60 protein-coding genes and 1 other RNA gene (1 of these 61 running past the window's edge) are annotated in these 53,783 nt (G+C 58.7%); 30 read left to right on the top strand and 31 right to left on the bottom strand.

The genetic code is table 11. The features are described from left to right. The first annotated feature begins 246 nt into the window (after window positions 1-246). The gene (gene azu, locus ACSMDR_RS04625; protein ID WP_436467284.1) at window positions 247-687 is read left to right on the top strand and encodes an azurin; all 441 of its coding nucleotides are present in this window, start codon (window positions 247-249) and stop codon (window positions 685-687) included. A 186-nt stretch (window positions 688-873) separates the two neighbouring features. Continuing rightward, window positions 874-1,077 carry a hypothetical protein gene (locus ACSMDR_RS04620; RefSeq protein ID WP_436467282.1) on the top strand — a complete coding sequence of 68 codons (204 nt, stop codon included), beginning with the start codon at window positions 874-876 and terminating at the stop codon, window positions 1,075-1,077. 15 nt (window positions 1,078-1,092) lie between these two features. On the opposite strand, the gene ACSMDR_RS04615 is transcribed toward ACSMDR_RS04620, so the two are convergent. Then, entirely contained in the window at window positions 1,093-1,617 is a 525-nt protein-coding gene (locus ACSMDR_RS04615; protein ID WP_436468196.1) for a HutD family protein, read from the bottom strand. A gap of 175 nt (window positions 1,618-1,792) precedes the next feature. Here ACSMDR_RS04615 and ACSMDR_RS04610 point away from each other — a divergent pair, with 175 nt between their 5' ends. The 3 genes from ACSMDR_RS04610 (at window position 1,793) to ACSMDR_RS04600 (ending at window position 3,069) form a co-directional block, all read left to right on the top strand. Next, complete coding sequence (locus tag ACSMDR_RS04610; RefSeq protein ID WP_436467280.1) at window positions 1,793-2,137, top strand: MerR family transcriptional regulator; 345 nt, start codon at window positions 1,793-1,795, stop codon at window positions 2,135-2,137. Between the two features lie 132 nt (window positions 2,138-2,269). Then, window positions 2,270-2,662 carry a carboxymuconolactone decarboxylase family protein gene (locus ACSMDR_RS04605; RefSeq protein WP_005905403.1) on the top strand — a complete coding sequence of 131 codons (393 nt, stop codon included), beginning with the start codon at window positions 2,270-2,272 and terminating at the stop codon, window positions 2,660-2,662. Window positions 2,663-2,736: 74 nt separating this feature from the next. Then, window positions 2,737-3,069 (top strand): DUF3634 family protein, encoded by a 333-nt coding sequence (locus ACSMDR_RS04600; RefSeq protein ID WP_436467277.1) that lies wholly within the window; start codon window positions 2,737-2,739, stop codon window positions 3,067-3,069. A gap of 118 nt (window positions 3,070-3,187) precedes the next feature. Here ACSMDR_RS04600 and ACSMDR_RS04595 read toward each other — a convergent pair whose 3' ends face one another. Then, complete coding sequence (locus tag ACSMDR_RS04595) at window positions 3,188-4,285, bottom strand: ElyC/SanA/YdcF family protein (RefSeq protein ID WP_436467275.1); 1,098 nt, start codon at window positions 4,283-4,285, stop codon at window positions 3,188-3,190. Between the two features lie 242 nt (window positions 4,286-4,527). On the opposite strand from ACSMDR_RS04595, the gene ACSMDR_RS04590 reads away from it, so the two are divergent. Next, on the top strand, window positions 4,528-5,499 hold the full coding sequence (locus tag ACSMDR_RS04590) for a nucleoside hydrolase (protein WP_005905397.1): 972 nt from the start codon (window positions 4,528-4,530) through the stop codon (window positions 5,497-5,499). A 51-nt stretch (window positions 5,500-5,550) separates the two neighbouring features. After that, the gene (locus tag ACSMDR_RS04585) at window positions 5,551-5,898 is read left to right on the top strand and encodes a DUF805 domain-containing protein (RefSeq protein ID WP_436467273.1); all 348 of its coding nucleotides are present in this window, start codon (window positions 5,551-5,553) and stop codon (window positions 5,896-5,898) included. A gap of 122 nt (window positions 5,899-6,020) precedes the next feature. Here ACSMDR_RS04585 and ACSMDR_RS04580 read toward each other — a convergent pair whose 3' ends face one another. Beyond that, a complete protein-coding gene (locus ACSMDR_RS04580) occupies window positions 6,021-6,932 on the bottom strand; it encodes a LysR family transcriptional regulator (protein WP_436467271.1) in 912 nt (303 codons plus the stop codon). Between the two features lie 121 nt (window positions 6,933-7,053). Between ACSMDR_RS04580 and ACSMDR_RS04575 the strand changes: the two genes are divergently transcribed. From ACSMDR_RS04575 to ACSMDR_RS04540, 8 genes are all read left to right on the top strand, one after another. After that, a complete protein-coding gene (locus tag ACSMDR_RS04575; RefSeq protein ID WP_005905463.1) occupies window positions 7,054-7,497 on the top strand; it encodes a carboxymuconolactone decarboxylase family protein in 444 nt (147 codons plus the stop codon). 541 nt (window positions 7,498-8,038) lie between these two features. After that, window positions 8,039-9,046, top strand: coding sequence for a cytochrome o ubiquinol oxidase subunit II (cyoA, locus tag ACSMDR_RS04570; protein WP_436467269.1), 1,008 nt, complete (start codon window positions 8,039-8,041; stop codon window positions 9,044-9,046). A gap of 3 nt (window positions 9,047-9,049) precedes the next feature. Then, window positions 9,050-11,026 carry a cytochrome o ubiquinol oxidase subunit I gene (gene cyoB / locus ACSMDR_RS04565; RefSeq protein ID WP_005905467.1) on the top strand — a complete coding sequence of 659 codons (1,977 nt, stop codon included), beginning with the start codon at window positions 9,050-9,052 and terminating at the stop codon, window positions 11,024-11,026. Between the two features lie 8 nt (window positions 11,027-11,034). Then, the gene (locus tag ACSMDR_RS04560) at window positions 11,035-11,649 is read left to right on the top strand and encodes a cytochrome o ubiquinol oxidase subunit III (RefSeq protein ID WP_005905469.1); all 615 of its coding nucleotides are present in this window, start codon (window positions 11,035-11,037) and stop codon (window positions 11,647-11,649) included. Further along, window positions 11,649-11,978 (top strand): cytochrome o ubiquinol oxidase subunit IV, encoded by a 330-nt coding sequence (locus ACSMDR_RS04555; protein ID WP_436467266.1) that lies wholly within the window; start codon window positions 11,649-11,651, stop codon window positions 11,976-11,978. The genes ACSMDR_RS04560 and ACSMDR_RS04555 overlap by 1 nt, the downstream gene beginning before the upstream one ends. A 5-nt stretch (window positions 11,979-11,983) precedes the next feature. Continuing rightward, window positions 11,984-12,877 carry a heme o synthase gene (gene cyoE, locus ACSMDR_RS04550; RefSeq protein WP_005905474.1) on the top strand — a complete coding sequence of 298 codons (894 nt, stop codon included), beginning with the start codon at window positions 11,984-11,986 and terminating at the stop codon, window positions 12,875-12,877. A gap of 218 nt (window positions 12,878-13,095) precedes the next feature. Then, window positions 13,096-14,457: an MFS transporter gene (locus ACSMDR_RS04545; RefSeq protein WP_436467264.1), complete on the top strand. Its 1,362-nt coding sequence runs from the start codon at window positions 13,096-13,098 to the stop codon at window positions 14,455-14,457. A 64-nt stretch (window positions 14,458-14,521) separates the two neighbouring features. Further along, window positions 14,522-14,890, top strand: coding sequence for a DUF1428 domain-containing protein (locus ACSMDR_RS04540; protein WP_436467262.1), 369 nt, complete (start codon window positions 14,522-14,524; stop codon window positions 14,888-14,890). A 67-nt stretch (window positions 14,891-14,957) separates the two neighbouring features. Here ACSMDR_RS04540 and ACSMDR_RS04535 read toward each other — a convergent pair whose 3' ends face one another. The 9 genes from ACSMDR_RS04535 to ACSMDR_RS04495 form a co-directional block, all read right to left on the bottom strand. Continuing rightward, complete coding sequence (locus ACSMDR_RS04535) at window positions 14,958-15,431, bottom strand: DUF1203 domain-containing protein (protein WP_436467260.1); 474 nt, start codon at window positions 15,429-15,431, stop codon at window positions 14,958-14,960. A 327-nt stretch (window positions 15,432-15,758) separates the two neighbouring features. Beyond that, window positions 15,759-16,001: a DUF3297 family protein gene (locus ACSMDR_RS04530; protein WP_005905479.1), complete on the bottom strand. Its 243-nt coding sequence runs from the start codon at window positions 15,999-16,001 to the stop codon at window positions 15,759-15,761. Between the two features lie 162 nt (window positions 16,002-16,163). Beyond that, a complete protein-coding gene (locus ACSMDR_RS04525) occupies window positions 16,164-16,472 on the bottom strand; it encodes a chorismate mutase (RefSeq protein WP_436467257.1) in 309 nt (102 codons plus the stop codon). A gap of 99 nt (window positions 16,473-16,571) precedes the next feature. Beyond that, on the bottom strand, window positions 16,572-17,000 hold the full coding sequence (locus ACSMDR_RS04520) for an LIC_13387 family protein (RefSeq protein ID WP_436467255.1): 429 nt from the start codon (window positions 16,998-17,000) through the stop codon (window positions 16,572-16,574). Window positions 17,001-17,161: 161 nt separating this feature from the next. Then, window positions 17,162-17,665, bottom strand: coding sequence for a DinB family protein (locus ACSMDR_RS04515; protein WP_436467253.1), 504 nt, complete (start codon window positions 17,663-17,665; stop codon window positions 17,162-17,164). 175 nt (window positions 17,666-17,840) lie between these two features. Continuing rightward, window positions 17,841-18,296, bottom strand: coding sequence for a GNAT family N-acetyltransferase (locus tag ACSMDR_RS04510; protein ID WP_436467251.1), 456 nt, complete (start codon window positions 18,294-18,296; stop codon window positions 17,841-17,843). After that, on the bottom strand, window positions 18,296-18,880 hold the full coding sequence (locus ACSMDR_RS04505; protein ID WP_436467249.1) for a GNAT family N-acetyltransferase: 585 nt from the start codon (window positions 18,878-18,880) through the stop codon (window positions 18,296-18,298). The genes ACSMDR_RS04510 and ACSMDR_RS04505 overlap by 1 nt, the downstream gene beginning before the upstream one ends. Window positions 18,881-19,019: 139 nt before the next feature. After that, complete coding sequence (locus ACSMDR_RS04500; protein WP_436467247.1) at window positions 19,020-19,556, bottom strand: GNAT family N-acetyltransferase; 537 nt, start codon at window positions 19,554-19,556, stop codon at window positions 19,020-19,022. A gap of 168 nt (window positions 19,557-19,724) precedes the next feature. After that, a complete protein-coding gene (locus ACSMDR_RS04495; protein WP_408758663.1) occupies window positions 19,725-20,081 on the bottom strand; it encodes a GFA family protein in 357 nt (118 codons plus the stop codon). Window positions 20,082-20,197: 116 nt separating this feature from the next. On the opposite strand from ACSMDR_RS04495, the gene ACSMDR_RS04490 reads away from it, so the two are divergent. Further along, on the top strand, window positions 20,198-21,148 hold the full coding sequence (locus ACSMDR_RS04490) for a transposase (protein ID WP_436467244.1): 951 nt from the start codon (window positions 20,198-20,200) through the stop codon (window positions 21,146-21,148). Between the two features lie 439 nt (window positions 21,149-21,587). Here the strand turns inward: ACSMDR_RS04490 and ACSMDR_RS04485 are convergent, their stop codons facing one another. The 7 genes from ACSMDR_RS04485 to ACSMDR_RS04455 form a co-directional block, all read right to left on the bottom strand. After that, entirely contained in the window at window positions 21,588-22,421 is an 834-nt protein-coding gene (locus tag ACSMDR_RS04485; RefSeq protein ID WP_436467242.1) for an EcsC family protein, read from the bottom strand. 627 nt (window positions 22,422-23,048) lie between these two features. Beyond that, window positions 23,049-23,855 (bottom strand): tryptophan synthase subunit alpha, encoded by an 807-nt coding sequence (gene trpA, locus ACSMDR_RS04480; RefSeq protein ID WP_042000765.1) that lies wholly within the window; start codon window positions 23,853-23,855, stop codon window positions 23,049-23,051. Beyond that, window positions 23,852-25,060, bottom strand: a complete 1,209-nt coding sequence (gene trpB, locus ACSMDR_RS04475; protein WP_436467239.1) for a tryptophan synthase subunit beta — start codon at window positions 25,058-25,060, stop codon at window positions 23,852-23,854. The genes trpA and trpB overlap by 4 nt, the downstream gene beginning before the upstream one ends. Window positions 25,061-25,233: 173 nt before the next feature. After that, window positions 25,234-26,703 carry a bifunctional indole-3-glycerol-phosphate synthase TrpC/phosphoribosylanthranilate isomerase TrpF gene (gene trpCF / locus ACSMDR_RS04470; RefSeq protein ID WP_436467237.1) on the bottom strand — a complete coding sequence of 490 codons (1,470 nt, stop codon included), beginning with the start codon at window positions 26,701-26,703 and terminating at the stop codon, window positions 25,234-25,236. After that, window positions 26,703-27,716 (bottom strand): anthranilate phosphoribosyltransferase, encoded by a 1,014-nt coding sequence (gene trpD, locus ACSMDR_RS04465; RefSeq protein WP_436467235.1) that lies wholly within the window; start codon window positions 27,714-27,716, stop codon window positions 26,703-26,705. Before trpD ends, trpCF begins: the two co-directional genes overlap by 1 nt. A 15-nt stretch (window positions 27,717-27,731) precedes the next feature. Next, on the bottom strand, window positions 27,732-28,331 hold the full coding sequence (locus tag ACSMDR_RS04460) for an aminodeoxychorismate/anthranilate synthase component II (protein ID WP_436467233.1): 600 nt from the start codon (window positions 28,329-28,331) through the stop codon (window positions 27,732-27,734). A gap of 80 nt (window positions 28,332-28,411) precedes the next feature. Next, entirely contained in the window at window positions 28,412-30,040 is a 1,629-nt protein-coding gene (locus ACSMDR_RS04455) for an anthranilate synthase component 1 (RefSeq protein WP_436467231.1), read from the bottom strand. A 433-nt stretch (window positions 30,041-30,473) separates the two neighbouring features. On the opposite strand from ACSMDR_RS04455, the gene rnm reads away from it, so the two are divergent. From rnm to tesB, 7 genes are all read left to right on the top strand, one after another. Next, the gene (gene rnm / locus ACSMDR_RS04450; RefSeq protein ID WP_005898671.1) at window positions 30,474-31,361 is read left to right on the top strand and encodes an RNase RNM; all 888 of its coding nucleotides are present in this window, start codon (window positions 30,474-30,476) and stop codon (window positions 31,359-31,361) included. Window positions 31,362-31,441: 80 nt separating this feature from the next. Further along, window positions 31,442-32,062: an L-threonylcarbamoyladenylate synthase gene (locus ACSMDR_RS04445; protein WP_436467228.1), complete on the top strand. Its 621-nt coding sequence runs from the start codon at window positions 31,442-31,444 to the stop codon at window positions 32,060-32,062. Window positions 32,063-32,084: 22 nt separating this feature from the next. Continuing rightward, on the top strand, window positions 32,085-32,924 hold the full coding sequence (locus ACSMDR_RS04440) for a segregation and condensation protein A (protein WP_005898675.1): 840 nt from the start codon (window positions 32,085-32,087) through the stop codon (window positions 32,922-32,924). Continuing rightward, entirely contained in the window at window positions 32,914-33,147 is a 234-nt protein-coding gene (locus ACSMDR_RS04435; protein WP_436467226.1) for a hypothetical protein, read from the top strand. The genes ACSMDR_RS04440 and ACSMDR_RS04435 overlap by 11 nt, the downstream gene beginning before the upstream one ends. Next, a complete protein-coding gene (gene scpB, locus ACSMDR_RS04430) occupies window positions 33,131-33,703 on the top strand; it encodes an SMC-Scp complex subunit ScpB (protein ID WP_436467224.1) in 573 nt (190 codons plus the stop codon). Before ACSMDR_RS04435 ends, scpB begins: the two co-directional genes overlap by 17 nt. Before the next feature lie 152 nt (window positions 33,704-33,855). After that, a complete protein-coding gene (gene rluB, locus ACSMDR_RS04425) occupies window positions 33,856-34,779 on the top strand; it encodes a 23S rRNA pseudouridine(2605) synthase RluB (protein ID WP_436467222.1) in 924 nt (307 codons plus the stop codon). A 186-nt stretch (window positions 34,780-34,965) separates the two neighbouring features. Then, complete coding sequence (gene tesB / locus ACSMDR_RS04420; RefSeq protein WP_005898684.1) at window positions 34,966-35,838, top strand: acyl-CoA thioesterase II; 873 nt, start codon at window positions 34,966-34,968, stop codon at window positions 35,836-35,838. A gap of 224 nt (window positions 35,839-36,062) precedes the next feature. On the opposite strand, the gene ACSMDR_RS04415 is transcribed toward tesB, so the two are convergent. The 3 genes from ACSMDR_RS04415 to ACSMDR_RS04405 form a co-directional block, all read right to left on the bottom strand. Continuing rightward, on the bottom strand, window positions 36,063-37,232 hold the full coding sequence (locus ACSMDR_RS04415) for a dicarboxylate/amino acid:cation symporter (protein WP_436467219.1): 1,170 nt from the start codon (window positions 37,230-37,232) through the stop codon (window positions 36,063-36,065). Window positions 37,233-37,512: 280 nt separating this feature from the next. After that, window positions 37,513-38,070, bottom strand: a complete 558-nt coding sequence (locus ACSMDR_RS04410; protein ID WP_161618905.1) for a class I SAM-dependent methyltransferase — start codon at window positions 38,068-38,070, stop codon at window positions 37,513-37,515. A gap of 129 nt (window positions 38,071-38,199) precedes the next feature. Next, a complete protein-coding gene (locus ACSMDR_RS04405) occupies window positions 38,200-38,838 on the bottom strand; it encodes a TetR family transcriptional regulator (protein WP_005898689.1) in 639 nt (212 codons plus the stop codon). Window positions 38,839-38,999: 161 nt separating this feature from the next. On the opposite strand from ACSMDR_RS04405, the gene ACSMDR_RS04400 reads away from it, so the two are divergent. Then, window positions 39,000-40,172, top strand: a complete 1,173-nt coding sequence (locus ACSMDR_RS04400) for an efflux RND transporter periplasmic adaptor subunit (RefSeq protein WP_436467216.1) — start codon at window positions 39,000-39,002, stop codon at window positions 40,170-40,172. Window positions 40,173-40,189: 17 nt separating this feature from the next. Further along, window positions 40,190-43,330, top strand: a complete 3,141-nt coding sequence (locus ACSMDR_RS04395) for an efflux RND transporter permease subunit (protein WP_005898694.1) — start codon at window positions 40,190-40,192, stop codon at window positions 43,328-43,330. Between the two features lie 187 nt (window positions 43,331-43,517). Here ACSMDR_RS04395 and ssrA read toward each other — a convergent pair. After that, window positions 43,518-43,877: a transfer-messenger RNA gene (ssrA, locus tag ACSMDR_RS04390) on the bottom strand. 222 nt (window positions 43,878-44,099) lie between these two features. Continuing rightward, the gene (smpB, locus tag ACSMDR_RS04385) at window positions 44,100-44,588 is read right to left on the bottom strand and encodes an SsrA-binding protein SmpB (RefSeq protein ID WP_005898782.1); all 489 of its coding nucleotides are present in this window, start codon (window positions 44,586-44,588) and stop codon (window positions 44,100-44,102) included. Between the two features lie 157 nt (window positions 44,589-44,745). Between smpB and ACSMDR_RS04380 the strand changes: the two genes are divergently transcribed. Both ACSMDR_RS04380 and ACSMDR_RS04375 read left to right on the top strand, forming a co-directional pair. Continuing rightward, window positions 44,746-45,180: an SRPBCC family protein gene (locus ACSMDR_RS04380; RefSeq protein ID WP_005898784.1), complete on the top strand. Its 435-nt coding sequence runs from the start codon at window positions 44,746-44,748 to the stop codon at window positions 45,178-45,180. Between the two features lie 107 nt (window positions 45,181-45,287). Then, the gene (locus ACSMDR_RS04375) at window positions 45,288-45,647 is read left to right on the top strand and encodes an RnfH family protein (protein ID WP_005898787.1); all 360 of its coding nucleotides are present in this window, start codon (window positions 45,288-45,290) and stop codon (window positions 45,645-45,647) included. A gap of 96 nt (window positions 45,648-45,743) precedes the next feature. On the opposite strand, the gene ACSMDR_RS04370 is transcribed toward ACSMDR_RS04375, so the two are convergent. Both ACSMDR_RS04370 and ACSMDR_RS04365 read right to left on the bottom strand, forming a co-directional pair. Continuing rightward, a complete protein-coding gene (locus ACSMDR_RS04370; protein ID WP_040319045.1) occupies window positions 45,744-46,379 on the bottom strand; it encodes an NAD(P)H-binding protein in 636 nt (211 codons plus the stop codon). A gap of 135 nt (window positions 46,380-46,514) precedes the next feature. Continuing rightward, a complete protein-coding gene (locus ACSMDR_RS04365; protein ID WP_040319044.1) occupies window positions 46,515-46,853 on the bottom strand; it encodes an outer membrane protein assembly factor BamE in 339 nt (112 codons plus the stop codon). A 555-nt stretch (window positions 46,854-47,408) separates the two neighbouring features. Here ACSMDR_RS04365 and udp point away from each other — a divergent pair. Next, on the top strand, window positions 47,409-48,164 hold the full coding sequence (gene udp / locus ACSMDR_RS04360; RefSeq protein WP_005898793.1) for a uridine phosphorylase: 756 nt from the start codon (window positions 47,409-47,411) through the stop codon (window positions 48,162-48,164). A gap of 114 nt (window positions 48,165-48,278) precedes the next feature. Here the strand turns inward: udp and ACSMDR_RS04355 are convergent, their stop codons facing one another. Further along, complete coding sequence (locus ACSMDR_RS04355; RefSeq protein WP_436468195.1) at window positions 48,279-48,974, bottom strand: RluA family pseudouridine synthase; 696 nt, start codon at window positions 48,972-48,974, stop codon at window positions 48,279-48,281. Between the two features lie 253 nt (window positions 48,975-49,227). Here ACSMDR_RS04355 and ACSMDR_RS04350 point away from each other — a divergent pair, with 253 nt between their 5' ends. Next, a complete protein-coding gene (locus tag ACSMDR_RS04350; RefSeq protein WP_436467211.1) occupies window positions 49,228-49,698 on the top strand; it encodes a hypothetical protein in 471 nt (156 codons plus the stop codon). Between the two features lie 63 nt (window positions 49,699-49,761). Here ACSMDR_RS04350 and ACSMDR_RS04345 read toward each other — a convergent pair whose 3' ends face one another. From ACSMDR_RS04345 to ACSMDR_RS04335, 3 genes are all read right to left on the bottom strand, one after another. Then, window positions 49,762-50,073 carry a winged helix-turn-helix domain-containing protein gene (locus tag ACSMDR_RS04345; protein WP_436467209.1) on the bottom strand — a complete coding sequence of 104 codons (312 nt, stop codon included), beginning with the start codon at window positions 50,071-50,073 and terminating at the stop codon, window positions 49,762-49,764. Beyond that, window positions 50,070-50,603, bottom strand: a complete 534-nt coding sequence (locus ACSMDR_RS04340) for a DUF1523 family protein (RefSeq protein ID WP_005894322.1) — start codon at window positions 50,601-50,603, stop codon at window positions 50,070-50,072. Before ACSMDR_RS04340 ends, ACSMDR_RS04345 begins: the two co-directional genes overlap by 4 nt. A gap of 176 nt (window positions 50,604-50,779) precedes the next feature. Further along, on the bottom strand, window positions 50,780-52,402 hold the full coding sequence (locus tag ACSMDR_RS04335) for a methyl-accepting chemotaxis protein (protein ID WP_436467206.1): 1,623 nt from the start codon (window positions 52,400-52,402) through the stop codon (window positions 50,780-50,782). A 163-nt stretch (window positions 52,403-52,565) separates the two neighbouring features. On the opposite strand from ACSMDR_RS04335, the gene ACSMDR_RS04330 reads away from it, so the two are divergent. Next, window positions 52,566-53,198, top strand: coding sequence for a LysE family translocator (locus tag ACSMDR_RS04330; protein WP_436467204.1), 633 nt, complete (start codon window positions 52,566-52,568; stop codon window positions 53,196-53,198). Between the two features lie 75 nt (window positions 53,199-53,273). On the opposite strand, the gene ACSMDR_RS04325 is transcribed toward ACSMDR_RS04330, so the two are convergent. After that, window positions 53,274-53,783, bottom strand: partial view of a cation:proton antiporter gene (locus ACSMDR_RS04325; RefSeq protein WP_436467202.1) — the 3' portion only. Its footprint extends 705 nt past the window's final position; the window shows 510 of its 1,215 coding nt (coding positions 706-1,215); its start codon lies beyond the right edge, outside the window — the gene reads right to left on this strand; it ends in the stop codon at window positions 53,274-53,276.

Raw genomic sequence — 53,783 nt, 5'->3', positions numbered from 1 at the left:
AGGCAAGGGGGGATGCGAGCCCGGCCCCTGGCCGGGAACGCAGTATAATTAAGCGCCGTTGAACCCGGGCCTGGGGCCATGGTTGCGCAGCAGGCGGTGATCTGGCCCGCAGCTTTGGGACTAAACGCTGGTTGATTGGAACCCAATGAGTACAATAAGGTCGATCCAGACAGCATCTTTGTCTGCCAAGGCGCGAGCTGGCCAGGCAATTCTGTTGCTATCGTCTGCCAACCAAAGGAGAGGATGATGAAAAAGGTAATTCCCCTGTTGCTTCTGAGTGCCCTGGCGGCTCCCGCTTTTGCCGATGACTGCACCCTGGCGGTGGAAGCCAACGATGCCATGCAGTTCAACACCAAGGCGCTGAGCGTACCGGCAACCTGTAAAGAGGTAACCATCAACCTGACGCACACCGGCAAGCTGCCGATCACGGCCATGGGACACAACTGGGCGCTGACTACCACGGCTGACTTCCAGGACGTGGCGACCGCGGGCATGAGTGCGGGGCCGGACAATAACTACCTGCCCAAGGACGATGCCCGTGTCCTGGCGCACACCAAGCTGATTGGTGGCGGTGAAACCACCAGCGTCACCTTCCCGACCGAGGGAATGGCTGGCAAGGATCTCACCTTCTTCTGCTCCTTCCCCGGCCACTGGGCCATGATGAAGGGCAGCTTCAAGGTCGGTTGATTTCGAGGCTCAAGATGAGAGAAGCCGGGCTTGCCCGGCTTTTTTATGCTGCTGATGTGGCAAGCGAACGGATTGAATAAACGACTCTGTATCGTGACCCCGCGAGCAGTTCCCGCCGCACTGGGGGGATAGAATAAGTGGCAAACGGGGCCATGTTCCCAGTGACGAGACAGGTAAATAGCGGTAATGAGAGCAGTAAAATGGGTGATCAGCTGTTGTCTGATGTTGCTATGCACCATAGCGTTGGCCGCAGAGCCCCCGGTCAAGAAGAGCCGCAATGGCATCTGCCATCCCAAGGGCGGTACCTACTACAGCCGCACCAAGCACTACGAACCCTATGACACCATGCAGGCCTGCCTCGACAGCGGGGGACGCGCGCCAAAACGCTGAGCTTGGGATGAAGAGTTATTGCCGTTGCCGCAGGGTGAAGAAGGCGATGGTGGCCTTCTTGCTGCACTCGAGCATGATGCTCTCTTGCGCGCTGACGACCAGGGTATCCCCCTTGGCGAGGTCATGCTCCGCCACCTTGAGGCTCCCCTCCAGCAGGGTGACCAGATAGGTGTGTGCAGGCTCCAGGGTCAAGGGCAGGGAGAAGGGCAGGGTCAGCACCCGCACATTGGCATCCAACTTGGTTGCGTCATAGATAAGCCCCAGGTCCGTCACCTCTTTTTTCAACAAGGCGCAATGGGTCTCATCGTCGCCGCTAAAATGTGCCGCCTCGAAGGTGGCATAGGGGTGGCCGTTGAGCACGAATCCGGCGCCGCTGATGGGCAGCAGGATGCGGGCATAACCGGGGAAGGGGGAGAAGGGGCCAGCCTCCTTGATAGGCGCCGAGCTCAGCCGGTAATCGAAATCGAGCCTGGCCAGGGTGCTGCCTGCCGGGGCTATCGTTATTTCGGCTGTGCTGCCCTTGCCATTTTTCCAGGGCATTTTGCGCTGCTGGGCCACGGTGATCAGTTGGTACAAGGTTTTCCCCTCATCATGAGTCTGGCCCCAGAGATAGCACCCCTCCCACCCCGAGGACAAGTGTGCCCGGTGCGAGTGCGGTTTTTTCCAGCGTTTGTCATGATGCAGCCCATCGGCACGAAAGCAACAGGAGCAAGAGATGAACATTGGCGCCTTTTCGGCCCTGACCGGGCTGACCCCTCATACCCTGCGCTACTACGAGCAGTTGGGTCTGCTGAAGGTCGCGCGGGCAGCTAATGGTCACCGCCATTACAGTGTGCGGGAGCAGGAGTGGATGACCTTCATCGCCCGGCTCAAGGCGACCGGCATGCCGCTCAAGCAGATACTGCACTATGCCCAACTGAGGGCTCAGGGTGAGGAGACTCATCAGGCCCGCCAAGCCTTGCTGGAAGCCCATGCCCAACGGCTGCGTGAGCGACTCAATGAGCAGCAGTGTCATCTGGCGGCACTGGAAGCCAAGATAGCCCACTACCAGGGCGGTTGAGGGGGCATGGTACTCAGGCCGCGATGGATGTGGCTCTCATCCAGTGGTAGGTCATGGCCCTTGACTTAGAGTGGACTCTAACTCTTATGCTCGGTTCTGACTCAGGTCGGAGTCGTTCACAGGAGAGAACTGATGCAGAGCGAACGTTATCAACAGGGGCTGACCAAGTTAAACGAAATTGACGGCGAGGCAGGGCAGAAGGTGCTGGAAAGCCTGGCGGGAGTCTGCCCTGATCTGGCGCGCTATATCATTGAGTATCCATTTGGCGATATCTATCAGCGGCCAGGATTGAGCTTAGGTTCCCGGGAGCTGGTCACAGTCGCCGCTCTGACAGCCATGGGCCACTGTGCCCCGCAACTAGAGGTACATCTTCATGGCGCCCTCAATGTTGGCTGTAGCCAACGGGAGCTGGTGGAGGTGATATTGCAGATGTCGGTCTATGCCGGTTTTCCGGCTGCCATCAATGGCATGGCAGTGGCACGCAAGGTGTTTGAGGCGCGCGGTCTATTGCCTGCCACGTCATGAGTCAAGAGGGGCTTATCTGAGGCGAATATAAGGATTATGCTGGAGCAAGTTCATGGTGTTTAAGGAGAGACAAGATGGCCTGGATATCCTTGTTGGTGGGCATCGCCCTCATCTGGTGGCTGCTCAAGCTGGGCCGCGGCCCCCTGTTCGACCTCAGGCTGGCTCACGGCAAGCTGGTGGTGAAAAGGGGCAAGTTGCCTCCCGCCTTCATCAGGCAACTGGAGCAGATACTGAAACGGGAGGCGGTGCGTGGCCGCATTCAGGGGTTGCGTGATGGGGACGGGGTGCGTCTCGTCTTCTCTCGATCCATCCCCGAGCCTGTCGCCCAGCGGGTGCGCAACGTCTTCCCCTATGGCGATTATCGTGGCCGGCTGCCTACCCAGCCCTCGGGTCACAAGCGCCACTGACCCCGGGTTCAATCTCGGCCAAGGTTGAGCCGGGTGATAAAGGAGGGCCCCGCTGCCAGCAGCGGGGCCCTCCTTTTATGTTGTGAGGCCAACCATCGACCGACAGGGCGAGGCCGGGTTAGCGCTCCAGCAGGGGCGGTGAGCGGTAGCTCCACATGCCATAGGTGCGTAAGGCGTCGCGGTAGATACCCAGCAGCTCACCCTTTTCCACCTTGGCGAGGTTGGAGATGGGCTTGTCCGGGTAGCTGACGCTGTCGATGCGGATATTGGCCGGGCCAGTTTGCCAGCAGGCGATCTCCAGCAGGGTCTGGCCACGACGCACATGGCTGGCGGAGCTGACCAGGGTGGCGCTCTCTATCTGGTGGCGGGCCAGAACCCAGGCACTGTAGAGGGCATTTTCGACCGTGCTGGTGGCATAGTTCTCTTCGATGATGCGTGAGCGGCTTATCCCCTTGCTCACCAGCCAGTCGGCCATCTGTTTGCCCTCGGTCTGACGATTCTGGGGTACACCGCCGCTCACTATGATGAGGGACTTGGGATCGGCCTTGGCCAGGGCGCGGGTGGTATCGAGGCGGCCAAGCAGTATGTCGCTCATGCTGCCATCGGGGTTCAGGGCATAACCGAGCGTGACGATGGCGCGCCGTCCACTCTTGTCCTGGTCCCGTCCGGCCCGCTCCTTGAGCGGTGTCTCGACCACCTTGTCTATGATGGCAAAAATGTGCTGCAAGTCGGCCTCGCGACCGGGGTTACGCTCCTTGAGCTGGGCGAGGTACTTGTTGGCGTTGTCGGGATTTCCCTTGAAGCGCTGCCAGACCGCGAGGTAGGAGAGCAAGTCCACATCATCCGGGGCCGCGACCAGGGCTTGTTCAAACAGGGCGATGGCCCGGTCAATCTTGCCGTTGTAAATCTGGGCATTGGCCGCCGAGACGAGCAGGTCGGTGCGATAGGGTTCGAGTTGGTAGGCTTCGAGCAGTCGCGTGCTGATCAGCTCTACATTGCTTGGCATCTTGGCGGTGAAGCCCGCATCCGAGACCCTGGCCGGGGAGTCAAAGATCCGTTTGGCCTCGCCGAGCAGCTGATCCACCACCTGACGCTTGCTGATGATTTGACCGTAATCTTGTTCCGATTGCAGACTGCGTACCGGTACGGCCCAGGCCAATGTCGGCGTGAGCAGGCTGAGCATGAGCAGGGTGGCGAGGGAGAGTCTGTGGTTCATAAGCTGTCCACCTGGTAGGAGAAGAGAGGTCGGCCAGGGGCCGGGGAGGGTACACCTTTTATGCTTGTTGTCATGGTGGCCCGCTCCTGAGGGACTATAACAGGCTGGGGGCCATAAATACGGGGCCAGGTCGCCAAATTGGTCAAAGAGGGCAATTGAGGGGGGCAGGGGAGTGTGAGCCACCCCCAGACAGGGTGCCACGGAGTCGCTACACTGGGGGTCTTTTCCAGCTGGAGCCTATCATGACCACCAAGATCATCCTGGACACTGATCCCGGCATCGACGATGCCATGGCCATCCTCTTTGCCGAGGCCCATCCCGCCATCGAGCTGGTGGGGATCACCACCGTCTTTGGCAACGCCACCATAGCGGATGGCACCCGCAATGCCCTCTGGCTCAAAGAGACCTTCGCCATGCAGGCCGATGTGGCAAAGGGCGCCGCCGCGCCGCTGGTACGGCCACCGGTCGGGCCCACGACAGTCGTGCACGGTGCCCATGGCTTTGGTGATGTTGAGGCTGGCGAGCCGAGCCTGAGTGCCGATCCCCGCCCCGCCTGGCAGTATATCGTCGAGCAACTCAAGGCCGCACCCGGCGAGATAACCCTGGTGACCATAGGCCCGCTGACCAATCTGGCCCTGGCTCTTGAAAAGGCCCCCGAGATTGTGAGCCTGGTCAAGCAGGTGGTGGTGATGGGGGGCGCTTTCGGCGTCAACGGCCATCGCGGCAACGTGACTCCCTATGCCGAGGCCAATATCCATGACGATCCCGAGGCGGCCGATCGGGTCTTCACCGCCGATTGGCCTCTGGTCATCATCGGACTGGACGTCACTCAGCAGAGCATGTTCAGTGGCGCCTATCTGGATGCCCTGCGCGATGAGGCCGGAGTGCCGGGTCGCTTCATCTGGGACGTCAGTCGCTTCTACCTGCGCTTCTATTCAGACCGTATCGGCATGGATGGCTGTCATGTTCACGATCCCTCGGCCATCGCCTATGTCATCAACCCTGCGCTCTTTACCCTGCGTCGGGGGCCGGTGCGGGTCATCACCTCGGGGCCGGCCATCGGTCACACGCTGCAAAAATTTGATGAGCGGCGTCATCCCCATGACGACTGGGCCCGTTTTCGGGCTCAGGACGTCGGGGTGGCCGTCGATGCGAATGCCCTGCTTGCCCTCTATCGCCGGACCTTGATCGACTGGAGCAAGCAGCGGGACTAGGCTAGGGAGGCCAAGTTTAAACCGTTCATTTTGTTTATATCTGGAGGTGTTATGGAGTGGTATTTGGTCGTTATGAAGAAATACGCTGTCTTTACCGGGCGGGCCAGGCGCAAGGAGTACTGGATGTTTGTGCTCTGCAACTTGGGGATAGCCCTGGTGCTGGGTCTGCTTGGCCAGCTGATTGGTCTCAAGGAGCAGATCGCCAACCTCTACTCCCTGGTGGTGCTGCTGCCGAGCCTGGCCGTCGGGGTGCGCCGCTTGCATGACACGGACCGCTGTGGCTGGTGGCTGCTCATCAACCTGATCCCGGTCGCCGGCACGCTGGTCTTCCTCTATTTCATGATCTGTGAGGGACAGGCTGGCCCCAATCGCTTCGGCGAAGACCCCAAGGCTGCTTGAGTGGCGCCCGTCACCTGTTGATTGACCCAAAGCGCGCAGGCAATCTGCGCGTTTTGCTTCCCCAGTAGTTCCCCTCATTGCCCGCTCGCCAAGATTGACGTTTCATGCCGCTAGCAATGTGGTTATGAGGGGGCGTCCTGCAGGGCCGGGAGCCGTTCGACCAGAAAGTCGATGAAGGCGCGGGTCTGCGGCTTGAGGAAGCGGCCACCGCGAAACACCGCATGGATCTCGTCGTTGCGGCTCTCATAGGGGGAAGCCTGCCAGCCCGGCAGCACCCGCTGCAGGCTCCCCTCATTGATCCCGCGCTGCACCATCCAGCTCGACAACAACAAGAGCCCGCAGCCGGCCCGGGCTGCATCGAGCAGCGGGGTGCCGCCAATGGAGGTGAGATTGCCTTGCACGGCGACCCGACACTGTTGTGAGCCCTGGCTGAAATACCAGTGCTGACGCTGGCGGCCATGACCACGGATCAGGCAGTTGTGTCCGGCTATCTCGTATGGCGTGGCGGGTTCGCCATGGCGGGCAAGATAGGCGGGTGAGGCGACCAGCAGGGAGTGATTGGTGAGCAAATGGCGGGCATGCAGGCTGCTGTCGGCCGGGCGACCAATACGGATCGCCACATCCACGTTTTCGGCATCCAGATCCACCAGGCGGTTATCGAGTTCGACTTCGAGACGCACCCGGGGGTAGCGAGCCAGAAACTCGGGCAGCAGCGGCGAGAGGCAAGCCGCGCCGAAACTCTCGAATACCGAGACTCGCAGCGCCCCGCTGGGCGCTTCGTGCAAAGGCTGTAGGGATTGCACCAGCTGATCGGCCTCCTCCAGCAGTCGCACCGAGCGCGCCAGGAAATACTCCCCCTGTTCGGTCAGCAGCAGCTGGCGGGTGCTGCGCTTGAACAGGGGAACCCCAAGCTGGGCTTCCAGGCTGTCTATGGAACGGGTTACCGAGGAGGGGGCCAGATTGAGGGCCCGGGCAGCGCGGGAGAAGCTGCCTGATTCAACCACCTGGGCCAGGATACGGACACGATCCAGCACTGTGACTCCTTTGCGGTAAACGCAAAACTGTTGCGGTTTGTAGCTGTATTCTATTTGCCAGTGAGTGGATGGACAATGCCGTTGTCGCCCAACATCGGGCATCTCTCACAGGAGCATCACAATGCCAGACCGTATCAAGTTGGCCAGCCAGGCCCCCGCCGCCATCCAAGCCATGATGGGCCTCGAATCCTATCTCGGCAGCACGGACATTCCCCTCAGCCTCAAGGAGCTCATCAAGCTGCGCGCCTCCATGATCAATGGTTGCGCCTATTGCATCCAGATGCATGCCGAGGTGGCGATGAAGATGCAAGAGAGCCCCCAGCGTCTGCTGGCGCTGGCAGCCTGGCGCGAGTCTCCGCGCTTCGATGCGCGTGAGCGCGCCGTCCTGGCGCTGACCGATGAGGTGACCCTGATTGCCGGGCAGGGCGTCACCGAACACACCTATCGACAAGCACAGCAACTGCTTGGGGATGCCCTGCTGGCCCAGTGTCTGATGCAGATCATCACCATCAATGCCTGGAACCGGGTCGCGGTTGCCACCCAGATGGAACATGACTGCCGTTAATCCAGGCCCCACTCCAGGTGCCAGAGTGTGCCTGGGGTAGGGCATATTGATATGGCGCAGCCGCAATAACATGCATCGCAATGAAATGTTTATTGCGAGTCAATGTTTCCATTATGTTTTTATTTGTTTGTTTTTGGTTAAATTGCCTTGAGTGGACACACAGCCCCTGGATGATATTCATGGCAAGAGTGGTCTGGAAATATAATTAATCCAACTTTGGAGATGAGTGGATTGCCCGTCTGCTGCGGCCTCCCTGCATTTATCTCGATTCCAGGGTTTGCTCATTAACCCCACTCTTCACAGTGCCAACTGTTCAGGTATTGTTCATTTTGCTTAGGGATGACTTTTTTGAGTTTCGCTTGGGTCACTTATTTGTTTAGATCAGCTTCGCGATTAGTTAATGAGACGCTGACATATGGTTTCCAAAAAGTAACCATTTGCTTCGATTAATTTTTCATGTTGTTCACATGGGTGTGTCTTGCTCAAAATAATGCGTTTTATTTATAGCTTTACGTCTTGCAAGATAGATAAAGGAAGTAGCATGAGACCTTTGGAATATAAGAAGGGCTTGGGGGTTTTGCTATTAATTGCCGTCACTGGTTTGTTGAGTGGTTGCGATATGGCATTAATGAATCCCAAGGGCCAAGTTGGCCTGGAAGAAAAGTCACTGATATTAACAGCATTGTATTTGATGTTAATTGTGGTTATTCCAGTCATCGTCATGGCAGTGGTATTTGCCCGCAAATATCGCGCTTCCAATACCAGTGCCACTTATGCACCGGATTGGGCCCACTCTACCAAGATAGAAGTTGTCGTCTGGACGGTTCCCGTCATCATCATCGCCATCCTGGCAGTGATCACCTGGAAAACCTCGCACGAGCTCGATCCATACAAACCTTTGGTATCTGACGTCAAACCTGTTCAGGTTGATGTGATCTCATTGGATTGGAAATGGCTGTTCGTGTATCCGGAATTGGGCATAGCCTCTGTCAATGAATTGGCTTTCCCGGCCAATACGCCAGTCAATTTCCGTATCACCTCAGATTCGGTCATGAACTCCTTCTTTATTCCTAGCCTGGGCGGTCAGATTTACGCCATGGCTGGCATGCAGACCAAGTTGCACCTTATCGCCAACGAGGCCGGTCAATACGACGGTATCTCCAGCAGCTATAGCGGCGCCGGTTTCTCTGGCATGAAGTTCAAGGCGATCGCCACGCCGGATCAGGCCGGTTTCGATGCCTGGGTCGCCAAGGTGAAGCAGTCGTCCAAGCCGCTCATGACCATGGGTGAGTTTGATGTGCTCGCCAAACCCAGCCAATACCATCCGGTAGAGTATTTCTCCAGTGCCGACCCGGCCCTGTTCACCAAGGTGATCAATAAGTTCATGGGTCATGGCATGAAGATGAAAGCAGGCGAAAAAATGGATATGAGTCATGGCCAGAGCATGGATCACAGTGCACACCAGCAACATGCTGAGCACCAGGATCATGCCGGTCAGATGAATATGCCGATGGCTAGCCAGTCAGTACAAGCGGTATCCGGGGAATAATAGATGTTTGGAAAATTAACACTCGAAGCCATCCCTTACCATGAGCCCATTATCGTGGTCACGGTTGCCTGCATATTGCTCGGCGGGATGGCCCTTGCCGGGCTGATAACCTATTACGGCAAGTGGCAATATTTGTGGCAGGAGTGGTTCACCTCGGTGGATCACAAAAAACTGGGGATCATGTATCTCATCCTGGGCATGGTCATGTTGCTGCGCGGCTTCGCCGATGCGGTGATGATGCGGACCCAGCAGGTGATGGCGTCGGCCGGGGGCGAGGGCATACTGCCACCCCATCACTACGACCAGATCTTCACCGCCCATGGCGTCATCATGATCTTCTTCGTGGCCATGCCGCTGGTGATCGGTCTGATGAACATTGTGGTGCCACTGCAGATCGGCGCCCGCGATGTGGCCTTCCCCTTTCTCAACAACCTGAGCTTCTGGTTCACCGCCGCGGCCGTGGTGCTGATCAACATCTCCCTCGGGGTCGGTGAATTCGCCCAGACCGGCTGGTTGGCCTATCCGCCGCTCTCCGGCAAGGAGTACAGCCCGGGCGTCGGGGTCGACTACTGGATCTGGAGTCTGCAGATTTCGGGATTGGGCACCTTGCTGACCGGGGTCAACTTCTTCGCGACCATCATCAGGATGCGGGCACCTGGCATGACCATGATGCGTCTGCCGGTGTTCACCTGGACCGCCCTGTGCGCCAACATCCTGATCATCGCCTCCTTCCCGATCCTGACCGTCACCATCGCCCTGCTCACCGCAGACCGTTACCTGGGTACCCATTTCTTTACCAATGACATGGGTGGCAACATGATGATGTACATCAACCTGATCTGGGCCTGGGGTCACCCCGAGGTCTATATCCTGGTGTTGCCGGTGTTCGGTATCTTCTCGGAAGTGGTGGCGACCTTCAGCAAGAAGAAGCTGTTTGGTTATACCTCTCTGGTGTGGGCGACCATCGCCATTACCGTGCTCTCCTTCGTGGTCTGGCTGCACCACTTCTTCACCATGGGGTCTGGCGCCAACGTCAACGCCTTCTTCGGCATCTCCACCATGATCATCTCGATCCCGACCGGGGTTAAGATCTTCAACTGGCTGTTCACCATGTACCGGGGCCGCATCGCGTTCACCTCGCCCATGTTGTGGACCGTCGGCTTCATCATCACCTTCACCATTGGGGGGATGACCGGGGTGCTGCTGTCGGTGCCGGCCGCCAACTTCGTGTTGCATAACAGCCTGTTCCTGATCGCGCACTTCCACAACGTCATCATCGGCGGCGTGGTGTTCGGCTGCTTCGCCGGCATCACCTACTGGTTCCCGAAGGCGTTCGGCTTCACCCTGGACGAAACCTGGGGCAAGCGCTCCTTCTGGTTCTGGATCACCGGCTTCTTCGTGGCCTTCATGCCGCTCTATGTGCTGGGCTTCATGGGCATGACCCGTCGGGTCAGCCAGCAGATAGATCCCGCCTTCCATGGCTGGCTGGTGGTGGCCGCTTGCGGCGCTGGCCTGATTGCCATCGGCGTCTTGTGTCAGGTGATTCAAGTGGTGGTCAGTATTCGTGACCGCGAGAAGAACCGCGATCTGACTGGCGATCCCTGGGGTGGCCGTACCCTGGAGTGGGCAACCTCTTCACCGCCTCCCTTCTACAACTTCGCCATCGAGCCGAAGATCGCTGGCTTGGACGCGTTCTGGGAAGCCAAGCAGGACGGCACTGCCTACCAGCAGCCCCAGCGTTATGCCCCGATCCACATGCCCAAAAACTCGGGCGCGGGCGTCATCATTGCCGCCTTCAGTGTGGTGTTTGGTTTCGCCATGATCTGGGACATCTGGTGGATGGCCATCGCTGGCTTCGTCGGCATGATAGCCACCTGGATCATTCACAGCTTCAACGATGATGTGGACTACTACGTGCAGGTCGACGAGATCGAACGTATCGAAGGTCAGCATCATGACAACATCAGCAAGGTGGCATGAGAACCGATATGGCTACTGATATTCTGCAACACAATCATCATCAGGGTGCCCATGACGGGCACCATGATGCCGGCGCCACCAAGGTGTTCGGCTTCTGGATCTACCTGATGAGTGACTGCATCCTGTTTGCCACTCTGTTTGCAACCTACGCGGTGCTGGTCAATGGCACCGCCGGGGGCCCGAGCGGCAAAGACATCTTCGAACTGCCCTTCGTGTTTGGCGAGACCATGCTGCTGCTGTTTAGCAGCATCACCTTCGGATTTGGCATGCTGGCCATGAACCAGAACCGGGTCGGCACGGTCAAGGCCTGGCTGATGGTCACCTTCTTGCTGGGTGCCGGCTTCATCGCCATGGAGATCTACGAGTTCCATCACCTGATCGCCGAAGGCTTCGGCCCGCAGCGCAGCGGTTTCCTCTCCGCCTTCTTCACCCTGGTCGGTACCCACGGTATCCACGTCACCAGTGGTCTTATCTGGATCATCGTCATGATGGTGCTGATATCCAAGAAGGGGCTGACCGAGCGTAACCGTACCCGTCTGATGTGCCTGAGCCTGTTCTGGCACTTCCTGGACGTGGTCTGGATCTGTGTGTTTACCGTGGTCTATCTGATGGGGGCAATGTAATGAGTCATGCTGTTGACAATCACGGCGCCAGCCACGGCAGCGCCAAGACGTACCTGATAGGCTTCGTGCTCTCGGTAATACTGACGGCCATCCCGTTCTGGATGGTGATGGATGGCACGGCCTCCCATCACCTCATCCTGGGCACTGTGGTCGCCACTGCCGTCATCCAGATCTTCGTGCATCTGGCTTACTTCCTGCACATGAACACCTCCTCCGAGGAGCGCTGGAACCTGGTCGCCCTGGTGTTCACCGTGCTAATCATCGCCATCGTGGTGGGGGGATCCTTGTGGATCATGTACAACCTCAACATCAACATGATGCCAAGTTGAGTGGTGTGATGATGAAGCAATACCTGCAAGTGACCAAGCCGGGCATCATCTTCGGTAACCTCATCTCGGTTATCGGTGGTTTCCTGCTGGCATCCAAGGGGAGCCTGGATCTTCCCTTGTTCATCATGACCATGGTGGGGGTCTCCCTGGTGGTTGCCTCCGGCTGTGTGTTCAACAACTACATCGACAGGGACATCGACTGCATCATGGAGCGCACCAAGAACCGCGCCCTGGTGAGGGGGCTCATTGCCCCGGGGGTCTCGCTCTGGTACGCGAGCGCCCTTGGCATTGCTGGCGTGGCGCTGCTGTACTGGGTAGCCAATCCGTTGGCGGCCCTGTTGGCGGTGCTCGGCTTCATTGTCTATGTGGGGGTCTACAGCCTCTATATGAAGCGACACTCTGTCTATGGCACCCTGATTGGCAGCCTGTCTGGCGCCGCGCCCCCGGTCATCGGTTATTGCGCTGTGACCAACCAGTTTGACTCGGGCGCCTTGATCCTGCTGGCTATCTTCAGCCTGTGGCAGATGCCGCACTCCTATGCGATTGCCATCTTCCGTTTCAAGGATTATCAGGCGGCAGGCATCCCGGTGTTGCCGGTGGTGAAAGGTATCTCTGTGGCCAAGCACCACATTACCCTCTACATCCTGGCCTTCATGGTACCGACTCTGATGCTGTTCCTCGGCGGCTACGCCGGTTACAAATATCTGATCGTGGCCACGGCCGTCAGTGTCTGGTGGCTGGGCATGGCGCTGTCGGGTTACAAGCAGGCGGTCGATGACTCCCTGTGGGCCCGCAAGCTGTTCATGTTCTCCATCGTGACCATCACCTGCCTGAGCGTGATGATGTCGGTGGACTTCCAGCCCGATGCGGTGCCCGTCTTGGTGAGCATGCTCCCTTGAACCTTGAGGTCGCCCTCAGAGTCGAGATCGGCTGGTTCATCTTGCCCTGAAAATGAGTAGAATCCAGAGCCGGGAACTTTCCCGGCTCTGTTGTTATAAGGGGATCCTAAGGGCCAGGTCTGTTTTCTCCCACGCGATGGCGCCCGCGCCCTCCCGCGAATTTGTTACCCATGACCCCCCGTCCTCGACCATACACCTTTGATCACACTGAGGCCGTCATGCATGATTTCAAGATGACCCGGGGTGAACTGCGCGCCACCTGGGCGCTCGGTTCCCTCTTCTCCCTGCGGATGCTCGGCATGTTTATGGTACTGCCGGTGCTGACTACCTACGGTATGTCCCTGGCCGGTGCCACAGAGACGCTCATCGGCATCGCCATCGGTATCTACGGCCTGACCCAGGCCCTGCTGCAAATCCCCTGCGGCCTGCTCTCTGATCGCATCGGTCGCAAGCCGCTCATCGTCGGCGGCCTCTTGATGTTTGCCCTGGGCAGCGTGATTGCCGCGCTGACCCACTCCATCTGGGGCGTTATCCTCGGCCGCGCCCTGCAAGGCAGCGGCGCCATCTCCGCCGCCGTCATGGCCCTGCTCTCGGATCTGACCCGCGAGCAGAATCGCACCAAGGCGATGGCCTTCATCGGCATCAGCTTTGGCATCACCTTCGCCATCGCCATGGTGACGGGGCCGCTCATCACCCATGCCCTTGGCCTTTCCGGCCTGTTCTGGTTGATAGCCTTGCTGGCCTTTGGCGGCATCGCCATCACCCTCTGGTGGGTGCCTGCACCCAAGGCGCACCTGCTCAACCGCGAGTCCAGCCTGGTCAAGGGCGGGCTCAAGAGAGTGCTCACCAACCCGCGGCTGCTCAAGCTCAACGTCGGCATCCTCTGCGTGCACACCCTGCTGATGTCGAGCTTCGTGGCGCTGCCGCCCTTGCTCGAACAGGCGGGGCTGCCCCGTGACCAGCAGTGGAAGGCATTCCTGTGCACCATGCTGATTGCGTTTGTGAGCGTGGTGCCCTTCATCATCTATGCCGAGAAGCGCAGGCAGATGAAGCGGGTATTCCAGATCTGCGTGCTGGCCATGCTCGGAGCCGAGGTGGTGCTGTGGCAACCCGGCTTGCAGCTGTGGGGCATACTGGCCGGCTTGCAGCTGTTCTTCATCGGTTTCAACCTGATGGAAGCACTGCTGCCGTCGCTGATTAGCAAGGAGTCGCCCCCGGGATACAAGGGCACTGCCATGGGGGTCTACTCCACCAGCCAGTTCCTCGGGGTGGCCATCGGCGGCAGCCTGGGAGGCTTGCTCTACAGCCAGGGGGGCGCCGCATTGGTGTTTGGCAGCTGCGCCGTGCTGGCCCTGCTCTGGTTTGGCCTGAGCCTCACCATGAAGGAGCCGCCCTATGTCAGCAGCTTGCGCATTGTGCTGCCAGACGGCGTGGAGGCGACACCGGCGCTGGAGCAGAAGGTGCGCGACCGGGAGGGGGTGAAGGATGTGCTGCTGGCCAGCGCCGAGCGCTCCCTCTACGTCAAGGTGGACTCACGGCGCATCAAGCGCAGCGATCTGGAGCAGCTGGTCGCCAGCTGAGGGCCTGGGGCAGGCAGCGAACAGCCCCCATGGCTATGCTGAGATCCTCAACAAGGAGGCTGTTATGTCATATGTCGATGGATTCGTGATTGCCGTGCCCACGGCCAACAAGCAGGCCATGATTGACCATGCCAAGCACTTTGATCCCCTCTTCCTCGAGTACGGTGCGATCCGGGTGCTGGAGTGCTGGGGGGACGATGTGCCCCACGGTAAGCAGACCGATTTTTTCCGCGCCGTGGCGGCCAAGGAGGATGAAACAGTGGTCTTCTCCTGGGTCGAGTGGCCGAGCAAGGCCATCCGGGATGACGCCATGGCCAGGATGATGGAAGACCCCAGAATGGACCCGAGCAACCCGGCCAATCAGGCGATGCCGTTTGATGGCGCCCGCATGATCTTCGGCGGGTTCAGTTCGGTGCTTGAACTCAATGCCTGATCTGCCTTCTCCCACAAAAGAGAGGCCCGCCTGATGGTGGGCCTCTTCTTTTGGGCTGGAGCTAACATCAGGCGCGATACACGGCGCAGCTGAAACAGCCGGGGTTGGCATTGTGGATCTGCAGGTAGCTCACCGCCTCGCTTGAAAACTGACTGCGCACCGCCTGCTCGAACTGGGTGCCCTGGATGGTCTGTGCATGGATCATCATGTGCGCACTGTCATAGGCCCTGATAGAGAGCAATCTTCCCGGCAAGATGTCGGGTATCTCATTGACGCCCAGCTTCGCGGTATCGGCCTGCTGGCGCACGAACACGGGGCCACAAGCGCGATAGGGGGAGTCGACGTCGTGATAGGGGAAGGAGATGAGCAGCACACTTTCCCCCACACTGGCTTCTCGCAGGGAGACCCGGCAGGGATACCCTGGGCTGGCATCGGCGATCAGCCATCTGGCATTGACGGCTTCGAGCTCTTTATCATTCATGCCCATGGCGTGGGCAAACAGATTCTTATCGAGAGCCTGGATGATGAAGTTGGTATTCATGGAGACGTCCGATCAGGTGAAAAAGCCATGGTAGTCATTACCGGCCCGAATGCTGGCCACTTTCGGCCAGGTAATCCTATTTTTGGCGCGTTGAGCGATGTAGAGGTGATCGTCTTGATAGCCGTCTGATGCCCTGCGTGGAATGGGGGAGGGCGTTTCAGGAGTTGAGGCGGCGTCTATTGAGCGTCATTCGGCGGCACTATGCTCCCGGCGTGGCTCTGGCCGGGACGCATGGGAGTGCTGCCTAAAACAAGACACCGGCGCGAGGCCGGTGTCTTGGGATAACGACATAGAGCCCCTGATCAGGGCGCCGTGGCACTATGTGCCTTAGGCGTAGAAAGCCTCGACGGTGCCTTTGATGGTGATCAGCATGGGGTTGCCATAGCGATCCTTGGCCTTGGGGGAGGGGATCTTCACCCAACCTTCGCTGATGCAGTACTCCTCGACATTGGTGCGTACCTTGCCATTGAGGCGGATGCCAATCTCATGTTCGAAGCACTCGGCCACATGGTGCGGGCTGCGCGGGTTGGCGGCAAGGTGGTCGGGCAGTGCTGGTTTGGTGTCGCTCATTTTATTTACCTGAGTGTGATAAAAAGTGGGTCATTGTAGGCAATGCCCGCCATGGGCTCAAGGCTGGGCTGCGTCCCGTGTTGACGACTGGATATGCCGTTCGGATTAAGGGGCTGGCTTTAGTCAGTCCCAATAAGTAGAGCGAGCGATTTGAACTAGTTGTCAGGGCTTTACGTTATATTCCTTAAGCCGTGAATGCTCGTTAAGTTCAGCGTCGATGAAGGCAGCAATCATGGCGCGATAAACGCTCTCCACCACTTGTGGATTGGCGCCTTGTTCTTGTGCAAGGGAGATGACTTTGGCGATGACCTGCTCTACCCGGCTGGGGGCTTTTACTTCCTCTGTCGTCTTCTTGAAGGACGCGGCTTGTGCGACAAAGGCGCCGCGCCTTGCAAGCAATGCCACGATTTCACTATCTATCTTGTCGATATGCTCGCGGACTTCATTCAGTGAGCTACAGCTGACTTCCATATATGAGGCGTTCCTGTTTCTGGCTTGCATGATAACGTCTGGTTAAGAGGCGGGTTTAGCCTGTTACGAGTGAAGGAAGCGAACGGCCTGAACCACTTGCTATTTATATAACTGTGCCAATGCCCCTGCAACGAAACACAGCAGACCGATCGTTGACCCTATGGTGGGAATGCTAAACCAATATTTTTTAGACAATGCGAGATAGAGCAATGCAATGATTGGCGCCGCACTCATGAAAAAGACAGAACTTTCCAGGAAGGGTATATAGAAAGTGGATAAGTATAAATAAGTGACGGAGAAAAACAGCATGCCAATACCGTGACTGATGTTAAATCCAACCCATGCACGCCACATATTTGTTTCTTTTGTGATGGCCAGGGGTGACGATTTCATGAGCCTCATCACATCAGATTGATATGGTATTAATTTCTTGGGGTTGAATGTGTCGGTGATTGTGTAGACCGTATGCAGAATACCAAGTACAAGGAATGGTATACTGCCTGCGATGTATAAGTATTTTGTGATCACGAAAAACTCCTTGTATGTGCATGACGTTTGGTTAAGGGGTAGGCTTTAGCCCATTCCCGCGAGTGAAAAGTCCAACACTGGGATATCCACCTTGGGTGCGCTGGCTGTGCAGCGTCTTGCTCAGAAAGGTGGGTGTCCTGATTTCTGTCTTTAACCGATGGTCAGATGCCGATGTTCTCTCTTCTTGTCGGCTCTGTTTCGTGTAAGTAACGGGTAAACGTGTCTTTCGGCCGTTCAAGACCATGTTCTGCCAGCACTCTTGAGGCCATGCCACGATGATTGCTGCCATGGGTCAGCAAGTGCAGCAAAATCTCCTCTACGCTCAGCTGCCCAATACCACCATCGATAAATCGAAACGTCACATTACGCTGTAGCTCGTCAGCGGTCACGGCTTGCGTGAAATCAACAAGCCAGGCGTCGTGCTGTTCCATCGTCTGGCGTAATGTCGATAATGATGGCGTGTCAAGGGTATTGTCCCCACTGTATTTCTCCGGCTCACCTGAAATACGGCTAATGAAAAGACTGTCAACTACCGTGGTGTGATTTAAAATCCGAATGAAAAAGGTGGCATTGCTTTCGGGTAGTTGTGAAAGCTGCCTTTCTCCCAAATCAAGCAGCTCATTGTTTGCCCATTTCTTATATTTAAACGCCTTGTGAAATTGCATTCTTTCTCCATGGATTGTTTTTTGATGGGGCAAGTGTGTATACACAGAGGTATCTGCCTTTCTCTATTGATGATGCAGACGAGAGCAGCAAGGTGGGGGCTGAATTTACAGCTCATCCATCGCAAAAAATTTTGTATGCTCGCAAGGGATTGAATACCACCTCGGCACCAGGTGTTTACATGATTGAGTCAATATGGTACTCGGTCATGTTGTCGCTATTGCTTGATATGCTGGTTGCATACTTGGAAAACAAAGCCTTGGCCATGTCGTTTTCATTGTCGACAAACACAGCCCATTTGGCCCTTTTGATAGGGAAATCCCCTGATACGACGTCATAGATGACTCTTCTCCCATGCCCCCTCTTTTGATGGTGTGGATTCACGGCGATGTCGGTGATCACATTAAATCCATGGATGCCATCATCAAGTTGAATGCCAATGACACAAAGAGGCGTGCCTTCACTGTGCAACACATATGCTGGAGAATCATCACTCAGTACACAGGTCAACCAATTCGGATCTAACACAGGGCCAAGCCATTTGCTGATGGCAGCATGCTTATACCAATCTGAGTACCACTCAAAATCGGTTTCTTCAAAGCGTCTATATACCATTACCTTACGCTCAGGCATTAGGCGCAGCTTTCTGGGTGCTGGCCATGCTGCGCGGGATGGTCACTGACCAGTCGTCCATACATGGCTGAATCGGAGACAGTGCCATTCACTTCCCAACGCTGCCTTAGCAGTCCCTCTCGGGAAAATCCGAGTTTCTCTAATGCTTTCGCTGACGACTGGTTGTCTGGGTCTATCTCTGCTTCGATTCGTCTTAATCCCAATACATTGAAGCCGTACTGGATCAAGGCTTCCCCTGCCTCATTGATATAACCCTTTCCCCAGCAAGCGCGACTCAAACCAAAGCCGATCTCGGCGCGCCTGGATGCGCTGTCGTAGCTAAAGAGCATACATTTTCCAGCCAGCTTGCCTGTGGACTTCAGATACATGCCGAGGATGATGGCTTCTTGACGTTGCATCGCACCGCTGCTCTGTGCAATGAAGTCCAGGGCGTCTTCAATGGAAGTCCACGGCGCCGTATTCCAGTAACGCATGACCTCAGGATCAGAAAATATCCCTAGCAGGCTCTCAGCATCATGGGCCATCAAGGCTCTGATGGTTAGCCGCTCGGTTTCAATGACCGGGGAAAATAACTCTTTCGACACGCATCCTCCATTCTTATGTCTAAAGTCCGCCCAAGGGGCTGGCAGCGCATTAACACAAAGCTAAACCAACACAACCGAAACCACTACGACTCAATGGGACGGGAAACGCCACGGGTTGACAGTCCCTCTGAGGCGTTTGTTATGCCCGTGTCCATTCACTGCGCAGAATAGCCAAGACGACCGTATCCCACCATTGCCCTTTAAAAAAGCGATGTTCACGAAAATACCCTTCTTGCCTCATTCCCAACGACTTGCAAAGCTTTATCGCTGCCAGGTTTTTGCTTATGGTTTCAGCATAGATGCGATGCACATCCAGTTCATTAAAGCCAAAATCCGCTAGCTCTCTAACCGCTTCCTCTATCAAGCCTTGACCTTGAGATTTCCGTTCAATGCCACAGCCCATTGATGCTTGATTATCAGGTTCAAGTCGCAGACAAACTGTACCGATAAACTCACCCGTCAATTTATTTTCTATTGCCAACTGATAAGACTTGCGCGGAACTTCATTTGCTTGCTCTACAAACAGCTTTGTTAATTGACGATACTTATCAGAGTCACAGTCTGACTCACTGTAAAAACGCTGATACTTATTATCTTGGGACATGGCCACAAAAACGTTTTCATCACTGAGTCTCATATCACGCAGGATCAAATGCTCGGTTTCTAATTTGAACATAGGCGCTCTTTCCTCATGGTAAGGCATAACGCCGCGTTAAGGGGCGACTACGCTAAACCGCCCAAGCGCAGCCATTGCGCCGTAAACACTAAAACAAATTCAAACAAAAAACCCCAAGCGTTAGGATTCCCTCTTGAACGCTTTGTTATGTGTTAACTCAGCGCACTATTATTTCATGCCCGCACCGACTGTGGCACGAACGGGAATACCCGTTGGATCAAAATTCTCTAAGCAAAATACATTAACGCCAAAATAATCTGGCGTAACACGTTTTCGATGAAATGGATAAATGCCACAAACACTACAAAAATAGTGCTGTGCGGTGTTTGTATGGAATTGATATGTTGTTAATGACTCCATACCAGACAAAACTCTCATAGAGGTTTCATGAACTTTAACCATTAAAGCGTTTTTACGGGCACAAATAGAGCAATCACAAGTAGTTAATTCAGGAAGATCGGTATCGATCTCGAATTGGACCGCGCCACAGTGGCATGACCCACTAAAAGTTTTCACTTTGCTCATGCTGACTTCCTTGTTCGATATAAAGAAATCTGGAAAGAAATCTGGGACACCCACCAATTTGACAGCAGCGTAGCACGCAGCTTCGCTTGATGGGGTAGCCCGTCGAGGAGTGTGCCATGACCATCGCGCGTTCACGCCAGATCAGCCTGCAAGATACCCCCTACTACCATGTGGTCAGTCGCTGTGTGCGGCGGGCCTTCTTGTGTGGGCAAGATGCGCATTCTGGCCATAGCTATGAGCACCGACGCCAGTGGGTGATTGACAGGCTTGGCCAACTGTCACGTCAGTTTGCCATCGGGGTGTGCGCCTATGCGGTGATGAGCAACCACTATCATCTGGTACTCAAAGTCGAGTTTGAAACCGCCGCCAGGTGGAGCGAGCGAGAAGTGGCCGAACGTTGGGCTGCGCTGTTTCAATGGCCGCCGTTGGTGCGGCGTTGGTATCAGCATGAATCCCTGATTGCGCCCGAGCTTGAAGTGGTCCGGGGGCTTATCGCTGAATGGCGTCAGCGGCTGCACTCCATCAGCTGGTTTGTACGACTGCTCAACGAGAGCATGGCGCGACAGGCCAATCAGGAAGATGGCTGCAAGGGTCACTTTTGGGAAGGACGTTTCAAAAGTCAGGCCTTGCTGACAGAGCCGGCTCTGCTGGCCTGCATGGCCTACGTTGATTTGAACCCGATCCGGGCTGCTTTGGTCGACAGGCCGGAGCAAAGTGAGTACACCAGCATCAAGCAGCGTCTTGATGACGAGGCGCCTGAAGCATCATTGCCTCCGCTGCTGTTGCCGTTTTCCAGCCCAGATCAGCCCGAGGGGTTGCCGTTTACCTTCACTGACTATCTGATGTTGGTGGATTGGACCGGTCGGGCTATCAGGACGGATAAACGGGGCCATATTCCGGAAGCGCTAGCTCCCATTCTTCAGCGGTTGGGCCTTGATAAGGCTCAGTGGTTAAGACAAGTGACACTGTTTCGGCGGCGGGGTATCAGGGTGGTGGGTGACAAGGCGCGCTGCCTGCGTTACGCAGAACATTGTGGCCAGCGACGATGTCACCAACCTGCATTCTGAGCTGCGGTACACCACTTTGACTCCCCTGCATCGCCTTTGATGCCATGGCTGGCACTGGCTGAAAAGCCGTTTCTCAAGCCAAAATCTCGAGCTTTTCTCCTTCCTGGCCCAAAGCCCTCAATCATGGTGCCATCACGGCAACCACAGCCAGTCACGCCAAGGTCTGCTCAAAATGGTGGATGTCCCAATAATTCCTCAGAGAGATCACGCCTAGCCCTCTCCCAGAGGGAGGGAGGGAGGGAGGGAGGGAGGGGGCATATCTGCGGTTAGGCAGGCGAATAAGCGGGGGTGGCCGCTCGATTGGTGACTTTTCTTTGGCCACGCAAAGAAAAGTCACTCGCCCAAGCCCGAAGGGCGGGCGAAACCTTGTCGAGGGAGATGCCCTCGCGTCCTGCGTGGCGAAGCCGCGCCACCAGATTAACTCCGCTGAAATACTTTGTTAGGCCATAGCCGGATTTGAAATTCTCGTATATTCAGTTTTTACCAATTCAAAGCCATACTTATTTTCAAGCCTTTTGACAATAAAATGTCCGCGAGCCATATCTTGATAGTAGTCAGTGAACATTGTATTTAATGTGGCCCCTGCAACTGCTCCGATAATAGGTACAGCTTGAGCAGCTGCCTTTTCCGTAATAACCACACCAAACCTTGCTGCAATTTTTTCTATTAAAGCAGCTAACCACTTTCCTGTTTGTGCCGGTGTTAGGTTCTTGACTGCATTTGCAGAAGCTTGCTTCGCAGCGATTTCCGCAAGTTCCTTGGATAAAACCTGCATAGCCTCAGCAGTGAAGCTCCTTGTCGCATAGTATGCAGTATCGACAGCATCATCATCCTCAGACGGTCCACCCAAGGCAAACACCTCTAAACAAGCCTGTTTCGTCTCAATTTTATCTAGGTCAAAGCCTTCACTTCTTGCTATATCAGCAACTGAGCGAAGCATGATTGTCGTTGATACTGGTAGCTCAATAGCTAATGCTGTAAAACCAAAAGCGCCTCCAACAGCCCCTGATATTGCAGCAAAAAGCTTATTTGTCTTAGTTGAGGCTTCTCGATTAGGCTCATTATCTAAACTCCACAGTGCAGCATCTGCAGCTTTGTGAAGCGCCTTTTCTACTATACTGTGAATCTGTTTTTCTGCGCCTTTGGGAAGCTTGCCCATCAAGTAATCTAATGGTTTTCCGACAACTTTAGTCATTTTTTCTGTAATTGTATTCTGCTCTAATAGATTTACAGCTTTCTCCAAATCTCGCAGATCTCTTTCTTCAAAATTCATATTGTCAATCCTTTTTTTAGATAGCCGGTGGTCTAACAGTAATCAGATGAGAGGCGGTACTGATCCGATGACAGAGTCTTCCACACAACTCCGCTCAGCCCTGATAGTTGCCACGAAAAATAAAGTTATTACCAGTCTGTCTCTGATACTTCAACCTATTCGCTTGGCGTCCTCGTTTAATGTTTTCATTGCCCCTTTATAAAGAAATAATTCAGGAGCCGGCTACGGCAAATTCCAGCAAGGCTACCGCCCCTGGGTTACAGCCCCCAGTTCGCTGCTTTCACCTGCGAGATAGCAACCATCGCTGCCATGACGCTCTCCCCAGAGGTTGATTGTCGTTTGGCTATCATAAGGGCCCTGATTGAGGCATGGGAAGAGGAGGATGATAAAAACCTGAGCGGGTTCAACCAATTAGTGAGCAACAGCTGCTTTTAGTGGGCTCAGGGCTGGTAGAGAGTGCGAAAACTCCCCCTCACCCTGGCCCTCTCCCGAAGGGATAGGGGACAAAGTGATAGGAAGCAAAAGAGATAAATAGAAAAGGGAGCCCAAGTGGGCTCCCTTTATGCTGGCTGGCTGGCTGGCTGGCTGGCTGGTCAGGGCCAACGGCATATGATCCTATGCCTGCCCCTACTTATTGGTCGCCGCCTTCATCCCTTGCACAAACTCCTTCAGGCGAATGAGCATGCGGTCGGGATCCTGCTGATGGGTCTCGATGATCTTGACCACGGCGGAGCCGGAGATGGCGCCGGCGGCGCCCGCCTTGATGGCCTCCTTCACCTGCTGGGGATCGCTGATGCCAAAGCCGAGCAGGGCAGGGGGGGCCTTGAACTCGTTGAGGGTATTGATCAATCCCTCCACCGGCATGCCCGCCTTGGTCTCGGCGCCGGTCACCCCTGCGCGGCTCACCAGGTAGGTGTAGCCAGAGCCCAGCTCGGCCACGGCTTTGAGGGTCTCGGCGTCACCATTGGGCGGGGCGATGAAGATGCTGTCGATGCCGAACTTGTCGGCGGCCGCCTTGTAGGGGGCGCACATCTGCACCGGCACGTCCGCCACCAGCACCGAGTCCACCCCGGCCTGCTGGCATTTTTCATAAAAGCCATCGATGTGGCGCACATAGACCAGGTTGGCGTAGACCAGCAGGCCAATGGGCATCTGGGGATACTTGGCCCGAATGCGGGTCAGCAGCTGGAAGCAGCCATCCGGGGTGGTGCCGCTGGCAAAGGCCCGCAGCGCGGCCCCCTGGATGGTGGGACCGTCGGCGACCGGGTCGGAGAAGGGAATGCCGAGCTCCAGGGCATCGGCGCCCCCCTCGACCAGGGCATCGACGATGGCGAGCGACAACTCGGGAGTGGGGTCACCCAGCATCACGAAGGGGACGAAGGCGCCCTGCTTGGCGTGTTCCAGACGGGAAAACAGTTGTGCGTAGCGATTCATTTGCGGGTTCCTTCTTTGTCGAAGCTCTCTGTTTCCAAAATATCGGCAACGGTAAAGATGTCCTTGTCGCCACGGCCGGAGAGGTTGACGATCAGCACCTGCTCCTTTTCCGGCTCGCTGCGGGCCATCTTGAGGGCGTGAGCCAGGGCGTGGGAGGATTCCAGCGCTGGTATGATGCCCTCGCTTCTGGCCAGCTCCTGGAACGCGTCCAGGGCCTCCTTGTCGGTGATGGAGACATACTCGGCGCGGCCGATGGCGGCCAGGTGGGCGTGCTGGGGGCCGACGGAGGGGAAGTCCAGACCCGCCGAGACGGAGTAGGACTCCTGAATTTGCCCCTGCTTGTCCTGCATCAGGTAGGAGTGCATGCCAAAGAAGACCCCTTTGCTGCCGTGACCGAGCGGCGCACCGTGCTCGCCACTCTCGATGCCGTGGCCACCGGGCTCGACGCCGATAAGGCGCACCCCCTCATCCGGGATGAAGTCGGCAAACATGCCGATGGCGTTCGAGCCGCCGCCGACGCAGGCGATCACCGCATCCGGCAGGCGCTCTTCTTTCTCGAAGCACTGCACCTTGGCCTCTTCCCCGATCATCTTCTGGAACTCCCGCACTATGGTCGGGAAGGGGTGGGGACCGGCGGCAGTACCGAGCAGATAGTGGGCGGTCTCGTAGTTGGCTGCCCAGTCACGCAGCGCCTCGTTGCAGGCATCCTTGAGGGTGCTGGAACCCGAATGCACCGGTATCACCTCGGCGCCCATCAACTTCATGCGAAACACGTTCGGTTTCTGGCGCTCGCAATCCTTGGCACCCATGTAAACCCGGCACTTGAGGCCGAGCAGGGCGCAGGCCAGGGCAGTGGCGACCCCGTGCTGACCGGCGCCTGTCTCGGCGATGATCTCGTTCTTGCCCATGCGTTTGGCGAGCAGGGCCTGGCCCAGCACCTGGTTGGTCTTGTGGGCGCCGCCGTGCAGCAAGTCTTCGCGCTTGAGGTAGAGGCGGGTCCTGGTGCCCTTGGTCAGATTGCGAACCAGGGTGAGCGGCGTGGGGCGGCCGGCATATTCGGTGAGGAGCTCCTGGAACTCCTTCACGAAAGCGGCATCCTCCCTGGCATCCACGAAGGCTTTCTCCAGCTGGAGCAGAGCGGGCATCAGGATCTGGGGTACATACATACCGCCAAATTCACCAAAAAACGGATTGAGCAGGGTCATGGTTATCTTCCTATATATTCTGCAATTTAGATCAGCGATGAGCCGTGGCGGGCTGAAGCATATGACTGAGGCGCATACATATCAGCAACGAAATTCATCAAAAAACGGATTGAGCAGAGTCATGGTCTATTCCTTGTCCTATTCATAAAATGCGAATCGATAGCGGCGAGAGCTTAGAGCTGCCTGAGGGCGGCAAAGGCGGCCTCAAGCTTGCTGGCATCTTTCCGGCCGGGGGCGCTTTCGACCCCGGAGTTGAAATCAAGGCCCAGGCAACCGACCTGGGCTGCGCTCAGGGCATTGTCCGGGTTGAGCCCACCGGCCAGCATCAGGCGGGACTTGTCTAGCCCGTCGAGCACTGTCCAGTCGAAGGCCTGGCCGGTGCCACCGCTCTGGCTGCCGACTGCCGTTTTCACGACGGTATCGAGCAGCAGGCGATCGGCCGGATAATCCAGGTTGGGCAGCGGCTCCCCACTTGCCTTATCGAGAGTGATGCCGACCGCCTTCCAGATCTGGCACTGGCCTGGCAGCCGGGCACGCAGGGCCTCGATAAAGGCGGCGTCTTCGTCCCCGTGCAGCTGCACGGCGGCCAGTCCCAGGGACTCGACCGTCTGGGCGATGGTGTTGATCCCGGCGTTGCGAAACACCCCCACGTAAGCAAGCGGTGCGCCAGCCATCACGGTGCGGGCGCTCGGGATATCCACATAGCGCGGGCTCTTGGCCACGAAGATGAGGCCGCCAAACACGGCGCCCGCCTGGTGGGCTGCGGCGGCATCTTCCGGCTTGGTCAGGCCGCATACTTTGTTCTGGCCCAGGACAAGCTTGCGCACCGCCCCTTCCAGGTCAGATTCGCTCATCAGGGAAGACCCCACCAGGAAGCCCTTGGCATGGTGACGCAGGTCGGCGACCTGGCTGCGATCCTGGATGCCGGACTCGCTGATGACCACGCGATCCGCCGGGATCTGCGCCGCCAGCTGGCGGGTGCGGTTCAGGCTCACGCTCATGTCCCGCAGATCCCGGTTGTTGATGCCGATCACCGGCGAGCCCAACGCCAGGGCGCGATCCAGCTCATCTTTATTACTCACCTCGGTCAAGACGCCAAGGCCCAGCGCCTTGGCAACCTTGAACAGGGTGCGATAACCCTCATCGGTGAGCACAGAGAGCATCAGCAAGATGGCGTCCGCCTGATAGTGGCGGGCCAGATAGACCTGATAGGGATCTATCATGAAGTCCTTGCACAAGACCGGCTGGCTGACCCGGGCCCGCACCCTTGGCAGGAAGGCGAAATCCCCCTGGAAGAACTTCTCGTCGGTCAGCACCGAGATGGCGGTGGCGTATTTGCCATAAATATCGGCGATGGCTTCGGGGCTGAAATCATCACGGATCAGCCCCTTGGAGGGAGAGGCCTTCTTGCATTCGAGAATGAAGCGGGTACCGCCTGCGCGCAGTTCTCCTTCGAAGTCGCGGTCACTGGGCAGCAGCGCGCCCTGGAAGCTTGCGAGGGGCTGGGCCAGTTTGCGGGCCGCCACCCACTCCTGCTTGGCCGCCACAATTTTGCCGAGAATGGTCTGGCTCAGGGAGGGGTGGTTAAGCATCTCGATATCCTTGCTGCGATTGATACTGTGGTGACTGATAACGGCTGACATCATGCCTCCTGATGGCTCAGGGCGGCCAGCGCCTGGGCGAGTGCGCTGGTTTCACCGCTGGCGAGCTTGGCCAGCACCTGGGCGGCGGCGCGTTTGAAGTCCGGGGCCTTGCCTGCCATCACCAGCAGCGGGGCGACGTTGGCGGCGATGGCGGCATTGTGGGCCTGGGTACCTTGTCCCGCCAGGATGGCGGCGGTGATGGCCCGGTTCTCTTCCGGCTCGCCCCCTTGAATGGCGCTGACCGGGTAGGTATCGAGCCCGAAATCGGCCGGGGTGAGCAGGTACTCACGGATCTCGCCGTCCCGGATCTCGGCGACCTGGGTCGGGCCATGAATAGCCACTTCGTCCAGGCCCGCACCGTGTACCACCATACCGGTTTTCAATCCCAAGGCCAGCAGGGTTTCGGCGATGGGACGCACCAGCTCCGGGGCATAGACACCCATCAGTTGATAGGTCGGACGGGCCGGGTTGATGAGGGGCCCCAGCACATTGAACAGGGTGCGGGTCTTGAGCGCCTGGCGCACCGGCATGGCGTGGCGCACCCCTGCGTGGTACTGGGGGGCGAACAGGAAGCAGATGCCTAGCTCGTCAAGGCAGCGCCGGGCCTGGGCCGGGCTCATGTCGAGCTTGATGCCCATTTTGTCGAGCAGATCGCTCGAGCCCGATTTGCTGGAGACCGAGCGGTTGCCGTGCTTGGCGACCTTGAGGCCGCAGGCGGCGGCGACTAGGGCCGAGGTGGTGGAGACATTGATGGTATTGAGGCCATCACCGCCGGTGCCGACGATGTCGCAAAAGGGATAATCGGGGCGCGGGAAGTCCCGGGCTTCGGCCAGCAGCGCCTCGGCGGCGCCCGCTATCTCCTCCGGGGTCTCTCCCTTGAGCTTGAGGGCTGTGAGCAGGCTGGACAGGACTATGGGGTCCACTTCGCCGCGCACCACCTGGCCGAAGGCCTCACGGGCTTCGTCGCGGGAGAGAGACTGTCCCTGGAAGAGGGTATTGAGATGATGATGCATGAGGGTCTCCTTTCCTTAACGCACGCTGCTTTCGGGGCGGGTGATATGAGCGAGCGCCTGGGTGAGCAGACGGGCCCCTTCGCTGGTCATGATGGATTCGGGATGGAACTGGAAGCCAAGCACCCGCTCGTCGCGCTGCTCGATGGCCATGGGCATGCCCTGATAGTGGGCAATCACCGTCAGCTCTTCCGGTACATAAGTGGCGACCAGGGAGTGGTAGCGAGCCACCGGCAACGGACTTGGCAGACCGGCAAAGGCGCCATGAGCGTCGTGCTCTATCAAGGAGCGCTTGCCATGAACTATCTCGGCGGCGGCGCCGACGGTGCCGCCATAGGCTTCACACAGCGCCTGATGGCCGAGGCAGATGCCGAGGATGGGCACATGCCCGCGGGCCAGCTTGATGAGATCAATGAGGCAACCCGCCTCATGGGGGGCGCCCGGCCCCGGGGAGAGCACCAGCACGGCGTCACCACCGCAGGCGGCAATCTCCGCCATGATACGTTGCGCGGGCAGGCTGTTGCGATAGATGCGCACCGGGTAGCCGAGGGTGCGGAACTGATCCACCAGGTTGTAGGTGAAAGAGTCGAAGTTATCGAGCAGGAAAATATTAGTCATGGGTCTGCTCCTTCGAAGTGCGGAACTGATCGGCCAGAGGGCTGTAGGTGAACGAATCGAAGTTATCGAGCAGGAAGATGTTAGTCATGGCTCACGTCCTTGTGTTGCTCCTGCTGGGCGCTCAGTGCCTGCAGTGAGGTGCCATGGCTGGCGGCAATGGCGGCGAGCACGGCAGCGGCTTTGGCGCGGGTTTCGTCCGCTTCGGCCTGGGGTTTGGAGTCATAGACCACACCGGCTCCGGCCTGAACATGGGCGATGCCATTTTTTACGAAGGCCGAGCGGATCACTATGCAGGTGTCCATCTCTCCAGCGCCGTTGAGATAACCGACGGCGCCGCCGTAGCTGCCCCGTCTGCGCCCTTCCACCTCGCGGATAAGCTCGCTGGCCCGCAGTTTGGGGGCGCCGGTCAGGGTGCCCATGTTCATGCAGGCCTGATAGGCGTGCAGGGCATCCAGATCCGAGCGCAGGGTGCCGACGACCCGGGAGACCAGATGCATCACATGGCTGTAGCGATCCACCTTGAGCAAGTCTTTCACATAGCGGGTGCCGGGCTCCGAGATGCGGGCGATATCGTTGCGGCCCAGATCCACCAGCATCAGGTGCTCGGCCACCTCTTTTTCGTCCTGGCGCAGCTCCAGCTCGATGCGGCCATCGAGATCCAGATTGATACTGCCATCGGGGTTGAGACCACGGCGACGGGTACCGGCTATGGGGTACATCTCCACTTCGCGGCTCTTGGCGCAGAACTTGACCGCGCTCTCCGGCGAGGCGCCAAACAGGGTGAAACCCTCGTCCTGCACATAGAACATGTAGGGGCTGGGGTTGGTCTGCTTGAGGCGACGATAGGCGGCGAGCGGGCTGGGGCAGGGCAGGGAGAAGCTGCGCGACGGCACGACCTGGAAGATGTCGCCGCGGCGGATAAAGCCCTTGAGCCGCTCGACTTCGGCGCAGAACTGCTTGTCGTTCTTGTCCACGCTCATGCCCGTCGTCAGCAGCGGGGTTGGCAGTGCAACGGCGAAATCCTGCTGGCAGGCCAGCTTGAGGGCCGTCAACCGGTCGGTCAGCCGGGCACAACGGGCGTCCAGGTCGCCTTCACCACCGAACAGGCAGGCGCTGAGTTGAGTACTCTGTTTGATGTGATCTATGGTGATCAGGGTCTCGGCCACATAGAAGCAGTAGTCGGGGCAGTCGTTGCTGCCCTCCGGCACTTGGGGCAGATCTTCGAAGGAGGCAATCAGGTCATAGGCAAAGGTGCCCGCCAGGAAGAGCGTCTCTTTACCTAGCTGGCAGTGCAGTTCCCGTTGCAGGGTGCGCAGCACGTCCAGCACGCCATAGCCCTTGAGGCGGCTATCTTCATCCAGCTCCCGATCCGAGGCGGGGAAATCCAGCACCAGTTCGCCATCGGCATCAGCATCAGCATCAGCCTGGCTGATGAAGGTCGGCAGGTGGGCGCGCAGCAAGGCTTGCAGCGCAGGGCCGTTGTCATTGAGGGCCCGGACCCGCACCCTGCGGCCCCGGCACTCGATGCGCAGGCAGGCATCGACCAGCAGCAGGCTCTGGGTACCCGCCTTGGAGTCTATCTCCACGGATTCGAGCAGCAGGGTGTTGGGGCTCTCCTGGCACAAGCGGGTGAACAGGGCCAGTGGATCGGCCACATAAGGGGCATTGAGCTTGAGGGCGTCAAATTCGCCCAGGGATAAACGAGTCATAAGGCCTTCCCTTGCGAGTGTATCTGGCGTGTACCTATGGAGTGAAAACAGCATGTCATGACGTTCTATTCCTTGAAATTGAGTGGGTTTTGTCCGCTTCAGTACGGTCGCCATCGCCATGTCTGTTTAATCGGTTTCATCACGCGTCCATTTACCGGATAATAAAAAAGCCCGCTGGGGTCAGCGGGCTTTTTCTTTGTGTTCTTTATTTGCTGTCAGATTACAGGTACAGCAACGACCACACGCCCGCATGTCAGGGAATGTGCCACCACCAGTTTGCGTTCAGGGTGAATGTCGTTTGCATGATAGAGTCCTGTGCCTGTCATTCGAGTAGATGCCCTTGGCATCGAAGTGCCTACAGAAAACGATAAAGCGGCGACCAAGTCAAGTCGCTTTTGCCAATTCGCCCTGAACCATGTGAGCGAGATAGCCGATGCGATTCGATCTGCACTGCCATACCACAGCCTCAGACGGTGTGCTGGCACCCCGGGACCTGGTGCGCCGCGCCGCCGAGAAGGGGGTGGAGGTGTTGGCGGTCACTGACCACGACACCCTCGCCGGACTTGACGAGGTGCGCGCCACCATCGCCGCCGAACAGCTGCCGCTGCGTCTGGTGAGCGGGGTCGAGATCTCCACTGCCTGGGAGCATAACGAGATCCATATAGTGGCGCTGGGGGTGGACGAAAAAAATCCGCTGTTGATGGATTTTCTTGCTGCCCAGCTCGCCCGGCGCGAGGCCCGGGCCCAGGAGATTGGCCGACGTCTGGAAAAATGCCTGATCCCCGGCACCTATGAAGAGGCAAAGCAGTTGGCTGGCGACGCCGCCGTGACGCGAGCCCACTTCGCGCGCGTGCTGGTTGCCCGCGGCATTGCCGACAACATGCAGAAGGTGTTCAAGAAATACCTGAGCCGGGGCAACAAGGGTTATGCGCCGGCCGATTGGCCCGAGATGGCAGCGGCGATAGCCGTTATCCACAGTGCCGGTGGCCTGGCCGTGCTGGCCCATCCCAGCCGTTACGATCTCACCGCCAAGTGGATCAAGCGTCTGCTGGTGGTGTTCAAGGCCGCAGGAGGGGATGCCATGGAGGTATCCCTGCCCCAGCAGAGCCCGGGGGAGCGCGCCAATCTGGGTCAGTGGGCAAAGGATCACGATCTCTATGTGTCGGTTGGTTCTGATTTTCACTTTCCGTCCAACTGGACCGAGCTGGGCCGTCATCTCTGGCTGCCCAAAGAGGGTACGCCGCTCTGGCTCGCTTATCCGGGCCATTTCGGACTCAGCAGCGATGAGCACCAGAGCTTGCTGGCGAGCCGGGCGACCTGAGCTGCCAGCCTCCGGGCCCCGTGCTAAAGTGGCTATTGTATTGATGGCAGGATGAGCCTGCCCTATTCCGGGAGGAATATATGACTCAGCATTTCTATGTACATCCAGACAATCCCCAGGCCCGTCTCATCAGCCAGGCGGTGCAGATCATTCAAAATGGTGGCGTCATCGCTTATCCCACCGATTCGGGCTACGCCCTCGGCTGCCACATGGGTGACAAGGGGGCTCTCGAGCGGATCTGCCGCATCCGCCGCATCGAGCCCAATCATGACTTCACCCTGGTGTGCCGGGATCTCTCCGAGATAGCCACCTATGCCAAGGTGGACAACAGCGCGTTTCGTCTGCTCAAGAGCAATACCCCGGGTGCCTATACCTTCATCTTCAAGGCGACCAAGGAGGTGCCCCGTCGTCTGATGAACGAGAAGAAGAAGACTATCGGTATCCGGGTGCCAGCCAACAACATTGCGCTGGCGCTGCTCGAAGCGCTGGGTGAGCCGCTGCTCTCCACCACCCTGATCCTGGCGGGATCCGACATGGCGGAGTTCGATCCCGAAGAGATCGTAGACAAACTCGGCAAGCAGCTGGACCTGGTGCTCAACGGCGGTTACCTCGGCGAGCAGCCGACCACAGTGGTCGACTTCTCCGACGAAGACCCCGTGGTGCGCCGTCGCGGCGCCGGAGATCCCACTCCGTTTGAATGAGGCCAGCGCGCCATCCCATGAGATGGAGGAGATGACGACGAGGGTGGCCGCGGCCATACCCATCGCGACCGTACTGGGGCAGCCCTATCATGAGCTGCCCCAGGATCTCTTCATCCCCCCGGATGCCCTTGAGGTATTCCTCGAGACCTTCGAGGGGCCGCTGGATCTGCTGCTCTATCTCATCCGTCGTCAGCAGCTCGATATTCTCAACCTGCCGATCCTGCAGATAACCACCCAGTACATGCGCTATGTAGAGCTGATGCAGGGGTTGAATCTGGAGCTGGCAGCCGAATATCTGCTGATGGCGGCCTGGCTTGCGGAGATAAAGTCCCGCCTGTTGCTGCCCAAGGCGCCCGAGCTGGAAGACGAAGAAGAGGGGGAAGATCCCAGGGTCACCCTCATTCGTCGCCTGCAAGAGTATGAGCGTTTCAAGCATGGTGCCGAGCGGCTCGATGGCTTGCCCAGGGTGGAGAGGGAGATCTTTATTGCCGCCGCCCTGCCACCGGATTTTGGCGATCTCAAGCCGCTCTCGCCCGATGTCTCTCTGGTCGAGCTCGCCCTCTATATGCAAAGTGTGGTAAAACGCGCGACGCATTTTGAGCATCACCAGATCCGCCGTGAACAGATCCCGACTCGGGTCCGTATGGCTGAAATTCTCGCCTTGCTCTCCCTGGGGCAGACCTTGCAGCTGGCGGATGTGCTGCGGGCCGAAGAGGGACGCATGGGGGTGCTGGTCAGCTTCCTCGCCCTGCTTGAGCTGTGCAAGGAGCAGTTGATCTGGATCTTGCAGGCCGAGCCCCTTGGCCCTCTCCATTTTGCCCTGGCGAGCCAGATAGAAGAGACGAGCGGACATGAGCACTGAGTCAATGTGGCTGAATCTGCCCATCGCGGCACCGGCAGAGGCGGCCATCATCCCCCTGGCAGGAGGGGGGCCGGGAGCCATCGGCATCATCTGCACGCAAGAGTTCATTAATTCGCCAGCCGACTTGTGGTATGCTGCGCCCCGCGATTTTTGTGGGGTGGTCATCCCTGGCGAGTGCAACATCCTAAGCCCGGAGGAGAGCGGTCATGGCCCTGCCTGCTGAACGGCTCAAGACCCTGCTCGAGGCGGCCCTGTTCGTGGCGGGTCGGCCCTTGACGGTGAGCGAGCTCAAGGGCAGCGTGCTGGCGGATTATCCGGTGACCAGTCGCTATGTGCAGCTGTTGCTGGCCGAGCTGAAGCAGGATTACAGCGAGCGGGGGGTGGAGCTCAAGGAGGTCGCCTCCGGCTGGCGCTTTCAGGCGCGCCAGGAGTATGCCGAAGAGCTCTCAAGACTCTGGAGCGAGCGGGCGCCGCGTTATTCGCGGGCCGTGCTGGAGACCCTGACGCTGATTGCCTATCGCCAGCCGATAACGCGGGCCGAGATCGAAGCCATCCGAGGGGTGGCGGTCTCGAGCCAGATGGTGAATACCCTGAAAGAGCGTGGCTGGGTGCGCAGCATAGGCCACAAAGAGGTGGTGGGTCGGCCCGAGTTGCTGGCCACCACCCGAGAATTTCTCGATTATTTTAATCTGCAGAGCCTGGAACAGCTCCCCGAGCTGGATCCAGAACTGGATCAACCCTTGTCCACCATGCTGGGCGAGGAGAGTGGCGCCCATTGAGTGAGCCGGTCGGGTGATTCGACCGGGCTGCTGGATGTGGTGAACGCAGTGTCTTAATCATTGAAGCGGTGCAGGATCCCCGTAATGGGATCCTGCACAGTCATTACCCTTGCCCGGCATGCCGGACAGGGAACAACAATCAGGTAACCCCGATGAGTGAAAAACTGCAAAAAGTGTTGGCCCGCGCGGGTCACGGCTCCCGTCGTGAGATGGAGGCCCTGATCACCGCAGGTCGGGTCAGTGTGGATGGCAAGGCTGCCACACTGGGAGATCGCGTCGAAGTGAACGCCGTGATCCGGGTTGATGGTCATCAGATCAAGACCCGTGCTGCCGAAGAGCAGATCTGCCGTGTGCTGGCCTATCACAAGCCAGAAGGCGAAATGTGTACCCGCCACGATCCGGAAGGTCGTCCGACCGTGTTCGATCGTCTGCCCAAGATGGATGGTGCTCGCTGGATAGCGGTCGGTCGTCTGGACGTCAACACCTCAGGCCTGCTGCTGTTCACCACCGATGGTGAACTGGCCAACCGTCTGATGCACCCGAGTCACCAGGTTGAGCGTGAGTACGCGGTACGGGTGTTCGGCGAGATCACCGAAGCTATGCTGCAACGCCTGCGCAAGGGGGTGCAGCTCGAAGATGGCCTGGCCAGGTTCAACAAGATCAAGGCGGCCGGTGGTGAAGGCTTGAACCAGTGGTTCAACGTGACCCTGACCGAGGGGCGCAACCGTGAAGTGCGTCGCCTGTGGGAATCTCAGGAAGTGCAGGTGAGCCGCCTGATGCGCGTGCGTTACGGCGACGTCACCCTGGATCGCGGCATCCCCCGTGGTGGCTGGAAAGAGCTCAAGCTGCAGGAGGTCAACTACCTGCGCGGTCTGGTTCACATGAACTACGAGACCGAATCCAAGGTCGATCTGCAGCAAGAGGGCAAGAGCACCCGTCACAAGCAGGCAGCCCAGATCCGCCGTGCCGTCAAACGCCACAAAGAGCTGCAAGGCCAGGAGCCCCGCGCCCGCACCGCGAGCGCCCGTCGCAAGCCGACCTCCTCGACCCGCAACTCGGGTACCGGCAGTAAATAAGCCGCCGCAGTCATTCTGACTGATGCGAAAAACAGGGCCCGCACTCACCAGTGCGGGCCTTTTTGTTTATGGGGTAGTCCCCCGAGCTCGGGTAGCGGCCTCCTCACCCCCTGGCGTGAGAGCAGGGAAGGTTGCCTCGGCTCTGGCTCCTTGTTAGCCTTTGGCTATCGGATACAGGAGAAACTAATGAGCAAGGTACTGGATGAGCTGCTGGCACTGCTGGCGCTGGAGAAGATCGAAGAGGGCCTGTTTCGGGGCCAGAGCCAGGATCTCGGCCTGCGAGCCGTGTTTGGCGGGCAGGTCATGGGGCAGGCGTTGTCCGCCGCCAAGCAGACGGTGGCCGCCGATCGTCAGGTACACAGCTTCCACTCCTATTTTCTGCGCCCCGGGGATGCCAATCGCCCCATCGTCTACGACGTGGAGAACATCCGCGACGGTCAGACCGTCTCCACCCGCAGGGTCAAGGCCATTCAGGGCGGCAAGCCCATCTTCTACCTCAACGCCTCGTTTCAAGTCGAGGCCGAGGGCTTCGAGCATCAGATCAGCATGCCGGAGGGGATCACTCCCCCCGAGTTGCTCAAGAGCGAGCTGGAGCTGGTGCGCCCCTACGAGCATCAGATCCCGCCCGCCTTGCGTGACAAGATCCTGTGTGAGAAACCCCTCGAAATTCGCCCGGTGACCCTGGTCGATCCGATCCGGCCGGACGTCCACGAGCCGCTGAGGCATGTCTGGTTCAAGGCCAATGGCCAGATGCCGGACGATCCAAGGGTGCACAAGTACCTGCTGGCCTACGCCTCCGATTTCCACTTCCTGTTCGCCGCCCTGCAACCCCACGGTGTCTCTTACTGGGAGCCAGACATACAGGTGGCCACCATAGACCACTCCATGTGGTTCCACCGGGACTTCCGGCTCGATGACTGGTTGCTCTACGTGGTGGACAGCCCGAGCGCCAGTGCCGGCCGTGGCCTGGTTCGCGGCCAGTTCTTTACCCGGGATGGGGTGCTGGTGGCGAGCACGGCCCAGGAGGGGGTGATCCGCCGCCGGGGAAGCAAGCCATAGTCGCTGGCAGAGTACGTACTGCGCTCTGACAGTGGGTAGCGCAACCTGGCGAAGGGGGGCATAGATCCAGGCCGGGCACCGACACCATGGCTTGGGACGGCGTCTGGCCTTCGTTCAACTGCAGCCCCATCTCTCGCTAACCGCTGATTGAGGCAAGCTTCTCTCAGATGCTTATCGATAAAAAACGGGAGCCATTGGCTCCCGTTTTTTATGCCCGTCAAGGGTCAGGCGGCTTCAGATCGCGATGCGCTATCACTCTGGGCGAAGCGATCGGCCCAGAGGGCGATGACGCCGTCACCGGTCACATTGCAGGCGGTGCCGAAGCTGTCCTGGGCCAGGTAGAGGGCGATCATCAGGGCGATGGAGGCCTCGCCGAAGCCGAGCATGGAGGTGAGCAGGCCGAGCGCCGACATGACGCCGCCCCCCGGGGCGCCGGGCGCCGCTATCATGATGACGCCCAGCATCATGATGAAGGGCAGCATGGTGCCATAGCCCGGGATGGCCAGGTGCTCGGAGAGATACATGACGGCCGTGGCACAGGTCACCAGGGTGATGGTGGAGCCGCACAGGTGGATGGTGGCGCACAGGGGCACGGTGAAGTTGGCGATCCCTTCGCTCACCCCGTTCTGGCGGCTGGCGCGCAGGGCAACGGGTATGGTGGCGGCGCTGGACATGGTGCCCAGGGCAGTGAAGTAGGCGGGCAGCATGTTTTTCAGCAGCATGAGCGGCGAGCGGCCAAGGGCCAGCCCGGTGCCGACGAACAGCAGGCACAGCCAGATCCAGTGCATGACGATGGCCATCACCAGCACTACCCCGAAAGTCTTGAGGGTGGCGAAGACGGTGCCTTCCACCGTCATCTCGATGAAGACGCCGGCGATATAGATGGGCAGCAAGGGAATGATCACCCGGGCCAGCAGGCGGTCGATGATGTCGCGACCCTGATCGGCGATGCGACGCAAGTCAGTGGCCTCATTGGCGCTGATGCCGATCCCGAAGATGAAGGCGGCGGCCAGGGCCGACATGACCCCGAACAGCGGCGGGATCTCCATGCTGATATAGGAGATCAGTTTGCTGGCAGGATCCGCGCTGGCGGTGGCGGCCTCGGTCAGGGTCGGGATCAGCCGACTGGCCAGGGTAAAGGCGAAGGTGCCCGCCAGAATGGTGGAGCCATAAGCCAGGGCTACCGTCTTGCCGAGCAGCTTGCCCGAGTTCTTTGGCAGGCTGGCGATACCGCTGGTGATAAAGAACAAGATGATGAGCGGTATGGTGAAGCCAATCAGCTGACCGACCACAGTCTTGGCGGTGAACAGCAGACGGGCGACCCAGTCGGGAGCATAGAGGCCGAGCAGCAGACCGGCGAGGATGCCAGCGAGGAGTTTGAGCACGAGTTTCATGGGCAGATCCGGTGTGAGTGTCTGATTTGTTATTGTCTTCTGAATTTAGTGCGGCTTTTTAACACATATACAGCCTTATGTCTGTCTATGCCTTGTTATGGTGGTGTTAAGTATTGTGAAGATGCATCTGTCCAATAATTGCCACTGCTCGCCAAGTGCCGGGATTACCTGGCACTGGCCTGCCCAGCGAGGGGCGAGGTGGAGGGGATAGCGGCGGCGCGCTATTTCGTCGGGGAGAAGTGAATTGGTGACGGGGTTGATAAACCTCATCCCCCTATTATCAGGAGCCCTTGCGCAGCAGCAGATGACGCCAGGCTTGAGTCGCGGGCTTGGGAGGCAGTGGCGCTTGCCATTGACGGACAAGGTGCAGCGAGAGCGAGGCCAGCATCTCCAGCTCATCGGCGGCCATGCTGGCCTCTGTATCGAGGGGGTCAGTCTCCTCTGGCGGCGCGAGTCGCTCGCCCTGGGGCACGTTGCAATAGAGGATCCCCCCCGTCTTGAGCAAGCTGGCCAGCTTGGCCAGCATGGCAAAACGCTGGGAGGCGGGCAGACAGGGGAGCAGATCGCAGGCCCAGATGCCATCGAAGGGCACCACAGTGTGCAGCGTGCTGATGTCGCCGACCCGCACCGGTAAATCCCCATGACGCGATGCGCGCCTGGCCATGGCCAGATCAAGCTCGATGGCGCTCACCACATAACCGCTTTGCTGGAAATGGCGGGCATCCTCTCCCTCACCGCAACCTGCATCGAGCAGATGGGCGCCTGGGGTCAGCACCTGACAGATGCAGTGATAGAGGGGCGCGCGGGCGGACAGCACGAGAGGGGTTGCAGGCGACATCGGGAGCTCGGGGTAATAAGGGAGAAACCCATGGTAGCAAGGGGAGGGGGCCTAGGGCCAGATCCCGCATGGGATCTGCCCGGCGGTGCCTTGCTGCACGGTGCGGATTGCCGCGGCGCAGCCTCGATCTCAGTCACGTCGCGCAGGCATATGGTGCAGCTGCAAGAAGAGACAATCGAGCAGGTAGTCGGCCTCCTTGGCCAGATCGACACGCTCGGGAAAGTGCAACCAGTTGAGAATGTAGCCATCCAGGGTGCAGTGCAGCAGGGTAGCGGCTCGGGCCAGATCGAGATCCGCGGGCAGCTGGCCTTTGCGCACGCCGTTGGCGAGGGAGCGCTCGAGATCTTGCGCGAAGCGGCGCGACTCTTTGTGAATGTGCTCACGCAAGGTAAAGGCCTCCCCTTCAACCTCTATGGTCTCCAGGCTGTACATGATGGTGAACATCTGGCGATGGCCAGGTTCCCGGGTGATCTTGAGCAGGGCGCTGTGCAGAAACAGCCGCAGTCGGCCGAGGGGATCTGGCTCCTCCGGATTGAGGCTGGCATCGAGCTGGTGGGAGAGGGGCTGGCACAGCTCCTCCCACAGGGCGACAAACAGCTCCTCTTTGTTCTTGAAGTGCCAGTAGATGGCGCCCCGGGTCAGATCCGCAGCCTTGGCGATATCGGTCAGACTGGTCTTGGCCAGCCCCTGGCGGCAAAACAGATCCAACGCCATGTTCATGATGTGGCAGCGGGTCTGCTGGGCTTCTTCTTTAGTGCGTCTGACCATCTTGTTTCGCTTAGTCCAAAAAGGGTGAGGATAATAACAAAAACCAATATACATACATTCGTGAATGTATGTATATTGCCCCATCTTGACTGATTTTACCAATGGGGGGCTTATCGCCCCCTGAATGGTTGTTCGTAAGCAGACAGAGGATCAGGTGCTACATGCATAAAAATAAAATTGCCCGTTCGGTCGGACTAGCCTTGTTAGCGGCAGGATGGCTGGCTGGCTGCGGTGATAAAGAGGCAGCCCAGGCCCCCGGCCAGATGCCCCCCACCGCCGTGGAAGTGGCCACGCTGCACACAGCCCCCTTGCAGCTCACCACCGAGCTGACCGGCCGCACCGCCGCCTTGCGCATTGCCGAAGTGCGCCCCCAGGTGAGCGGCATAGTGCTCAAGCGTCTCTTTACCGAGGGCTCGGACGTCAAGGCCGGCCAGCTGCTCTATCAGATTGACCCCGCCATTTATCAAGCCAATGTGGCCAGCGCCAAGGCCAATCTGGCCAAGGCCCAGGCCAATGAGCGCAGTGCCCGCCTCAAGGCCCAGCGCTATGGCGAGCTGGCCAAGGTCAAGGCCATCAGCCGTCAGGAGTTTGATGATGCCGATGCCGCCTGGAAGCAGCAACTTGCCGAGATAGGCGCCGCCAAGGCCGCGCTCCAGAGCGCCCAGATCAACCTCGACTACACCCGCATCACGGCCCCCATCAGCGGGCGCATCGGTCGCTCCGCCGTGACCGAAGGCGCGCTGGTCACCGCCCAGCAAGCGGCGGCCCTGACCACTATCCAGCAGCTCGACCCCATGTACGTGGACGTGAGCCAGTCCACCGCCGATCTGCTGCGCCTCAAGCGTCAGGTCGAGGCGGGCAAGCTGACCTCGGGTCAGGCTGACAACGCCAAGGTGAGCTTCCTGCTCGAAGATGGCAGCGCCTATGGTGAATCCGGCGAGCTGCAGTTCTCCGATGTCAGCGTGGACGAGACCACCGGCATGGTGACCCTGAGGGTCATAGTGCCCAACCCGCAGCTGCTGTTGCTGCCCGGCATGTTCATGCGCGCCACCTTGAAAGAGGGCGAGCGCAGCCATGGCCTACTGGTGCCCCAGACGGCCGTGACCCGGACTCCCAATGGGGGCGCCACTGTCATGGTGGTCACCCAGGACAACAAGGTCGAGCTGCGGGATATTCACATCAGTCGCATCGTTGGCAGCAATTGGGTGGTGGAGTCCGGTCTCAAGGCAGGCGAGCGGGTCATCGTTGCCGGTCTGCAGAAAGTCAGGCCCGGTGCTCAGGTTACCCCTAGCGAGCAATCCGCTCAGGCGCAAGCCACCCCGGCCAACAAGTAGGATGGAGTAGTCGCCTCATGGCACGATTTTTCATAGACAGACCCATATTCGCCTGGGTGATCGCCTTGGTGATCATGCTGGCAGGGGGGCTGGCAATCCTGACCTTGCCTGTCTCCCAGTACCCCACCATAGCGCCGCCGGCCGTGGGAATCTCGGCCAGCTACCCGGGTGCTTCCGCCAAGACGGTGGAAGACTCGGTGACCCAGATCATCGAGCAGAACATGACGGGGCTGGATCACCTGCTCTACATGTCATCCCAGAGCGATTCGGCCGGCAACGTGTCCGTCACCCTGACCTTCAAGCCGGGCACGGATCCCGACATCGCCCAGGTGCAGGTGCAAAACAAGCTGCAACAGGCCATGTCACTGCTGCCGCAAGAGGTGCAACAGCAAGGCATCCGGGTGCAGAAGACCTCCAGCAGCTTCCTGATGGTGGCGGGCTTCATCTCCAGCGATGGCAAGATGAGCAACGATGATCTCTCCGATTATGTGGTGAGCAACATCAAGGAGCCCTTGAGCCGCCTGGACGGGGTGGGTGACATTACCCTGTTCGGCAGTCAGTACTCGATGCGGGTCTGGCTGGATCCGCATCGCCTCAACCGGGTGCAATTGACCCCGGCTGACATTCAGGCCGCTATCCAGAGCCAGAACGCCCAGGTGGCCTTCGGTAAACTGGGGGGCACCCCCTCGGTGAACGATCAGCAATTTACCGCCACCATCATGGGCCAGACCCGGCTCTCGACCGTGGAGGAGTTCAACAACATACTGCTGCGGGTCAATCAGGATGGCTCCAAGGTCCTGCTCAAGGACGTGGCCAGGGTCGAGCTGGGCGGCGAGAACTATGACGCCGAGGCGCTCTACAACGGCCAACCTACCTCGGCCATCGCCATCAAGCTGGCAACCGGTGCCAACGCTCTGGATACCGCCGAGCATGTGAAGGCCAAGATAGACGAGCTCTCCCAGTACTTCCCGGCGAACATGAAGGTGGTCTATCCCTATGACACAACCCCCTTCGTGCAGATCTCTATCGAGGAGGTGGTGCAGACCCTGATTGAGGCTATCATCCTGGTGTTCTGCGTCATGTACCTCTTCTTGCAGAACTTCCGGGCCACCCTGATCCCGACCATAGCCGTGCCCGTGGTACTGCTGGGGACCTTCGGGGTCATGGCGGCGTTCGGTTTCTCCATCAACACCCTCACCATGTTCGGCATGGTGCTGGCCATCGGCCTGCTGGTGGATGACGCCATCGTGGTGGTGGAGAACGTGGAGCGCCTGATGAGCGAGGAGGGGCTATCCCCTCTGGAGGCGACCCGCAAGTCCATGGATCAGATCACGGGTGCCCTGGTGGGGATTGCCCTGGTGCTCTCTGCCGTGTTCGTGCCCATGGCCTTCTTTGGCGGCTCAACCGGCGCCATCTATCGCCAGTTCTCCCTGACCATCGTCTCGGCCATGGTGCTCTCCGTGCTGGTGGCCTTGATCCTGACCCCGGCCCTGTGCGCCACCTTGCTCAAGCCGATGAAGCATGGCGAGCACGCCAGTCATCGCGGCCTGTTTGGCTGGTTCAACCGGGTGTTTGACGCCGGTGCCGATCGCTATCATCGCGGCGTGGGCAAAGTCATCAAGCAAGGGGCGCGCTACAGCATCATCTATCTGGGGATGCTGGTGGTGCTGGCCGTGCTCTTCCTGCGCCTGCCGACCTCTTTCCTGCCGGAAGAGGATCAGGGGGTCATCATGTCCATGGTGCAGCTGCCGGTCGGGGCGACCAAGCAGCGTACCGAGGCCGTACTGGCCGAGATGCGTGACTACTTCCTCGAAACGGAGAAAGACAATGTCGACTCTGTGCTGACGGTGGCGGGTTTCAGCTTCGCCGGTAGCGGCCAGAACAGCGGCATGGCGTTCATCAAGCTCAAGGACTGGAAAGAGCGTGACACCCCCGAGCGCAGCGCCAATGCCATCATAGGCCGCGCCATGGGGTATCTGTTCAGCATCAAGGAGGCTCAGGTCTTCGCGTTCAACCTGCCTCCCATCCCCGAGCTGGGCACGGCCACAGGTTTCGACTTCTTCCTGCAAGACCGAGCTGGTCTGGGTCATGAGAAGTTGATGGCGGCCCGCAACCAGCTGCTCGGCATGGCGGCGCAGGATCCCAATCTGGTCCGGGTTCGTCCGAACGGGATGGAAGACACGCCCCAGCTCGACATCAAGATTGATTACGAGAAGGCCCTGGCCCAGGGGCTGACCGTCAGCGACATCAACAGCACGCTGTCGGCGGCCTGGGGCTCCTCCTATGTCAATGACTTCATGGACCGCAACCGGGTCAAGAAGGTCTACATGCAGGCGGATGCTCCCTTCCGGATGAACCCGGAAGATCTCAAGCTGTGGTACGTGCGCAACGGGGACGGCAAGATGGTGCCCTTCTCGGCCTTCGCCACGACCCAGTGGAGCTATGGTTCACCCCGCCTTGAGCGTTACAACGGCGTCTCCGCCATGGAGATTGTCGGTGAGGCTGCCCCCGGCAAGAGTACCGGTGATGCCATGGCCGCCATCGAGCAGATGGTGAAACAGCTGCCCGAGGGAATAGGTATCGAGTGGACCGGGCTCTCCTTCCAGGAGCGTCAGGCGGGCTCCCAGGCACCTGCGCTCTACGCCATCTCGCTGCTGGTGGTCTTCCTCTGTCTGGCGGCCCTGTATGAGAGCTGGAGCATCCCCTTCTCCGTCATGCTGGTTGTGCCGCTTGGGGTATTGGGCGCCATCATAGCGGCGACCCTGCGCGGCCTGGAGAACGATGTCTACTTCCAGGTCGGCCTGCTCACCACCATAGGGCTGTCGGCCAAGAACGCCATCCTGATCGTCGAGTTCGCCAAGGAGCTTTATGACAAAGGCATGAGCCTGAGTGAGGCCGTGCTGGAGGCTGCACGGCTGAGACTGCGGCCAATCCTGATGACCTCGCTCGCCTTTATCCTGGGGGTATTGCCGCTTGCAATCAGTACCGGGGCGGGGGCCAGCAGCCGTAACGCCATTGGCACCGGCGTCATGGGCGGCATGATCAGTGCCACTGTGCTCGCCATCTTCTTCGTGCCGCTCTTCTTCGTGCTGGTGATGCGTTACTTCACCAAACAGAAGGGCGGGCAGGCAGAGCCTAAATCGAACGAGCAGGCATAAGCCGTTAAGGCCAATCAAATGGCCGTCACCTTGAGTGAGGGCGTGACAGACAAAAGAGGGAGGCCTGTGCCTCCCTCTTTCTATTGGCGCCATGCCGCCAGGTGTTGCATGGGTGTTCACGCCATCTTTACGTGGCTGGGGCATAGAAAAAGGGCCGCTTCTTGCGAAGTGGCCCTTTCCAAACGTTTGGTGGAGCTGGGGGGATTTGAACCCCCGTCCAAAATTACTACATCCTCGGTACTACATGCTTAGTCACTCTTTACATTCGCCAACACGCTGCGGAGAGACACGCCACGTATTGACTAGCTCGATTGGTTTTAATGCTTCCGCCCCGAGCAGGACTTCCACACGATCCTGTGAAGGATGACCTTCCGATTCCCTAGGACACAGGCAAGCTAGGGTAGAAGGGCTCAGCGCAGGTTATTAAGCTGCGAGTGCGTAGTTTTCGTCGTTTGCGACTATTTTTTTGCGGTTTATTAACGAGGCCTACCGCACCTCGGCATGCACCTTGGGTTTCGTGAATCTTGTCGAATCCAGAATCAGCCCCAAGTTGTTAGTTGGGATTGTACGCAAAAAACCAGCCATGGCAAGGCGTTGGCGGACAATGAATTAAATTGAGGCTGTGTTTGCCGATTTAATGATCGTTATTGCCCGCCAGGAGCTGGGATAAGGTGAACCCCCGTCCAAAAAGCGAGCCACACAAAGCAACACGCCGAACCCATGGGCCCGGCGTGATGGTGAACAGGACACTCGGCTTGTCGCCTTGAGATCAGCCCAAGCGTTTGTTCTTCATGATGCGCGACTTCTCGCGATCCCATTCGCGGGCCTTGGTATCTTCGCGCTTGTCGTGCTCTTTCTTGCCTTTCACCAGACCGATTTCGACCTTGACCCAGCACTCTTTCCAGTAAAGGGCCAAGGGCACTATGGTGTAGCCCTGACGAGCGGTCAGGCTCTCGAGCCGGTCGATCTCACGGCGGCTGAGCAGCAGCTTGCGGGTACGAGTCGGATCGCACACCACATGACTGGAGGCGGCATTGAGCGGCAGGAAGCTGGAGCCGAACAGGAAGGCTTCCCCCTGCAAGAAGATGACATAGGCCTCGCTGATGTTGGCCTTGCCTGCCCGCAGGGATTTGACTTCCCAGCCTTGCAGCGCCAGACCCGCTTCGACTCTTTCTTCGATGAAGTATTCGTGGCGCGCGGCTCTATTGAGGGCAATAGTGCTGGACCCGGCTTTGTTTTTACTGTTGTTTTTGCTCATGACGGGCGCCTTCGGCGATGACTTGGAAGCCGCATTATACGTGGGTGGCGGCGGCTGTAAAACGCGCAGCCGCTCGAATGGCGACTTTATGAGCAGTTTCGGCGGTGATTTTCGGTGATATGGTGATAAAATCCCGGGGATTGGATGAGGAAACCCCATGCCCCGTATTACCCGTAGTGCTTTGGTGATGTTCAGTGCCGAGCAGATGTTCCGTCTGGTCAATGATGTGGATGCGTACCCCGAATTTTTGCCGGGTTGTGTCGGCAGCCGTGTTCATGAGAGCGGTGAGGATTTTATGACCGCCTCCGTGGATGTGGCCAAGGCGGGCATCGCCAAGACCTTCACCACCCGTAATCAGCTCGACACCAATCGCCAGATCAAGATGGAGCTGGTTGATGGCCCATTTCGCAAGCTGGCGGGTTGGTGGACCTTCACTCCCCTGGACGTGGATGCCTGCAAGGTGGAATTCGATCTCGACTTTGAATTTACTTCCAAGTTGATCGAGCTGGCTTTCGGGCAGATTTTCCGCGATCTGGTGGGCTCGATGGTGCTGGCGTTCTCCCAGCGCGCCAAGGTGGTTTACGGTGTCTGAGTCGCTGAGTATGCCGGTGGGCTATTCCCTGCTGGGCCATCCGGTGCTGTGGCGGGCCTCGTATGCCGCGTTTCAGGCGATCTCTCACCGCGATAAGGAGATCCTTGATGCCTGAGTCGCTCAATATTGAAGTGGTCTACGCCCTGCCGGATAGACAGACGGTGCTGGCGCTGCGGGTGGGGGCCGGAACCTGCGTGCAGACCGCCATCGAACAGTCAGGCATCCTGGCCAAGCACCCGGAGATAGACCTGGCGGTCAACAAGCTGGGCATCTACAGCCGCTTGGCCAAGGGCTCGGATCTGCTGCAGGATGGCGATCGCATCGAGATCTACCGACCGCTTACCGCCGATCCCAAAGAGATGCGCAAGAAACGGGCCGAAAAGGCCAAAGAGGAGGGGCGAGCCGATGTGGTGACCGGTGGCCGTCCCGATGTGCACCGCAAGCAGGACGATGCCGAATCAAGCTGATACCGGGTCAGCTGGCATGAAAAAGGCGCTTCGGCGCCTTTTTTGAGCGTCCTGACACCGCGAGCAGGCTGGAATGGCGGCACTGCTGCGTGGGATTCATATTACCTGCAACCGCTCGTTTTCCACCGTGTCGACCCCCGTATCCTGGCTGGCGAGGGCGATCATGGCGTGCGCCACCTGGCTTGCCTCGATGGCGCGCCAGCGTCTGAATCGTCCTCGCAGCAACGGCTTGCACAGCGGATAGATGAGCTGGATGAGCTGCTCTGACGTGCGCGGCGGCTGGCGATCGCCAAGCAGCATGGCGGGACGGACGATGGCGAGACGCGGCCAGGATTGCGCTTGCAGCTGCTGCTCCATCTCCCCCTTGGTGCGGGGATAGAGCAAGGGGGAGGCGGCATTGGCCCCTAGGCTCGAGACGACCACCAGTCGCTGACAATCGTGGCGCCGGGCGAGGGCGGCGAAGGCCAGTACATAGTCATGGTCGACCCGGCGAAACGCCTCATCGGAGCCTGCGCTCTTGCGGGTGGTGCCGAGGCAGCAGAAGGCAACATCGATGGGGGTGGGCAGCACAACCTCGTCCAGTCGCTCGAAGTTTACTGGCAACCAGTGTCGGCCGGGGGCGGCTTCCCCCGCGCTGCGGCACAGCAGAGTCAGTGAATGAGTCGAGTCGAGCTGGCGGAGCAGCTCCCGCCCGATTAAACCGCTGGCACCCGCTATCAGGATGTGGCTCAGGATGATCTCCTCAGAGTACTTGAGATGAGCCGTTCCCGGTCGTAGCACAGGTGCGTTGCCCCTGTCATCAGGATGGGGTTCATGCGATTTTCATTCACCTAAAACGAAACCGGCCTTGGCCGGTTTCGTGGGATATCAGAGCGGGGTGGTGAAGGCCGCAGGTAGCGGGAAGTCACCGCTTGCCGTGGCCAGCCGATCGCCGACAAATTTCACGGTCAGCTCCTTGCGCTCCTTGTCGCCTCGGCCCGGTTGGAACTCATACAGATAGTACCAGGTGTCGGGATCGAAGGTGTCGCGCATCATGGGGGAGCCCAGCACGAACTCGACTTGCTCGCGGCTCATGCCTTGGCGCAGTTTGTCGACCTGCTTTTGTTCCACATAGTTGCCCTGAGGAATATCGATGCGATAAACCAGGCTGCAACCAGAGAGTGTGAGAGCGGTCAGTGCCGCGGCAATCAGGTGTTTCATCCGCATATCGAGTTCAGATCATCCATTCAAGTCTTTTTAAGCTCGGCAAATCATACCCACTCCCTTGGCGGAAGTAAAAAGCCATTGATCCATCAGCCAATAAAAAGGCCGCCTGCGCTCCTTTCGGTTTGCTAGCGATTGCCATGGCGGTGCGAAAAAGGGCGGCGATTTTCCTTGTGGCTCGTCCGTTGCGGATTGGCGGGGGAGCTGACATAGCATTGTCGTCGGAGTAGAAAGTGGGCAGCAATGGAGTCTTTAAGTTAACGTTGTGGACTCAATCATGTACCGATAGGCTGGGGCATGACAGGGATTGCCAAGGTCAGCTTTCGGGCTCTTGATGGAAAAACGTTTTCCAAGTAATTCATTAAGTTAGCAAACGTTTTGCACTGAATATGTCACTGTCAATGCAAGGAAGTGTGAGTTGCTTCAAGGAATTGGAAAGCGCTTTCGACCATAGTTGGCGCCTCCCCAGCGAGGGGAGTGATAACGCTGAAAGTTCCATAAAGAATCATCATAACGTGCGCCCTGACCATGTTGGTAGGGAGCAACCAGGAGTCCACTATGTCTGATGTTTTCCACTTAGGGTTGAAGAAGGCCGATCTGCAAGGTGCCACCCTGGCGATTGTTCCTGGCGATCCCGAGCGCGTGAAGCGCATCGCCGAGCTGCTGGATAATCCTGTGTTCCTGGCCAGCCACCGCGAATTCACCACCTGGCGTGGCGAGATGGACGGCAAGGCCGTGATCATCTGCTCTACCGGTATCGGTGGCCCGTCCACCTCCATCGCAGTGGAAGAGCTGGCCCAGCTGGGTATCACTACCTTCCTGCGTATCGGCACCACAGGCGCCATCCAGCCGCACCTGAACGTAGGCGACGTGATCGTGACTACCGGTTCCGTGCGCCTTGACGGTGCCAGCCTGCACTTTGCACCTATGGAGTTCCCGGCCGTGGCCGACTTCGACTGCACCACCGCACTGGTCAACACTGCCAAAGAGATGGGCTCCAAGCTGCATGTGGGGGTGACCGCCTCTTCCGATACCTTCTACCCGGGTCAGGAGCGTTACGACACCGTATCCGGCCGCGTAGTGAGCCGTTTCCAAGGTTCCATGAAAGAGTGGCAAGCCATGGGCGTGCTGAACTACGAGATGGAATCTGCAACGCTGCTGACCATGTGCTCCAGCCAGGGTTTGCGTGCCGGTATGGTTGCCGGTGTCATCGTCAACCGTACCCAGCAGGAAATCCCGAACGCCGAAACCATGGCGAGAACCGAATCTGATGCCATCAAGATCGTGCTGGGCGCTGCCCGCAAACTGATCTGATAGCAGCACACCGAGTGGGGGTGGGGGCCGTTGCGAAAGCACGGCCCCTATCTTTTTATGGGAATTGATAGCCGAGAGTCTCGATGGAATATCGCGGCTTTGGCGAGAACAGGTTTAGAAAGGGCAGTCGCAGATCGCATTGATTCGTTCACCGCTGAGAGGGTGATTGAAGCTCAGGCTATGGGCGTGAAGCATCAAGCGCCCGGCCAGGGCATGGGCGACGCCGCCATAGAGATCGCACCCCAGCATGGGATAACCCAGTTGCTGGCTGTGAATACGCAGCTGATGGGTGCGTCCCGACTCGGGGTGCAGCGAGACCCGGCTGATGGGGGCCGGGCTCTGTCCGTCATGGGACCAATACTCTCGTGCCAGCACCCGATAACGGGAGCGCGCTGGCTTCCCTGCCAGGGCACAGATCTTCATCAGTGGAAACTGGGTCGGGTCCTTGGCGATGGGAAAGTCCATCACCCCCTCATCCTCGACCAGATGACCGTGGAGCAGCGCCAGGTAGCCCTTGTCGACAGTGCGCTCACTGAATTGGCGGCACAGGGCGGCATTGACGACCTTGTTGAGTGCAACCAGCATGAGCCCCGATGTGCCAAAATCGAGGCGATGAACCAAGGTGCAGCCGGGGAAATCCTGAACTAGCCGATAGTGAACCGAGTCGCGGTTTTGCGGATTCTTGCCAGAGAGGCTGAGCAAGCCGGAAGGCTTGTCGATAAGCAGCAGCGCGTGGTCCCGATAGAGGATGCGTATCTCCCCCTGGCAGGGCGGGGCGATGAAGTCGTCTATGATGGCGGGATCTAGCATAGGCTGGGCGCTTGGTTCGAAGGGGATCGGGCGGGCATGATACACCCAGGTTTCCGGCTTGGCACGGCTTGCGGTGGGGTGAAGATGATGACGCGAGATGCGTCGGCTTCTGACCCAGAGGATGGACAGAGGTTGAGGCCCCATGGATTCTGTGACTGGAGCGCGGGATCCTGCTTCCCTGACTTGCTAAGGTATGAAAGGAGTGGGCCCGGGTTGAGCCTATGGGGCTGACATTGGATTGAGGAGGGCAGTGATGGACAAGGTGCCAATGATTTTACTGCTCTGCCTGCCGCTTGCGGGATGCAGCAGCCCGTTTGAGCGACTGTGGGCCGGGGTGGCCGAATGCCAGCTCGACAGCCTCTATCTCGATGCCAGCACCCTCAAGCCGGGTAATGCCGAACTCGCTCATTTTACGCCCTATAAGGTAGCCAATGGCTTTGCCTGGTATCGCACCCGCGAGACCCTGGGGGAGGTGCCCATCAGCGGTTTTCTGATCCCGACCTCGACCTTTGAGGTGCATGCCCTCTTCATCGATGCCCCCATCGCCAATGCCCGCCATCTCATGGTGACCCGCTACGGCAACGATTTTTCTGACGAGGCCAGACACAATGCAGGCGAGGCGCCTCTCTTGCTGCGCGATCCCAATAATCCCAAGCAGTCCATTCTAGATTGCACGCGGGACGAGAGCGGGGAAACGACGCCGGATGAGCCTCAGGCCCAGTAGTGTCGGGATGAGTGGTGCTTGCTACGCGAGGCCAAGGTCATACCCGCATGCGGGAGCCGCAGTTCAGGGATAGCCCAGCGTCTGCCTGATCTGGTCGATGTGGGCGGCGACCCAGGCTGGATTGATGGGGCCCCAGTCACTGATACGGTAATGGCCCTGTTGATGGCGGGCCCCCGGGGTTTGCTTGAACTCGCACAGCAGATCCAGTTCAGCCAGTGCTGAGAGGGTGTCCTGAGCCGTGCGTCTGGGCATGCCGGTGGCGGCCATGATGGCCACCACAGTGTCTGTGCCCGTCGCTATCAGATGAGCAAGATAGAGACGGCGATAGAAGCTGGTGCGGGTTTTGCTGACCCCTGCCGCTCCCTCTTTGCTCATATCTCATCCTCGACGCGTTCGAAGTAACGCCACAGACCGAGGGCAGATTTACCCATCACCAGCGCCCAGATCCCGAACCAGAACCAGCGGAAGAAGCTCCAGGTGGAGGCGCTGGCGTCGGTGGTGGTCTTGATTTTGGTGACATTCGGGAACATGGAGAACATGTTCACCCGCCAGCCGTAAGAGGTGATGATGGCCAGTTTCTTCTCGAACTCCATGGATTTGGCCTTGGCCTGAACATCGGCGGCGTCAAACTTGAAGTAGAAGGGGAAGCCCCAGCCGGTATCTTCATTGCGAAACACCCGGATCTTCTCGCCTGGGCGCTCGGTATAGATGTAATAAACGTCAGTGGTCGGGCCGTCAGCCGGGTTGTTCTTGCTGATGGGACCATCCTTGTCGGTACGCTTCACCTCGACCCCTGTGATGGTGGCGATGGTGTGCTCGGGCAAGTAGTAATCGAGCCAGGTGGCGGACAGCAGGGCGATGAGCCCCAGGGTGATAAAGGCGGGCTTCCTGAACTTCAGATTCATAATGCTCTCATAAGCGGGGCGTTGGCGTGCCTCTACCATACCCATATTTACCCGTCAGGCACAGCCCCCAATGAAACCAACTTGTAAATAGGCCGTTTTAAACAATAACGAATGACGTCATGCATCGGGCGAGAGGCCCGCTGACGGGGCCTCGGCCTGGGCATGGCAACCGGGTATCACAACTGGAACTGGGCCAGATGTTTGCGTTGTTGTTCGGCGAGCTGTGACAGCTCGTGACTGGCGGCTGCGCTCTGACTGATGCCGGCGGCATTCTGGTGCACTATTTCGTAGATGTTGGTGATGTTGCGGTTGATGTCGGCGGTGACGCAGGACTGCTCTTCTGCGGCGGTGGCCACCTGGGCATTGGCGCCGTTGATCTGGGTGACCGCCTGGGTGATCCCCCCCAGCAGATCCTGCACCTCGGCGGAGAGGCGCTGATTGTGTTCAAGGATCTCGAGGGTCTCCTGCACGCCGTTGTTGGCGGACTGGGACTGGCTCTGCAACTGCTCGATGATCACCTGGATCTCCTTGGTGGAGTCCTGGGTGCGGGCCGCCAGCAGGCGCACCTCGTCGGCCACCACTGCAAAGCCGCGACCGGTTTCCCCGGCGCGGGCGGCCTCGATGGCGGCGTTGAGCGCCAGCAGGTTGGTCTGCTCCGAGATGCTCTGAATGACCTCGATCACCTTGCCTATCTGTTCGGACTGGGACTTGAGCCGCGCCACCACGCTGGCGGCGCTCTCCAGGCTGCCCGCCATGCGGTCGTTGGCCTGGATGCTCTCGGCAAACAGGGCCAGTCCCTGCTCAACTCGGCGGTGGGCGTCTCGCGCCAACTCATCGGCCAGGGCGGCGTTGTGATTGACGTTGTCGGCGGTACTGGCCAGTTCGGTGACGGCGGAGGCGACCTGCTCGGTTTCGCTGCGCTGCTGCTGGGCATTGGCTTCGGACTGGGTCATGACGGCGGCCAGCTCGGTGGCGGCGGAGGCGACGTTGCCGCTGATACCGGTCAGGGTATGGATTGTGCTGCCCAGCTGGCTCAGGGTCTGGTTGATGTCCTTGGCCAGCTGGCCCAGCTCGTTGTTGCCTTCGGTTTTGGCGCGCACGTTGAAGCGGCCCTGGGCGACGGCATGCATGACTTCCTGCAACTGGCCGATGGGCTGGACGATGCGACCGGAGAGCCACCAACCGCCGCAAAGCGCTGCGATCAGAGTGGCTCCCATCAGCAGCAGGGTCTGCAACAGGGTGGCGCGATAGTGGGCCTGCTCCTGGGCGATCTCCTGCTGGGTCAGCTGGTTGATGTGGATCGACAGTATGTCTATCTGCTTGATCAGCTGCTCCCCCAGGTCGCGAAAGCGCAGCCGGGCCTGCTCGTAGGCGGCGGGATCGCCGCTGCCCCCAAATTGCTGGGCCAACAGTGGCAGCATGGTGCTGCGGGTGTGGGCGAAGTAGGCCTGCAGGGCGGTGGCCACCTGGCGGTTGTCCTGCTCGGTGCCGGAGATCACCAGTCGGGACAAGATGGTTGCTAGCTCCTGCTCGGCGGCATTGAGGGTGGCGGGTAGCTCGGCGAAGCGCGCCTGATCATAGAGGCCATAGATGGCGTTGGTGCGTAGCCGGTAGCTGGCGTGGATCAGGGCGGCGATGTCGTCCTTGTGGAGGGTCACGCTGGTGGTGGTTTCGTTCATGTCCATGATGGCGCCGTCTATCTCCTGTTTGCTGATCACGGCCATCAGGATCATCAAGAGGCTGGCGAACAGGAGGGGGATGAGCACTTGCAGACGGATAGACAGGTTATTCAATGACATGAAAGGTCCTAACCCTAAAGAGGAGTAAGACGGCATCTTACACAGGCGCGACAACTCTTGTCACAAGGTTTTTAATGCTGAAATCTTGCTGAAGGAAATGGTTTTTCTTGTGTTAAAAGAGTGTGGTAGGCAAGATCGTGTGCTTGTTACATGGAGGTGTAGTGTGTCTGACTGGTTCGATCCGGCCATCCTGGCCCTGTTTATTCCCACGTTTTTCTTCGTTTCCGTGACCCCCGGGATGTGCATGACCCTGGCGATGACCCTCGGCATGAGCCTGGGGGTACGCCGTACTCTGCATATGATGTGGGGCGAGCTGATTGGTGTCGGCCTGGTCTCGGTGTTGTCTGTGATCGGGGTGGCGGCCGTGATGCTCAACTACCCTGGCCTCTTCTCCGCGTTCAAATACGTGGGAGGGGCTTACCTCATCTGGCTCGGTATCCAGATGTGGCAGGCCAAGGGCAAGATGGCCATTCCGGCCGATCTCTCCGCCGTGCAGGAGACTCGCCCGCTCGGACTGGCCATGCAGGGCTTCGTCACTGCCATTGCCAATCCCAAGGGGTGGGCCTTCATGGTCTCCCTGCTGCCGCCCTTCATCAATGCAGCCAAGCCGATGACGCCCCAGATCAGTGCCCTGGTGGCCCTGATCCTGGTCATCGAGTTCTCCTGTCTGCTGCTCTACGCGGGCGGTGGCCGTACCCTGCGCCACTTCCTCGCCAAGAGCGGCAACGTGACCCTGATGAACCGTATTGCGGGTACCCTGATGATCGGGGTCGGACTCTGGCTGGCCCTGGGCTGAGTCAGTTGAATGCCCGTTAGCAAAATGCCGCCCCTCTTGGCAAAAGAGGGGCGGCATTTTTATGGGGCTTGAGCCTTAAGCTCGGCAGCGCTTGAGGCGATTGACCCAGGGATTGGCACTGATGCCGTGCAGTATCACGCTGAGCAATATGGTGCAGAGCACCGTCTTGATGATGGGCTCCTGGCCGAGCAGGGCGGGTTTGTTCTGCAGCACCATGACGGCGAAAACGATGCTGGCCAGGCCACGGGGACCGAACCAGCCAACAAACAGCTTGAGTTCGAGTGTGAGCCCGCTACCCAGCAGACAGAGCCACACTGGCAGCATGCGCAGCAGGGTGAGGCTGGCCAGGGCATAGAGCCAGTATTGCCATTCGAGCAAGCTGCCCATGATGGGCAGCATGGTGGCGCCAAATACCATCCAGATCACCACAGAGAGCAGGTCGCCATACCCTTCGCAACTGTCGAGATACTCGTGCTTGTGCTCGCCGAACCGGTAGCCTATCAGCAAGCCGGCGACGAAGGCGGCGATGAAGCCGCTGCCCCCCAGGGTCTGGGCCAGGGCGAAGCTGAGCAGGGCCAGTCCCGG

Source organism: Aeromonas molluscorum (genome assembly GCF_051376105.1).
In the GTDB taxonomy this organism is placed as follows: domain Bacteria; phylum Pseudomonadota; class Gammaproteobacteria; order Enterobacterales; family Aeromonadaceae; genus Aeromonas; species Aeromonas molluscorum.
The sequence above is the reverse complement of the archived record's forward strand: the minus strand, read 5'-3'. Positions and strand labels throughout refer to the sequence as shown.

What these genes read in the sequence shown, in the direction of transcription:
- ACSMDR_RS04555 (WP_436467266.1), top strand. Translation starts at nt 11,649, where the DNA reads ATGAGTCATGCTGTTGACAATCACGGCGCCAGCCACGGCAGCGCCAAG.
- azu (WP_436467284.1), top strand. Translation starts at nt 247, where the DNA reads ATGAAAAAGGTAATTCCCCTGTTGCTTCTGAGTGCCCTGGCGGCTCCC.
- ACSMDR_RS04600 (WP_436467277.1), top strand. Translation starts at nt 2,737, where the DNA reads ATGGCCTGGATATCCTTGTTGGTGGGCATCGCCCTCATCTGGTGGCTG.
- rnm (WP_005898671.1), top strand. Translation starts at nt 30,474, where the DNA reads ATGCGATTCGATCTGCACTGCCATACCACAGCCTCAGACGGTGTGCTG.
- ACSMDR_RS04410 (WP_161618905.1), bottom strand. Translation starts at nt 38,070, where the DNA reads ATGTCGCCTGCAACCCCTCTCGTGCTGTCCGCCCGCGCGCCCCTCTAT.
- ACSMDR_RS04375 (WP_005898787.1), top strand. Translation starts at nt 45,288, where the DNA reads ATGCCTGAGTCGCTCAATATTGAAGTGGTCTACGCCCTGCCGGATAGA.
- trpCF (WP_436467237.1), bottom strand. Translation starts at nt 26,703, where the DNA reads ATGTCAGCCGTTATCAGTCACCACAGTATCAATCGCAGCAAGGATATC.
- ACSMDR_RS04335 (WP_436467206.1), bottom strand. Translation starts at nt 52,402, where the DNA reads ATGTCATTGAATAACCTGTCTATCCGTCTGCAAGTGCTCATCCCCCTC.
- ACSMDR_RS04595 (WP_436467275.1), bottom strand. Translation starts at nt 4,285, where the DNA reads ATGAACCACAGACTCTCCCTCGCCACCCTGCTCATGCTCAGCCTGCTC.
- ACSMDR_RS04515 (WP_436467253.1), bottom strand. Translation starts at nt 17,665, where the DNA reads ATGCAATTTCACAAGGCGTTTAAATATAAGAAATGGGCAAACAATGAG.
- trpB (WP_436467239.1), bottom strand. Translation starts at nt 25,060, where the DNA reads ATGACCCTGCTCAATCCGTTTTTTGGTGAATTTGGCGGTATGTATGTA.
- ACSMDR_RS04455 (WP_436467231.1), bottom strand. Translation starts at nt 30,040, where the DNA reads ATGACTCGTTTATCCCTGGGCGAATTTGACGCCCTCAAGCTCAATGCC.
- ACSMDR_RS04525 (WP_436467257.1), bottom strand. Translation starts at nt 16,472, where the DNA reads ATGGAAGTCAGCTGTAGCTCACTGAATGAAGTCCGCGAGCATATCGAC.
- ACSMDR_RS04405 (WP_005898689.1), bottom strand. Translation starts at nt 38,838, where the DNA reads ATGGTCAGACGCACTAAAGAAGAAGCCCAGCAGACCCGCTGCCACATC.
- tesB (WP_005898684.1), top strand. Translation starts at nt 34,966, where the DNA reads ATGAGCAAGGTACTGGATGAGCTGCTGGCACTGCTGGCGCTGGAGAAG.
- ACSMDR_RS04605 (WP_005905403.1), top strand. Translation starts at nt 2,270, where the DNA reads ATGCAGAGCGAACGTTATCAACAGGGGCTGACCAAGTTAAACGAAATT.
- ACSMDR_RS04610 (WP_436467280.1), top strand. Translation starts at nt 1,793, where the DNA reads ATGAACATTGGCGCCTTTTCGGCCCTGACCGGGCTGACCCCTCATACC.
- ACSMDR_RS04355 (WP_436468195.1), bottom strand. Translation starts at nt 48,974, where the DNA reads ATGCTAGATCCCGCCATCATAGACGACTTCATCGCCCCGCCCTGCCAG.
- ACSMDR_RS04545 (WP_436467264.1), top strand. Translation starts at nt 13,096, where the DNA reads ATGCATGATTTCAAGATGACCCGGGGTGAACTGCGCGCCACCTGGGCG.
- ACSMDR_RS04350 (WP_436467211.1), top strand. Translation starts at nt 49,228, where the DNA reads ATGGACAAGGTGCCAATGATTTTACTGCTCTGCCTGCCGCTTGCGGGA.
- ACSMDR_RS04395 (WP_005898694.1), top strand. Translation starts at nt 40,190, where the DNA reads ATGGCACGATTTTTCATAGACAGACCCATATTCGCCTGGGTGATCGCC.
- ACSMDR_RS04500 (WP_436467247.1), bottom strand. Translation starts at nt 19,556, where the DNA reads ATGTTCAAATTAGAAACCGAGCATTTGATCCTGCGTGATATGAGACTC.
- ACSMDR_RS04485 (WP_436467242.1), bottom strand. Translation starts at nt 22,421, where the DNA reads ATGAATTTTGAAGAAAGAGATCTGCGAGATTTGGAGAAAGCTGTAAAT.
- ACSMDR_RS04365 (WP_040319044.1), bottom strand. Translation starts at nt 46,853, where the DNA reads ATGCGGATGAAACACCTGATTGCCGCGGCACTGACCGCTCTCACACTC.
- ACSMDR_RS04400 (WP_436467216.1), top strand. Translation starts at nt 39,000, where the DNA reads ATGCATAAAAATAAAATTGCCCGTTCGGTCGGACTAGCCTTGTTAGCG.
- ACSMDR_RS04440 (WP_005898675.1), top strand. Translation starts at nt 32,085, where the DNA reads ATGGAGGAGATGACGACGAGGGTGGCCGCGGCCATACCCATCGCGACC.
- ACSMDR_RS04340 (WP_005894322.1), bottom strand. Translation starts at nt 50,603, where the DNA reads ATGAATCTGAAGTTCAGGAAGCCCGCCTTTATCACCCTGGGGCTCATC.
- ACSMDR_RS04345 (WP_436467209.1), bottom strand. Translation starts at nt 50,073, where the DNA reads ATGAGCAAAGAGGGAGCGGCAGGGGTCAGCAAAACCCGCACCAGCTTC.
- ACSMDR_RS04535 (WP_436467260.1), bottom strand. Translation starts at nt 15,431, where the DNA reads ATGAATACCAACTTCATCATCCAGGCTCTCGATAAGAATCTGTTTGCC.
- ACSMDR_RS04615 (WP_436468196.1), bottom strand. Translation starts at nt 1,617, where the DNA reads ATGCCCTGGAAAAATGGCAAGGGCAGCACAGCCGAAATAACGATAGCC.
- udp (WP_005898793.1), top strand. Translation starts at nt 47,409, where the DNA reads ATGTCTGATGTTTTCCACTTAGGGTTGAAGAAGGCCGATCTGCAAGGT.
- ACSMDR_RS04380 (WP_005898784.1), top strand. Translation starts at nt 44,746, where the DNA reads ATGCCCCGTATTACCCGTAGTGCTTTGGTGATGTTCAGTGCCGAGCAG.
- ACSMDR_RS04560 (WP_005905469.1), top strand. Translation starts at nt 11,035, where the DNA reads ATGGCTACTGATATTCTGCAACACAATCATCATCAGGGTGCCCATGAC.
- smpB (WP_005898782.1), bottom strand. Translation starts at nt 44,588, where the DNA reads ATGAGCAAAAACAACAGTAAAAACAAAGCCGGGTCCAGCACTATTGCC.
- trpD (WP_436467235.1), bottom strand. Translation starts at nt 27,716, where the DNA reads ATGCATCATCATCTCAATACCCTCTTCCAGGGACAGTCTCTCTCCCGC.
- ACSMDR_RS04460 (WP_436467233.1), bottom strand. Translation starts at nt 28,331, where the DNA reads ATGACTAATATTTTCCTGCTCGATAACTTCGACTCTTTCACCTACAAC.
- rluB (WP_436467222.1), top strand. Translation starts at nt 33,856, where the DNA reads ATGAGTGAAAAACTGCAAAAAGTGTTGGCCCGCGCGGGTCACGGCTCC.
- ACSMDR_RS04530 (WP_005905479.1), bottom strand. Translation starts at nt 16,001, where the DNA reads ATGAGCGACACCAAACCAGCACTGCCCGACCACCTTGCCGCCAACCCG.
- ACSMDR_RS04445 (WP_436467228.1), top strand. Translation starts at nt 31,442, where the DNA reads ATGACTCAGCATTTCTATGTACATCCAGACAATCCCCAGGCCCGTCTC.
- ACSMDR_RS04415 (WP_436467219.1), bottom strand. Translation starts at nt 37,232, where the DNA reads ATGAAACTCGTGCTCAAACTCCTCGCTGGCATCCTCGCCGGTCTGCTG.
- ACSMDR_RS04590 (WP_005905397.1), top strand. Translation starts at nt 4,528, where the DNA reads ATGACCACCAAGATCATCCTGGACACTGATCCCGGCATCGACGATGCC.
- scpB (WP_436467224.1), top strand. Translation starts at nt 33,131, where the DNA reads ATGGCCCTGCCTGCTGAACGGCTCAAGACCCTGCTCGAGGCGGCCCTG.
- cyoA (WP_436467269.1), top strand. Translation starts at nt 8,039, where the DNA reads ATGAGACCTTTGGAATATAAGAAGGGCTTGGGGGTTTTGCTATTAATT.
- ACSMDR_RS04540 (WP_436467262.1), top strand. Translation starts at nt 14,522, where the DNA reads ATGTCATATGTCGATGGATTCGTGATTGCCGTGCCCACGGCCAACAAG.
- ACSMDR_RS04620 (WP_436467282.1), top strand. Translation starts at nt 874, where the DNA reads ATGAGAGCAGTAAAATGGGTGATCAGCTGTTGTCTGATGTTGCTATGC.
- ACSMDR_RS04575 (WP_005905463.1), top strand. Translation starts at nt 7,054, where the DNA reads ATGCCAGACCGTATCAAGTTGGCCAGCCAGGCCCCCGCCGCCATCCAA.
- ACSMDR_RS04510 (WP_436467251.1), bottom strand. Translation starts at nt 18,296, where the DNA reads ATGCCTGAGCGTAAGGTAATGGTATATAGACGCTTTGAAGAAACCGAT.
- cyoB (WP_005905467.1), top strand. Translation starts at nt 9,050, where the DNA reads ATGTTTGGAAAATTAACACTCGAAGCCATCCCTTACCATGAGCCCATT.
- ACSMDR_RS04585 (WP_436467273.1), top strand. Translation starts at nt 5,551, where the DNA reads ATGGAGTGGTATTTGGTCGTTATGAAGAAATACGCTGTCTTTACCGGG.
- ACSMDR_RS04495 (WP_408758663.1), bottom strand. Translation starts at nt 20,081, where the DNA reads ATGAGCAAAGTGAAAACTTTTAGTGGGTCATGCCACTGTGGCGCGGTC.
- trpA (WP_042000765.1), bottom strand. Translation starts at nt 23,855, where the DNA reads ATGAATCGCTACGCACAACTGTTTTCCCGTCTGGAACACGCCAAGCAG.
- ACSMDR_RS04435 (WP_436467226.1), top strand. Translation starts at nt 32,914, where the DNA reads ATGAGCACTGAGTCAATGTGGCTGAATCTGCCCATCGCGGCACCGGCA.
- ACSMDR_RS04490 (WP_436467244.1), top strand. Translation starts at nt 20,198, where the DNA reads ATGACCATCGCGCGTTCACGCCAGATCAGCCTGCAAGATACCCCCTAC.